General features: G+C 44.1%; 55 protein-coding genes and 3 pseudogenes (1 of these 58 running past the window's edge). 48 read left to right on the forward strand and 10 right to left on the reverse strand.

Features of this window, described 5'->3' with window-relative positions:
• Positions 1-106: 106 nt before the first annotated feature.
• On the reverse strand, positions 107-1,075 hold the full coding sequence (locus IEY53_RS24890; protein ID WP_189029817.1) for a LacI family DNA-binding transcriptional regulator: 969 nt from the start codon (positions 1,073-1,075) through the stop codon (positions 107-109).
• Between the two features lie 160 nt (positions 1,076-1,235).
• On the opposite strand from IEY53_RS24890, the gene IEY53_RS24895 reads away from it, so the two are divergent.
• A complete protein-coding gene (locus tag IEY53_RS24895; RefSeq protein ID WP_189029819.1) occupies positions 1,236-2,594 on the forward strand; it encodes a 6-phospho-beta-glucosidase in 1,359 nt (452 codons plus the stop codon).
• 109 nt (positions 2,595-2,703) lie between these two features.
• Here IEY53_RS24895 and IEY53_RS24900 read toward each other — a convergent pair whose 3' ends face one another.
• Positions 2,704-3,372 (reverse strand): ArsR/SmtB family transcription factor, encoded by a 669-nt coding sequence (locus tag IEY53_RS24900; protein WP_189029821.1) that lies wholly within the window; start codon positions 3,370-3,372, stop codon positions 2,704-2,706.
• Positions 3,373-3,855: 483 nt separating this feature from the next.
• On the opposite strand from IEY53_RS24900, the gene trxB reads away from it, so the two are divergent.
• From trxB to IEY53_RS24955, 11 genes are all read left to right on the forward strand, one after another.
• On the forward strand, positions 3,856-4,785 hold the full coding sequence (gene trxB, locus IEY53_RS24905) for a thioredoxin-disulfide reductase (protein WP_189029823.1): 930 nt from the start codon (positions 3,856-3,858) through the stop codon (positions 4,783-4,785).
• A gap of 151 nt (positions 4,786-4,936) precedes the next feature.
• Positions 4,937-5,278: a thioredoxin family protein gene (locus IEY53_RS24910; RefSeq protein ID WP_189029825.1), complete on the forward strand. Its 342-nt coding sequence runs from the start codon at positions 4,937-4,939 to the stop codon at positions 5,276-5,278.
• 43 nt (positions 5,279-5,321) lie between these two features.
• Positions 5,322-6,065, forward strand: coding sequence for an NADPH-dependent oxidoreductase (locus IEY53_RS24915; RefSeq protein WP_189029827.1), 744 nt, complete (start codon positions 5,322-5,324; stop codon positions 6,063-6,065).
• Between the two features lie 64 nt (positions 6,066-6,129).
• Positions 6,130-7,182 carry an NADH:flavin oxidoreductase gene (locus IEY53_RS24920; protein ID WP_189029829.1) on the forward strand — a complete coding sequence of 351 codons (1,053 nt, stop codon included), beginning with the start codon at positions 6,130-6,132 and terminating at the stop codon, positions 7,180-7,182.
• A 63-nt stretch (positions 7,183-7,245) separates the two neighbouring features.
• Positions 7,246-7,905, forward strand: coding sequence for a carboxymuconolactone decarboxylase family protein (locus IEY53_RS24925; RefSeq protein WP_189029831.1), 660 nt, complete (start codon positions 7,246-7,248; stop codon positions 7,903-7,905).
• A 24-nt stretch (positions 7,906-7,929) separates the two neighbouring features.
• Complete coding sequence (locus IEY53_RS24930; RefSeq protein ID WP_189029833.1) at positions 7,930-8,658, forward strand: DsbA family oxidoreductase; 729 nt, start codon at positions 7,930-7,932, stop codon at positions 8,656-8,658.
• A gap of 62 nt (positions 8,659-8,720) precedes the next feature.
• A complete protein-coding gene (locus IEY53_RS24935) occupies positions 8,721-9,236 on the forward strand; it encodes an OsmC family protein (RefSeq protein WP_189029835.1) in 516 nt (171 codons plus the stop codon).
• Between the two features lie 302 nt (positions 9,237-9,538).
• On the forward strand, positions 9,539-9,979 hold the full coding sequence (locus tag IEY53_RS24940) for an OsmC family protein (protein WP_189029837.1): 441 nt from the start codon (positions 9,539-9,541) through the stop codon (positions 9,977-9,979).
• Positions 9,980-10,038: 59 nt separating this feature from the next.
• Positions 10,039-11,724 carry a dihydrolipoyl dehydrogenase gene (lpdA, locus tag IEY53_RS24945; RefSeq protein ID WP_189029839.1) on the forward strand — a complete coding sequence of 562 codons (1,686 nt, stop codon included), beginning with the start codon at positions 10,039-10,041 and terminating at the stop codon, positions 11,722-11,724.
• Between the two features lie 103 nt (positions 11,725-11,827).
• Positions 11,828-12,259: a MarR family winged helix-turn-helix transcriptional regulator gene (locus tag IEY53_RS24950; RefSeq protein ID WP_229696339.1), complete on the forward strand. Its 432-nt coding sequence runs from the start codon at positions 11,828-11,830 to the stop codon at positions 12,257-12,259.
• 931 nt (positions 12,260-13,190) lie between these two features.
• Positions 13,191-13,955, forward strand: coding sequence for a class I SAM-dependent methyltransferase (locus tag IEY53_RS24955; RefSeq protein ID WP_229696340.1), 765 nt, complete (start codon positions 13,191-13,193; stop codon positions 13,953-13,955).
• Between the two features lie 474 nt (positions 13,956-14,429).
• Here the strand turns inward: IEY53_RS24955 and IEY53_RS24960 are convergent, their stop codons facing one another.
• On the reverse strand, positions 14,430-16,037 hold the full coding sequence (locus IEY53_RS24960) for a response regulator transcription factor (protein WP_189029841.1): 1,608 nt from the start codon (positions 16,035-16,037) through the stop codon (positions 14,430-14,432).
• Positions 16,034-17,776 carry a cache domain-containing sensor histidine kinase gene (locus IEY53_RS24965; RefSeq protein WP_308424255.1) on the reverse strand — a complete coding sequence of 581 codons (1,743 nt, stop codon included), beginning with the start codon at positions 17,774-17,776 and terminating at the stop codon, positions 16,034-16,036. Before IEY53_RS24965 ends, IEY53_RS24960 begins: the two co-directional genes overlap by 4 nt.
• A 377-nt stretch (positions 17,777-18,153) precedes the next feature.
• Between IEY53_RS24965 and IEY53_RS24970 the strand changes: the two genes are divergently transcribed.
• From IEY53_RS24970 to IEY53_RS25010, 9 genes are all read left to right on the forward strand, one after another.
• On the forward strand, positions 18,154-19,695 hold the full coding sequence (locus IEY53_RS24970; RefSeq protein WP_373293931.1) for an extracellular solute-binding protein: 1,542 nt from the start codon (positions 18,154-18,156) through the stop codon (positions 19,693-19,695).
• A 131-nt stretch (positions 19,696-19,826) separates the two neighbouring features.
• Complete coding sequence (locus tag IEY53_RS24975; RefSeq protein WP_189029845.1) at positions 19,827-20,042, forward strand: type 1 periplasmic-binding domain-containing protein; 216 nt, start codon at positions 19,827-19,829, stop codon at positions 20,040-20,042.
• A gap of 411 nt (positions 20,043-20,453) precedes the next feature.
• Positions 20,454-21,335, forward strand: a complete 882-nt coding sequence (locus IEY53_RS24980) for an ABC transporter permease (protein ID WP_229696341.1) — start codon at positions 20,454-20,456, stop codon at positions 21,333-21,335.
• A gap of 15 nt (positions 21,336-21,350) precedes the next feature.
• Positions 21,351-22,274: a carbohydrate ABC transporter permease gene (locus IEY53_RS24985; RefSeq protein ID WP_189029849.1), complete on the forward strand. Its 924-nt coding sequence runs from the start codon at positions 21,351-21,353 to the stop codon at positions 22,272-22,274.
• A 231-nt stretch (positions 22,275-22,505) separates the two neighbouring features.
• Complete coding sequence (locus tag IEY53_RS24990; protein ID WP_189029851.1) at positions 22,506-24,422, forward strand: glycosyl hydrolase family 65 domain-containing protein; 1,917 nt, start codon at positions 22,506-22,508, stop codon at positions 24,420-24,422.
• A gap of 160 nt (positions 24,423-24,582) precedes the next feature.
• Complete coding sequence (locus tag IEY53_RS24995) at positions 24,583-26,889, forward strand: glycoside hydrolase family 65 protein (RefSeq protein WP_189029853.1); 2,307 nt, start codon at positions 24,583-24,585, stop codon at positions 26,887-26,889.
• Between the two features lie 19 nt (positions 26,890-26,908).
• Positions 26,909-27,562 (forward strand): beta-phosphoglucomutase, encoded by a 654-nt coding sequence (pgmB, locus tag IEY53_RS25000; RefSeq protein WP_189029855.1) that lies wholly within the window; start codon positions 26,909-26,911, stop codon positions 27,560-27,562.
• Between the two features lie 21 nt (positions 27,563-27,583).
• Positions 27,584-27,754 carry a hypothetical protein gene (locus tag IEY53_RS25005; RefSeq protein WP_189029857.1) on the forward strand — a complete coding sequence of 57 codons (171 nt, stop codon included), beginning with the start codon at positions 27,584-27,586 and terminating at the stop codon, positions 27,752-27,754.
• Entirely contained in the window at positions 27,730-27,939 is a 210-nt protein-coding gene (locus IEY53_RS25010) for a hypothetical protein (protein WP_189029858.1), read from the forward strand. The genes IEY53_RS25005 and IEY53_RS25010 overlap by 25 nt, the downstream gene beginning before the upstream one ends.
• Before the next feature lie 359 nt (positions 27,940-28,298).
• Here the strand turns inward: IEY53_RS25010 and IEY53_RS25015 are convergent, their stop codons facing one another.
• Together IEY53_RS25015 and IEY53_RS25020 are read right to left on the reverse strand one after the other, a co-directional pair.
• Positions 28,299-29,264 carry an NAD(P)H-dependent flavin oxidoreductase gene (locus IEY53_RS25015; RefSeq protein WP_134910585.1) on the reverse strand — a complete coding sequence of 322 codons (966 nt, stop codon included), beginning with the start codon at positions 29,262-29,264 and terminating at the stop codon, positions 28,299-28,301.
• Positions 29,265-30,359: 1,095 nt separating this feature from the next.
• On the reverse strand, positions 30,360-31,097 hold the full coding sequence (locus IEY53_RS25020) for an alpha/beta fold hydrolase (protein WP_189029859.1): 738 nt from the start codon (positions 31,095-31,097) through the stop codon (positions 30,360-30,362).
• A 274-nt stretch (positions 31,098-31,371) separates the two neighbouring features.
• On the opposite strand from IEY53_RS25020, the gene IEY53_RS25025 reads away from it, so the two are divergent.
• The 6 genes from IEY53_RS25025 (at position 31,372) to IEY53_RS25050 (ending at position 36,083) form a co-directional block, all read left to right on the forward strand.
• Positions 31,372-32,151, forward strand: coding sequence for an IclR family transcriptional regulator (locus IEY53_RS25025; protein ID WP_189029860.1), 780 nt, complete (start codon positions 31,372-31,374; stop codon positions 32,149-32,151).
• 162 nt (positions 32,152-32,313) lie between these two features.
• The gene (locus tag IEY53_RS25030; RefSeq protein ID WP_189029861.1) at positions 32,314-33,303 is read left to right on the forward strand and encodes a carbon-nitrogen hydrolase family protein; all 990 of its coding nucleotides are present in this window, start codon (positions 32,314-32,316) and stop codon (positions 33,301-33,303) included.
• A gap of 31 nt (positions 33,304-33,334) precedes the next feature.
• On the forward strand, positions 33,335-33,673 hold the full coding sequence (locus IEY53_RS25035) for a nitrile hydratase (RefSeq protein WP_189029862.1): 339 nt from the start codon (positions 33,335-33,337) through the stop codon (positions 33,671-33,673).
• Positions 33,660-34,019: a hypothetical protein gene (locus IEY53_RS25040; RefSeq protein ID WP_229696342.1), complete on the forward strand. Its 360-nt coding sequence runs from the start codon at positions 33,660-33,662 to the stop codon at positions 34,017-34,019. The genes IEY53_RS25035 and IEY53_RS25040 overlap by 14 nt, the downstream gene beginning before the upstream one ends.
• Positions 34,020-34,161: 142 nt before the next feature.
• The gene (locus IEY53_RS25045) at positions 34,162-34,566 is read left to right on the forward strand and encodes a RidA family protein (protein ID WP_189029864.1); all 405 of its coding nucleotides are present in this window, start codon (positions 34,162-34,164) and stop codon (positions 34,564-34,566) included.
• Positions 34,567-34,583: 17 nt separating this feature from the next.
• Entirely contained in the window at positions 34,584-36,083 is a 1,500-nt protein-coding gene (locus IEY53_RS25050; RefSeq protein ID WP_189029866.1) for a monooxygenase, read from the forward strand.
• 1,070 nt (positions 36,084-37,153) lie between these two features.
• Here IEY53_RS25050 and IEY53_RS25055 read toward each other — a convergent pair.
• Positions 37,154-38,038, reverse strand: coding sequence for an SDR family oxidoreductase (locus IEY53_RS25055; protein ID WP_189029868.1), 885 nt, complete (start codon positions 38,036-38,038; stop codon positions 37,154-37,156).
• 144 nt (positions 38,039-38,182) lie between these two features.
• On the opposite strand from IEY53_RS25055, the gene IEY53_RS25060 reads away from it, so the two are divergent.
• Positions 38,183-38,506: a winged helix-turn-helix transcriptional regulator gene (locus IEY53_RS25060; RefSeq protein WP_189029870.1), complete on the forward strand. Its 324-nt coding sequence runs from the start codon at positions 38,183-38,185 to the stop codon at positions 38,504-38,506.
• A 124-nt stretch (positions 38,507-38,630) separates the two neighbouring features.
• Here IEY53_RS25060 and IEY53_RS25065 read toward each other — a convergent pair whose 3' ends face one another.
• Entirely contained in the window at positions 38,631-39,281 is a 651-nt protein-coding gene (locus tag IEY53_RS25065) for a substrate-binding domain-containing protein (RefSeq protein WP_189029872.1), read from the reverse strand.
• 43 nt (positions 39,282-39,324) lie between these two features.
• On the opposite strand from IEY53_RS25065, the gene IEY53_RS25070 reads away from it, so the two are divergent.
• From IEY53_RS25070 to IEY53_RS36165, 7 genes and pseudogenes are all read left to right on the forward strand, one after another.
• Entirely contained in the window at positions 39,325-39,810 is a 486-nt protein-coding gene (locus IEY53_RS25070; RefSeq protein ID WP_189029874.1) for an ATP-binding cassette domain-containing protein, read from the forward strand.
• Positions 39,759-40,100, forward strand: a complete 342-nt coding sequence (locus IEY53_RS35940; RefSeq protein WP_308424256.1) for an ATP-binding cassette domain-containing protein — start codon at positions 39,759-39,761, stop codon at positions 40,098-40,100. Before IEY53_RS25070 ends, IEY53_RS35940 begins: the two co-directional genes overlap by 52 nt.
• Positions 40,101-40,263: 163 nt before the next feature.
• A complete protein-coding gene (locus IEY53_RS35325; protein ID WP_229696343.1) occupies positions 40,264-40,620 on the forward strand; it encodes a DMT family transporter in 357 nt (118 codons plus the stop codon).
• A 77-nt stretch (positions 40,621-40,697) separates the two neighbouring features.
• Positions 40,698-41,111, forward strand: a complete 414-nt coding sequence (locus tag IEY53_RS35330) for an EamA family transporter (RefSeq protein WP_229696344.1) — start codon at positions 40,698-40,700, stop codon at positions 41,109-41,111.
• Positions 41,112-41,354: 243 nt separating this feature from the next.
• Positions 41,355-42,008: a hypothetical protein gene (locus IEY53_RS25085; RefSeq protein WP_189029876.1), complete on the forward strand. Its 654-nt coding sequence runs from the start codon at positions 41,355-41,357 to the stop codon at positions 42,006-42,008.
• A 444-nt stretch (positions 42,009-42,452) separates the two neighbouring features.
• Positions 42,453-43,649, forward strand: a pseudogene (locus tag IEY53_RS25090) (MFS transporter); the annotation flags it as partial.
• 139 nt (positions 43,650-43,788) lie between these two features.
• Positions 43,789-43,962, forward strand: coding sequence for a stalk domain-containing protein (locus IEY53_RS36165; protein WP_373293928.1), 174 nt, complete (start codon positions 43,789-43,791; stop codon positions 43,960-43,962).
• A 139-nt stretch (positions 43,963-44,101) separates the two neighbouring features.
• Here the strand turns inward: IEY53_RS36165 and IEY53_RS25095 are convergent, their stop codons facing one another.
• Positions 44,102-44,692, reverse strand: coding sequence for a TetR/AcrR family transcriptional regulator (locus tag IEY53_RS25095; protein WP_189029879.1), 591 nt, complete (start codon positions 44,690-44,692; stop codon positions 44,102-44,104).
• A gap of 190 nt (positions 44,693-44,882) precedes the next feature.
• On the opposite strand from IEY53_RS25095, the gene IEY53_RS25100 reads away from it, so the two are divergent.
• The 10 genes and pseudogenes from IEY53_RS25100 (at position 44,883) to IEY53_RS25145 (ending at position 53,368) form a co-directional block, all read left to right on the forward strand.
• Positions 44,883-45,545, forward strand: coding sequence for a nitroreductase family protein (locus IEY53_RS25100; protein ID WP_189029880.1), 663 nt, complete (start codon positions 44,883-44,885; stop codon positions 45,543-45,545).
• Positions 45,546-46,659: 1,114 nt separating this feature from the next.
• Complete coding sequence (locus IEY53_RS25105) at positions 46,660-47,397, forward strand: TetR/AcrR family transcriptional regulator (protein WP_229696345.1); 738 nt, start codon at positions 46,660-46,662, stop codon at positions 47,395-47,397.
• A 198-nt stretch (positions 47,398-47,595) separates the two neighbouring features.
• A pseudogene (locus tag IEY53_RS25110) lies at positions 47,596-47,925 on the forward strand (Gfo/Idh/MocA family protein); the annotation flags it as partial.
• Positions 47,926-48,073: 148 nt separating this feature from the next.
• Positions 48,074-48,943 carry a DUF3737 family protein gene (locus tag IEY53_RS25115; protein WP_189029881.1) on the forward strand — a complete coding sequence of 290 codons (870 nt, stop codon included), beginning with the start codon at positions 48,074-48,076 and terminating at the stop codon, positions 48,941-48,943.
• A complete protein-coding gene (locus tag IEY53_RS25120; RefSeq protein ID WP_189029882.1) occupies positions 48,940-50,130 on the forward strand; it encodes a MalY/PatB family protein in 1,191 nt (396 codons plus the stop codon). Before IEY53_RS25115 ends, IEY53_RS25120 begins: the two co-directional genes overlap by 4 nt.
• Positions 50,131-50,330: 200 nt before the next feature.
• Positions 50,331-50,534, forward strand: coding sequence for a hypothetical protein (locus IEY53_RS25125; protein ID WP_189029883.1), 204 nt, complete (start codon positions 50,331-50,333; stop codon positions 50,532-50,534).
• Between the two features lie 267 nt (positions 50,535-50,801).
• On the forward strand, positions 50,802-51,182 hold the full coding sequence (locus IEY53_RS25130) for a DUF4405 domain-containing protein (protein ID WP_189029884.1): 381 nt from the start codon (positions 50,802-50,804) through the stop codon (positions 51,180-51,182).
• Between the two features lie 126 nt (positions 51,183-51,308).
• Entirely contained in the window at positions 51,309-52,439 is a 1,131-nt protein-coding gene (locus IEY53_RS25135; protein WP_189029885.1) for an NADH-dependent flavin oxidoreductase, read from the forward strand.
• A gap of 53 nt (positions 52,440-52,492) precedes the next feature.
• Positions 52,493-52,849 (forward strand): annotated as a pseudogene (locus IEY53_RS25140) (SDR family oxidoreductase); the annotation flags it as partial.
• Between the two features lie 66 nt (positions 52,850-52,915).
• A complete protein-coding gene (locus IEY53_RS25145; protein WP_189029887.1) occupies positions 52,916-53,368 on the forward strand; it encodes a hypothetical protein in 453 nt (150 codons plus the stop codon).
• Positions 53,369-53,560: 192 nt separating this feature from the next.
• Here IEY53_RS25145 and IEY53_RS25150 read toward each other — a convergent pair whose 3' ends face one another.
• On the reverse strand, positions 53,561-54,538 hold the full coding sequence (locus IEY53_RS25150) for a biotin--[acetyl-CoA-carboxylase] ligase (RefSeq protein ID WP_189029889.1): 978 nt from the start codon (positions 54,536-54,538) through the stop codon (positions 53,561-53,563).
• Positions 54,539-54,761: 223 nt separating this feature from the next.
• Between IEY53_RS25150 and IEY53_RS25155 the strand changes: the two genes are divergently transcribed.
• The 3 genes in view from IEY53_RS25155 to IEY53_RS25165 are tightly spaced (at most 8 nt apart) and all read left to right on the forward strand, a layout consistent with a single transcriptional unit that may run on beyond the window.
• Positions 54,762-55,313: a biotin transporter BioY gene (locus IEY53_RS25155; RefSeq protein ID WP_189029891.1), complete on the forward strand. Its 552-nt coding sequence runs from the start codon at positions 54,762-54,764 to the stop codon at positions 55,311-55,313.
• A gap of 8 nt (positions 55,314-55,321) precedes the next feature.
• Positions 55,322-56,812, forward strand: a complete 1,491-nt coding sequence (locus IEY53_RS25160; RefSeq protein ID WP_189029892.1) for a class I adenylate-forming enzyme family protein — start codon at positions 55,322-55,324, stop codon at positions 56,810-56,812.
• On the forward strand, positions 56,809-57,671 hold the 5' portion of the coding sequence (locus IEY53_RS25165) for a thiolase family protein (protein ID WP_189029893.1). The gene runs 289 nt beyond the window's last position; only the first 863 of its 1,152 coding nucleotides appear in the window; the start codon lies at positions 56,809-56,811; its stop codon lies off the right edge, out of view. Before IEY53_RS25160 ends, IEY53_RS25165 begins: the two co-directional genes overlap by 4 nt.

A 57,671-nucleotide genomic window follows, 5' to 3' on the forward strand; every position in this document is an offset into this window, starting at 1 on the left:
TTTACTCAAAGACAAGGGCTGTCCCAAGCAGCCATTCCATGGCTTTTGGGACAGCCCCTTTTTATTGTACTGTAGGAATTACTAAATACGTGTATAAGATACTGCGTTATGTCGATCTTCGCTCAACTAACCTGTATGTTAAAGTGTTTAGCTTGTTTTTGATGTTATTCAACTTGTTATGCAAAATTATAAATGCATTCTCAGCTTGCTGATCGATAGGATAGTCAATCGTTGTTATATCGAGCAAGTGAGCCACCTCCGTATTATCGAAGCCCATAATCCCCAAATCACCTGGAATGGAAAATCCCAATCGACGAAGGGCTGTCATAAGACCAGCTGCCACTTCATCATTGGCACAAAAAATAGCATCAGGCCGGACTTCCTGCGATACCCACCATTTAGCAAGCTTCTCCCCATCACGCACTAAAGTTTTGTCTTCGAAATGAGGAAAAGAATACGCCATAAGATTGTGTTTTTTAACAAATTCTGAATGGGCACGAATGCGTTCCTTTGTATTCAGTCCTTTGGACATTGGATATATGCTGAGTATTTTTCGGTAACCTTTGGAATGAAGATATTCAAGACCTGTCCAATAGGCATGGAATTGTTCCATAAAGACAGATGGAAGATTTTTGTTTTGAAGACGTTGCCATATCACAATGGGGCCATACCGGGCATAGGATTCGATGACATCCCATTCATTGGACCGTATCAAACACACGATAGCATCTAATTGCTTCCGTTTTAGCATTTCCAGGGCGATAAGCTCCTTTTCAGGTTCTCCATTCGTAATAAAAAGAGTGATGATAAATCCGTTTTTCTCAGCAAAAAGAGTGAATGCACGAACAAAATTAATAATAATGGGACTAAAGGAGATCGTTATTATTCCAATCTGACGAGTTTCACCTTTTTTTAGAGAGATCGCATTTGCATTGGGGACATAATCAAGTTCCTCGATAATTCCTAAAACTTTTTGTCTGGTTAAATCACTGACATAGCCGTGTTTATTAATTACTCGTGATACAGTTGCTGTGGATACTCCCGCTAAGCGAGCAATCTCTTGAATATTCGCCACTTCTAACCACCTCTTATGAGAAAGCATATCATGTATTCTAAGCACCCACAAAGCAGAAAAGGCAGTTATTCCGAGCGCAGATTTTTTATGCTTGACATGTAATGCATTACATAAATTACAGTGCACATATAGTTTTAAATTCATTTTAGGAGGAATCAGAATGAAAAAAGGTCTGAAAATTGTAACTATTGGTGGAGGTTCAAGCTACACACCGGAATTGGTGGAAGGATTTATCAAACGATATCATGAACTTCCAGTCAAAGAGTTATGGCTAGTCGACATTGAAGCAGGCAGAGAAAAACTTGAGATTGTCGGGGCTATGGCTCAACGTATGGTAAAGGCTGCAGGGATTGATTGTGAAATTCATTTGACACTTGATCGACAGAAAGCTTTGAAGGGTGCAGATTTTGTAACGACTCAACTGCGAGTAGGACACATGGATGCAAGGATCAAAGATGAGACGATACCCAATAAATACGGATTAATTGGACAGGAAACGAATGGGGCAGGGGGTATGCTAAAAGCATTTCGGACCATTCCAGTTATTCTAGAGATCGTTGAGGATATGAAAGTGCTTTGTCCAAATGCATGGCTGATTAACTTCACGAATCCTGCAGGGATGGTCACTGAAGCAGTTCTTCGTTATGGAATGTGGGAGAAAGTCATTGGATTGTGTAATGTCCCCATTGTGGCTGTCAAAAATGAATCTGCAGTGCTCGAAGAGAATGAAGATACTTTATTTTTTAAATTCGCGGGGATTAATCATCTGCACTGGCATAAGATTTATGGACACAACGGCCAAGATCTTACCCGTCAAGCGATCGATAAATTGTATGGTCCTGATGCGAAATCAGAGAGAATCGTTGAAAATATTAAAAACATGCGATTCCTACACGAACAACTTGTCCAATTAGACATGCTACCATGCCCATATCACCGGTACTATTACATGACAGATGCGATGCTCCAAGAGGAACTTGAAGAAGCGAAGGGAGAAGGGACTCGTGGACAAGTGGTAAAACGATTAGAGGAGAGTCTGTTCGAACTTTACAAAGATCCAAATTTGGATCATAAGCCAGAAGAACTTGAGAAACGAGGCGGCGCCTACTATAGTGATGCTGCCTGTGAGATCATTAACTCCATTTATAACAACAAAGGAACCCAGATGGTTGTAAGTACACGCAATAATGGAGCGATCAATGATCTGCCAGTTGAAAGTGCAATTGAAATCACCAGTGTGATCACCTCCCATGGTGCTGAGCCTATTCACTTCGGTTCTTTTCCACCTGCACAACGAGGATTATTACAGTTAATGAAGTCCATGGAGGAATTAACGATTGAAGCGGCAGTTACGGGAAACTATGCAACGGCGCTGCAAGCATTTACGTCCAATCCACTGGTTCAAAGCGGTGACTCGGCCAAAGCTTTGTTGGATGAATTACTTGAGGCTCATAAACAGTATTTACCGCAGTTTCATCGAAAAGAAGATAATATTCTAAAAGGTGCCAATTTGCTTTAAAATTTGTCTTCACTAAAAAGGACTTCAGAGCCAATTAATATTGGTCTTGAAGTCCTTTAGTCATGAATAAGAGAAATTAATTGTTCATCGTCTGTTCTAAGAAGTCAGCTTAATGTATCTGAAAATGTTCTTGCCACTCACTCAAGCCCTCTTCCATTCGAAAAGCTGTGAACCCTTCAGATTGTAATTTTTGTGTGGCCAGAGCTGAGTAGACACACAGTGGACCTCTGCAATATGCGATGATTTCTGTATTTTTCGGTATCTCTCTTATGAATACCTCTAACTCCTCCATTGGTATCGAAATTGCTCCTGCAATATGATCCATTTCATACTCTTCTTTAGGACGTAAATCCACCAAAATTATTGAATCATTATTAATCTTTTCTCTAACCTCATCCATCGTAAGCGTTTGAACGTTATCAAGATTGTTTAGAAAATCATCTTTCATCCTATTGATATCAGGAAGTTGTTTTTCACTGATTCGCCATAAAGCGGAAAGGAATTCGATGATTTCAGGATCGGCCAAAGAATAGATCACGTATGTTCCTTTTTTCGAGAATTTAACCAATTTTGCATCGAGCAGAACTTGAAGATGGCGGGATACATTCGCAATATTCATGTCTGTGCAGGTAGCTATTTTTTCTACGGTTCTAGAACCATTGGATAGTACATTCAAGATCTCAAGGCGCTTATCACTGGACAAACATTTCCCGATTCTGGCCAATTGTTTATATAGATCTTCTTTAAAAATTTTTGCAGAGTTTAGTTCTTCCTCCATTATTGTCAACCTCTATTCTTTTTGTATTATAAAAACGGAAATCCCCAACTTCAATTCATGCAGACTGAAGCGTATAAAACACAGTTTCTAACGAGGCAATTTAATAATATAGATATTCAAAAGTTGATTTTACTCTTATGGTCATTCAATTGAATATTAAAATTTTAACATGAACCTCCCGAGTGGAGTCAAGTCAAAAGGATATAACCAGATGAAATTTATAGGGAATACTATGAAACATAAACTCTCACAAAAAAAGTTGACACTGCAATTGCGCTCTGTCGGCTTTTTTCATTATGCAAAGATTAGTCAAACATCCGCCCCCGAATATAATTTTCTGCAATGCGTGTCTCATTTATAGTCATTTTCTCACCAAGTGTTGACGAACAGAGTTTCTAATGCTATAATTCAATTAATCAATTGAATACTAAATAACATTGTTCATAAGCAATTGTAAAAACTAATAAATTGGAGGGATAGAATATGTATAAATCTGTAATTGTCGGAACTGGTCCAGCAGGATTGACCGCAGCGATCTACCTGGCCCGTGCAAATATGAATCCGCTCGTCATTGAAGGACTTGAACCAGGAGGACAGCTTACAACAACAACTGAAATTGAGAATTATCCTGGATTTCCAGAAGGTATCATGGGCCCCGAATTAATGGATAATATGCGTAAACAAGCGGAACGCTTTGGGGCTACATTTGTTAACGGTTGGGTAAAGACAGTAGATTTGGAAAAACGACCATTTAGACTGGAAGTGGATGGCAAAGGAGAAATCATTACTGAAACTCTGATCATTTCAACTGGTGCCAGTGCGAAATATTTAGGAATACCAGGCGAAACAGAAAATGTAGGCCGGGGAGTTAGTACTTGTGCCACTTGTGATGGTTTTTTCTTTCGAAATAAGGAACTCATTGTAGTGGGTGGAGGCGATACTGCATTGGAAGAGGCTAGCTTTCTAACACGATTTGCTTCCAAAGTTACCGTGGTACATCGTCGAGAAGAACTGAGAGCCTCAAAAATTATGCAAGATCGGGCTCGTTCAAATCCTAAAATTGATTGGGCATTAAGCAAGACCCCTCTTGAAGTTATTGCGGGAGAGCGTGGAGTGACAGGATTGAAAGTCCGGAACAATGTTTCAGGCGAAGAGGAAATCCTGGATGCAGGTGGTGTATTTGTAGCCATCGGCCACCATCCAAATACTGACTTTTTAAAAGGTCAAATTGAAACGGATGAGAATGGCTATATTGTCACAGTACCCGGAACATCAATGACAAATATTCCAGGTGTGTTTGCTTCTGGAGATGTACAGGATACTCGCTATCGTCAAGCTATTACTGCTGCAGGAACTGGAGCCATGGCGGCCATGGATAGCGAAAAGTTTATTGATTCTTTGGAAAATAATTAAGGGTTTTAGGGACAATCACAAGTATTGAAAAAATGGGAATGGTTCATATTATAATGTCTGATCAAAAAACAAGCTGAAAAAATGCCCGTAGGTACGAGGGTTCAAATGGAATGGTAAAAAACTAACTTATTTACTAAAAGGAGATACTAAAATGAAAAAAGTTACTTCTAAATCTGAATTTGATACAGCTATCCGTTCACCAAAAATTACAGTTGCTGTTTTTAAAGCAGACTGGTGTCCCGACTGCAAATTCATTGATCCATTCATGCCTGAAGTTGAAGAAAAATTTATGAATGATCTGGATCTCATTGAGGTGGATGTAGATAATGTTGGCACTGTGAGTGAAGAACAAAATATCATGGGTATTCCAAGCTTTGTAGCCTATGCCGACGGTAAAGAGCTTACTCGATATGTCAACAAGCTCCGTAAATCACGCGAAGAGATTGAACATTTTCTGCAAAGTGCTGTTGAGGTATATAACAAACGTTCATAAGATCGAAAATTGGATTAACCAAAGGAAGGTGATGTTCAACACTATGAATAAGAATAACCTGTATGAAACTTTAATGAATCACCGATCTATCCGTAGTTACACGGATCAAAAGGTCAGCGAAGAAGAACTGACACTTATCATGAATTCTGTGCAAGCAGCTCCTTCCTCTATTAATGGGCAGCAAGTGTCTGTGATAAGTATTGAGGATCGACAAACCAAAGAAAAAATCGCTGAATTGACTGGAAACCAGCCATGGGTAGCACAAGCTCCAGTGTTCTTATTGTTTTGTGCTGATTTTTTTAGAGCGAAAATTGCAGCAGAATTGAACGAGGAACAATTGGTTATTACCGAAAGTGTGGAATCGATCTTAGTAGGAGCGACTGAAGTTGGACTGGCAATGGGCAATGCGATAGCTGTAGCTGAATCATTAGATCTAGGTATTGTACCGATTGGAGGAGTTAGAAACCAGCCGATTGAATTAATTGAATTACTGGATATTCCTGAATATGTATTTCCAGTAAGTGGTCTTGTTGTTGGACATCCTGCTGATCTCTCTGCGAAGAAGCCACGGTTACCACAAAAAGCAATTTGGCATAAAGAACGGTACGACACCAACTTAGAAGGCCTTATTAAGGAGTATGATCAAACGATCTCTAGCTACATGGATAAACGTACAAATGGAAAAGAAACAAGAGGTTGGAGTCAAGAAGTATCCTCCTTCTATAACCACATTTATTTTCCTGAAGTGAGAAAAATGTTGGAGCAGCAGGGATTCGATTTCAAGTAATTTCAGTTCATTTTATAAACATTAGATATTGTAGCATATTCAGTGATAAAACTTGGAGGTTTTTATGAATAATTTTCAGTCAGTTGAAGCTCTTTTCAAACCATTCGAAATAGGGAATTTGAAACTATCTAATCGTATTATGATGGCACCAATGACACGCAACTTTTCTCCAAATGGAGTGCCGGGGGAGGATGTCGCTGCGTATTATCGTCGTAGAGCTGAAAATGGTGTAGGACTTATTGTAACAGAGGGTACATTCATCAATCATCGTGATGTTGTATCTGATCAAGAGAACGTACCACACATATATGGGGAAGATGCGCTAAACGGATGGTCAAGAGTGGTAGATGGTGTCCACGAGGTCGGTGGTAAAATTTTCTCACAAATATGGCACATGGGTGCACGCGGTAACGTCAATGATTACTCTAAACAAGAAATTACAGAATTGGTTGAAGCCTTCGAGCAGGCAGCAGCCAATGCTAAAAAAGTTGGTTTTGATGGTATCGAGATTATGGCGGCACACGGATTTTTAATTGATCAATTCTTCTGGAAAAAAACAAACACGCGTACCGATGAATACGGTGGCGACTTAGTCGATCGCACGCGCTTTGCTAGTGAGGTCATCGCAGCTTGCCGACGTGCTGTTGGACCAGAATTTCCAATTGTGCTACGAATCTCACAGTGGAAATATGATGCCTATACAGCAAAATTAGTTGAAACTCCAGAACAACTAAAACGTTTCTTAACGCCATTAGTTGATGCAGGCGCTGACATCTTTCATGCCTCTATTCGTCGCTTTTGGGAACCAGCGTTTGAAGGATCTGAGTTGAATCTTTCAGGATGGATAAAAAAACTGACAGGGAAACCAACAATTACAGTTGGGTCTGTCGGACTTGAGGGCGCTGATTTCGTTGATTTCTTTGCTACCGGGGAAGAGGCTAATGGCAAAGCCAACAAGATGGGTGATTTAATCGAGAGATTAGAACGTGAAGAATTCGATTTCATCGCAGTCGGACGTGCATTATTGGCTGACCCTGATTGGGTAAACAAAATCCGCGATGGACGAACAGAAGAATTGCTTCCGTTTACGCGTGAGGCATTGAACACATTGTATTAAACGGCGTTTAGGTATCTATGAAAAAGCGTACACAAAAATTTCTAATGAATAGAGGGGCTATCTATGAATCATCAGGACAGTTTATTTAAAAAATCGAATTTTAAACGTATTGGAGAATTCAACTCACTTTCTCCAGAAATATTTAAGGCGTTCGTATCCTTTGAAAAGCTAGCATTGGCCGAAGGTAAGCTTACAGCGAAATTCAAGGAACTGATTGCAATTGCTATAGCCCACACCACGGGATGCCCTTATTGTATTGAGGCTCATGTGAAACAAGCTAAGAAACATGGTGTTTCGAAAGAGGAAATGGCAGAATCGATTATGGTTGCTACCGCCCTCAAAGCTGGTTCGGCAATGGCTCATGGCGTTAATGCTTTAAATGCGTATGATGGAACCGAAGACGACGAGTTATTCCGTGCATCTTATATCAATCGACTGGGAGAGTTTACCCAATTAAGCGGTGATGCGTTTAAAGCCTTTGGTTCTTTTGATCAGAAGGCGTTGAAAGCCGGCATACTCAGTAGCAAGGAAAAAGAATTGATTGCGGTTGCGGTTGCCCATACGACTGGGTGTCCGTATTGCATTGATATTCATACGAAAGCAGCCAAAAAAGCCGCAGCTACCAAAGAAGAACTGGCAGAGTCGATTATGGTAGCTACTGCTTTGAAAGCTGGTTCCGCGCTTGCTCATGGAGTAAATGCACTGGTTGCATTTGACGAATAACCAAAACTGAAAAGGGGTAGACACATGAAAATTGAAATCTGGTCTGACATCGCATGTCCTTTCTGTTATATTGGAAAACAAAATCTGGAGCGAGCCTTAGAAGAACTACCGTATAAAGATGAAATAAGTATTGAATACAAAAGCTTTGAGCTTGATCCGGGAGCTTCTTCGTATGATGGGACAAGTTTTGTAGAAAAATTAACCTCTAAGTTTGGTGGAAGAGATCAAGCGACAGAATTTCTTAGCCACTTAACTCAACAAGCCAAGAACGTGGGATTATCCTTTCATTTAGATACTCTTAAACCTACAAATACACTGGATGCTCATCGTTTATTAAAATGGGCAAAAACGAATGGCAAAGAAAAAACGTTGAATGAAAAATTACTTATTGCTCATTTCACGGAATCAAAGGATGTAGGAGATCATGATACACTGGCCGACATTGCAGAAGCGGTTGGGTTAAACAGAAAAGACGCCCTTGGCGTATTGAAAAATAAGGATCTCTATGTAGATCAAGTACGAAATGATCAAGATGAAGCTCGTCGAGTTGGGATTAGCGGGGTACCGTTCTTTATATTCAACCAAAAATATGCAGTTTCAGGGGCACAGCCGATAGGGTCTTTTTCTCAAGTGTTGGAGAAAGTCTGGGAAGAAGAGCATCCGGTGGCTAAGTTTGAAATTCTTTCTGATGAAACATCTAGTGAAGGACTATGTACTGATGAAGGGTGTGCGATCCCGCCTAAAAAGTCATAAGGACACGCGAGGATTCAATTAAGATTGGTCTATGAATAATATAAAATAGAGGAGTCCTATACATGGGTAAAATGAACGGTATAGATGTGAATATGCTCGGAAGCTTAGCAGAAAAATATAAGAAAAACCCTGATGAGGCGATTACAAGTTTCACTTCCACAGTAAAATGGAAAGATGGGTTTTACTCGGAGGCCGAGGTTGGGGACTATAAGCCGGTACCCATTGATGAACCAGAGTGGCTATCCGGAACTGGAAAAGGGCCTAATCCGGTTGAGCTTTTGTTAAGTGCACTTGGCGCTTGTGTAGGTGTTGGATTCATTGCAACAGCAAGTGGTATGGGTATTAAAGTGAATTCGTTGGAAGTTGATGTTACTGGCGAAATAGATCTGAACGTTTTCTTTGGCTTAAGAGAAGGGAATTCCGGGTTTGATGAAATAAACGTTCGTTTCAATGTGGACAGTGACGCAGATGAAGCGCAGGTTGAAAAGTTGATTGCAAAAGCCATAGAAATATCACCTGTGAGAAACACCATTGAAAGAAACGTTAAAGTGCATTCGACGTATACACTTAACAATTAAAACCATACTTGATTGTTTTGCTAGAACCGTAGACATTATGCGAGAAACACATTGCATAATGTCTACTTTTTTTAGAATATTAGGACCCTAGAACTACATAGAAGCGTGCTGGTCTCGCTCCCGAAATGACCTTCATTTTAAGCGGTTTGAAAAGAATTACTATGGAAGAGAGTTCATGTAATTCCATAATGGGCTTTTTTAAAATACTTACTTAGCTAACTATTGACTTTAGACAAAAAGATTGTTACTATTTTCACGAGGGTAAGTTATTTTTTTCACAAAACAAAAATGGAGGCTATATTATGTTAACTACATTTAAAGCTACTGCTACAAAATTGCCAGGAGGTTTGCAGGTTGAGGCTCAATCCAGAGGTTTTAAAATCTTGATGGATGAACCTGAAGACTTTGGTGGAACAGATAAAGGAATGAATCCAGTCGAAGCACTACTGTGTGCGCTGGGAGCATGTCAGTCCATCGTTGCTGCTGCTTTTGCGGATGGGTATGGCTTTTCGTATGAAGAGTTGTACGTTGAGCTTGAAGGGGATTTAGACCCGGATGGGTTCATGGGGCTGGCAGATGTGAGAAGCGGTTTCCAGGAAATTCGTTTTGTAATGCACTTCAAAACGACCGAAAGCCAGGAAAAAGCAGAAGCTTTTGCGGCATTCATTGAGAAGACCTGTCCTGTTGGAGACTGCTTGGCGAACGGGGTTAAATTGGTACAATCAGGTGTAGTCAGACACTAAACTATTCGCTAAAAGCGGCGCGGCTTTACGCTTTTTAGTTGTGAAGGAGCATAAACATCATGGAAATTAAAATGTCAATGATTGCTGGGGGAAAAAAAGGAAAAGCAGGAACAATCAATGTACAGCTAGGGGAGAAGGTTTCTATCGGAGACCTACTCGTCGAGGTTGAGACGGGAAAAGGCAATCGAGAAATTACAGCGACCGCAGAGGGGACCATCAGCCACATTCTTTTTGAAGAAGGTGGAGAAATTTCCTCCAACCAAGTTTTGTTTACATTGGAAACCGCAGAAGAAGACACCGCTGCATTATCTGAAGCGCAGCCTGCTGGCATGGATCAGCCAGCCATGGCTAAGAAAGTTGAACTATTGATTATTGGAGCAGGACCAGGTGGGTATGTGGCCGCCATTTATGCCGCCAAGAAGGGGATTAAAGTTACATTAGTTGAAAAGGAAGAATTGGGCGGTACATGTTTAAATGTAGGTTGTATTCCAACCAAATCACTGGTTAAATCTTCTGAAGTTTGTCACTATGTCAAACAATCGTCTTTATTTGGTATCCACACAGGAACAGACCTTCAGGTCGATATGAAGCAGATTATTCGTCGTAAAGATGAAATCAAGGAAAAGTTAATTTCCGGGATTGACTACTTGATGGAGAAGAATAATATAGAAGTTATCCGCGGGCAAGCTTCTTTCTTATCCGCACATGAAGTGAGTGTAAAAGGGCAGAACCACTACCATATTTCAGCGAACGACATCATCGTAGCTACAGGTTCCAAAATTTCCAAGGTCAATATTCCTGGCATCGATCTTCCTTTTGTGATGAACAGCACTGATGCGCTTGCATGCACCGAGCTGCCGAAGAGCATCACGATTATCGGCGGGGGTGTCATTGGCATGGAGCTTGCCTTCATCTATCGTTATTTGGGTGTTGAAGTGCATGTAGTCGAATTTATGAGCCGACTGTTGACCATGGTCGACAGCGACATTTCTGAAGAAATTAAACATTCGGCGGAGCAAGCAGGGATTCATATCCATACAAACTCGAAGGTAGTCAAAGTCCAGCGTGCTGACGAAGGACAAGCGATTGTAACTTATGAGGATTCCCAAGGCGAGCACCTGCTCGTTAGTGAGAAAGTGTTGGTGGCTATTGGACGTGAGCCTAACTTGGATGGCTTGGAGGTTGAACGAGCCGGAATTCAGCTCAATGAACGTGGACGAGGCATTACCGTGAACGAACACATGCGTACAAACGTCGATCATATCTATGCGATAGGCGATGTTACAAATATTATGCAGCTTGCCCATGTTGCTTCACATCAAGGTACTACAGCTATCGATGGGATATTAGGCGAATCGGGAGGCATGCACTATACGGCAATCCCGAACGTGATTTTCACTTCACCTGAAATAGCTAGTGTAGGTCTATTAGAGGATGAATGTAAGCAGCAGGGGATGGATTACAGCGTGAGCAAGGTTTCCTTTGCCAGCAATGGTAAGGCGTTAACAATGAATGAACCGGAAGGTTTTATTAAATTGATTAAGGATAATCGCTCACAAAGAATAGTTGGAGGGGCGATTATTGGTCCCGATGCGTCATCCCTGATCAGTAGCTTAACGCTTGCGATTGCCAATGGGCTGACGGAGAAACAAATCATGCACACCGTTTTTGCTCACCCGACTACGGGAGAAGTGATTCATGAAGCTGCATTCGGCTTTAGCATTGGGGCGCTACATCAAGCATGAAACACGGTGATGTAGCCATACCATTTCACAAAAAGTGAAATGTTTGCTATCATATTACGAATAGAGGAGAAATACACGGAGATAAAACTGTTGGGATTGGTTGGTGTGTCTATTGTTTAATTTAGAGGATTGCCTTGCTTTTGTCACAAACCGTAGTGGGAAAATCTTTGCAGAAGCATTGGAGAAAGAGTTTCGTCCCTACCACATCACCAGGAGCCAATGGATCGCTATGTATTACATCTATATTCAAGAATCCATTACCCAGCGAGAACTAGCAGAAGAAATGTCGATTAAAGAACCGAGTGTGGTCCGTTTGCTTCAAAAACTGGAATACGATGGGCTTATATATCGCTCCGCTACTAATTCAGATAAACGGGTCAAGCAGTTAGAATTATCTGATAAGGGTGTAAAGGTATGTCTCGACTTAATGCCAATTGCCGAAAAGTTCAAAAACGATACAATCGCAGGTATTTCCAAGGACGATCTTGAGACATTCAAACATGTGTTGAGTATTATGGTTGAAAATACAAAATAGCGATGATCTGAAACGTTGCCCTTGAATGGATCTTTAGACAAATGTACTCTTTCGTTTTTTGTTTGAATACGAAAGAGTATATTTTTGTTCGGTTATTCTTAGGATCTTTCAAAACCTAAGAGAAGGACATTATTGATTTGCTAAGAAGCTGCCTGGAAAGGGTAGTGACGCACAGGCCGAAGGATGCTGGTACGCTCAGCTGTGTGAAGTTAAACCCTTATGAGGTTGGCTAAAATGGATTGACAACAAGTTTATCCCTTTTAAGTTGAGATTATTAAGAAAGCTGCAGGAAAAACTGTCACTGAAATCATTAGCGAACGAGTGTTTAAACTTTTAGGATTTACTCAAACGGAGTGGAGAATAGAAGGGGAAGAAACGCCAGTACAGCGAGAGAACTTGCTTTGTGGGGGAACTTGCATCTGAATAAAGGAGCTATACACGGGCAAAACACTCAAATGTGTCTTAATGACCAAACAAATGTTCAACAATCAAATCTCATGCAAGTTTGACAATTGACTCGGCAGCCTTTTGGAATAAGGGTAAATCAGCAACTTATTATTTTTAACATGAAAAGATTAGATAAGTATTTTACTATATTTCACTGCTCTCTCTCATTAAGCTAAAGGTCAGGATGTTAGTTTGAAACATGCTTTAGGGGCCTGATTACTCTAAAAGCGGGGACGAAGAAGAAAATATTGATAAACTATCTATAAAGGAGCCAACTTACTGTGGAGCCACTGAAAAAGTTTGCCTTTTAGAAAAAAGTTACTCAGCTATTTAAGAAAGTTGAAGAAGTTGCATCTATTTGACTTATAATAAAACCATCACGAAACTTGAAGAGAGCGGATGATTTAGCAACAAATAACCTGATGCTGAGTCCTTATGCGATACTGTTAAAGAAACTCATATCACAGTGAAGGGATGATAAGTGTTGATAGATCACAACAATCTTGAAGAGTATCAAGATCCAATGAATTATGATCTTGAATTTGGCGGCGAGACAAAAAAATACAATTTCTATCTTGAAGTTGCTAGATTGAACCCGGGGGAAGTTTTAGAACTAGCATGTGGTACAGGATTAACAACAATATATTTATCAAAATTGGGGATTAATATAACAGGGGTTGATATTTCTTCAGCGATGCTTGCATATGCGCGATTTAAAGCCCAAGGTCTGCCTGTGGATTTTATTGAAGCTGATGCTCGTACATTCGATTCTGAAAAGCGTTTTTCCATGATTTATTTGACAGGAAATGCATTTCAGGCATTTTTGAGTGATGAAGATCAAATAGCCTTACTCGGAACAGTCTACAAGCACTTAGAGCCCAATGGGGTGTTTGTTTTTGAAACACGTAATCCCATGGGGACCGATTTATCAAACCAAGAGGAAACAATTTGGGGAGAATTTATCGATAGGGCTGGAATTAAAGTCAAGGTATCTGGAATACAATCCTATGATTCAAGAAACCATATAATGCATTGGGTCACTTTCCGTGATTGGGGATCCAAGAAAACAACTTCACGAATTGCATGTCGTTTTACTGATAATGATACGCTTAAACGTTTGTTAACTAACCACGGCTTTAGTATAGAAAGCCAATATTCAGACTGGGATAAAACTCCGTTCACTTCTTTATCCTCTTCCATCATTAGTGTTTGTCGAAAAAGCGAAGAACTTGGTTCCACCTCCTTTTAGGCATGTATCTACTCATTACTTAAAAGGGCAATTAATCCTGCAGACTCTGCGGAGATCTCCACGGCGGTTCAATCCGCAAATAGTGTGGGAATTCCAGTTAATACGCTCGCGTCATTTTGATCGTTCCAAAGGATTGAAAGTGATGGAGAACTACTCCACTCCGGCTGAATTGAAGTTGCTGACCAAGGAAAACGCGAATTAATTAAATTATATTGTACCCTGAGCATCCCGTTTTGGACGAATAGCGCCAGAACGGGATTTTGCTGTTACAGCAGCATCTGAAATTGCTGGCAATCACTACTTAAATTCTACTGGTGTTAGACAAGAACATAGGACCCGACCAAGCCGCTAAACTAGCGGCTTTTGTTTTACATTTTGGAAGAGATATGGAATCACGTCAAACGGTTTATTAGCTTCTAAAGCACATAAAAGAAAAAAAAGTCGCTGGAGTACTAGTCTGTGGGATTTCTACGTTCATTGACCTTGAGTCAAAAACTTCTTATGCTCTTTCGGCGATAGCCCGACCTCCTGCTTAAACAGCTTGGAGAAATAGGAATAGTTCGTATATCCGGTTTTGCTGGCTATGGTGTAGACAGACAGATTAGTTGTCTCTAGCAGATGCTTGGCGGCGGCGATGCGGACTTGTGTGATGTAGCTGCCGAGGGAGATGCCGGTTTCCCGCTTGAACAGTCTGGCCAGGTAATCCGGGTTAAGGTAGACAATCTCCGCCAGAACATTTCGGGTCAGATCATCTCCGTAGTGCTCATGAATATATTGCTTAATCTCGTCGGCAATGGATTTGGGCTGTGCAGCGAAGTCGCGGTACTCCATGGCGGTGTTGACCAGATCCTTCAGATAATCCTCCATATCTTCAATAGAATGCAGGAAGTGGCGCGGCAGCTTGCCATTGTCCTTGCCGGCATACAATTTATGGGCCTGAATGCCCTTCTGCTTTAGATAAGAATACAGCAGCTGTACGATATCCTGCCGATACAGGTCAAGCACGGAGGTGTCGATCGACTTGTGGCTCAGCATGGCTCTTAAATAATGGATGACCTCTTCCAGAAAAGAAGCCAGTCTGTTCTGATTGAGCAACTCTTCCAGCTGGGCCAGATCCGGCGGGGTATAGGATGATTTCGGTTGACGATGGTAGTTCTCCACCAGATAGGAATGGTTCCGGCATTTCGTCAGTTCTTCGTCCATGTTCAGCAACTGTTTCAAGGTGTTGCCAATCTGGTTCAGCTCTCCGAACAGACCGATATTGCAGCAGGCGTCGCATTTCAGATAGGGAACAGCTTTCTGAATAAAAGAAGCCCCAATGGCCTGCAGCGCTGCGGTATCCTCCGGATGATGCTTCCACTTAAGGATGGCGATCCAGTTGTAATCTTTAACTTCCAGAATACTTTCGATCATGTAACCGGGGTTTTGCAGCAGCTCATAGAGCACATTTAGCAGCGCAAAATCAAACAGGTCCTTCTCATCCTTGCCCATGCTACCATTATGCGGAAATACATTGAAAAGAATAGGCTGGATGAGATCATTCAACTGATAAGACAGGTTCTGTTCTTTGATCGCATGGATGATATCCGCTTGTTTAAGCGGGAAGGAGGTACTTCCGCTGACCAGCCTGCGCCAGAAGTGCTCCAAATTTTTGGACTGGTTCTTCTGCCAGAAGTAACCTCCAAGAATGGCCTGCTCATTGTTCTGTTGCTCCTTGGCGCGGACAATCGCTTTTTGAATAATCAGTATCAGCTTGTCAAACTCAATCGGCTTGAGAAAATATTCAAAGCTTTGCAGCTCGATTGCTTTCTGCGCATAATTGAAATCGGCGTAGTTGGTCAGGAGGATCGCCTGAATACTGAGATTCCGTTCTCTGATCCAAGCCAGGAGCTCCAGGCCGCTGCCCTGCGGCATCTCAATGTCGGAAATCAGGATTTGTACCGGATGCTTCTCTAGAATGTCCCGTGCCTGGGCCACATTATTGGCTGTGTATACCGTTTCGATGCCCAACAGATTCCAGTCAATTTTTTTCTGCAAAGCCGCAATTACGTAGTAGTCATCATCTACAAGCAAAATATTCATTGGCCACTCTCTCCTTCTAAAGTTTGTTCTGGAAGATCCGGCAGCAGAAGAGTGACACTTGCGCCGCCGCCGGGCAAGTTCGCGAAATTAATACTGGCCAGATTGTAGTACAGATACTCCAGCCGTTTAAGCGTGTTCATTATGCCGATCTGCGTGCCTTTGGTCTGGTCCAGCGGCAGTCCGGCCTCAAGCTTCTCCAGCACCTCTGGCGGAAAGCCCGGTCCGGTGTCAGAGAGCTGGATCTGCGTCGCTTTGATATCATCCGCCAGAAGGCACCGTTTCACGGTGATCCGGATCTGCACTTCATTTTCCCGTGAGATGGCATATTTAATAGAGTTCTCAATGAAGGTCTGCAGCACGAGAGGCGGGATTTTCACGTTCTTTGCTTTCTCGGGAAGCTCCACATAGTAGCTGAAGGCGTCCTGGTAACGCTGCTTCTGAATCTCCAAATACATCTGGACATGCTCAATTTCATGTTCCAACGGGACAAAGTTTTCACCATTCTGGAACAGATAACGGAAATACTTGGAGGTTGTCATCGCCATATCCTCGATCTCTTGATACGATTGAATCTGAGCCATGCTGTATATGCTGGTCAGGCAGTTGAGGAAAAAATGCGGCTTGATCTGCTGCTTCATATAGTCAAGCTGAATTCGCTGCTTCTCCAGCTCCTGCTCATACATGGCGATCTTGAAGATTTTGACCTGCTCGACGAGTTCCTTGAACTGGGAGTTGGCCTGCTCCAGCTCAATGATTTTGCTGCTCTTGTAATCAGCAGGCTGGCTTTCTTCATTAATACGTGCCAGATTTTCGGCGAAGCTCTGAATCTGCCCAAGCACTCTTTTATTAAAGAACACCATAATGACGAACAGCGAAGACGTAACAATGAAGAAAAGCAGGACAATTAGGAGCTGGGCAATCATAATCTTTTCAAAGGCTCCGAATTGAATAACCATCCTGGCGCTGAATGTGGTGCCCAAGAACTCGCTACTGATTGTGGTGCGCTGCTGCATCAATAGGGAGGAACCCTCGTCTCTCGACACAGGCCTGCCGTTATTAGAAACAGGACTGGTGAGAACGGTTCCCTGATCATTCACGAGCGAAGCATAGCCGTTGGCCCCGAGATTAATCTCACGCAGCGGGCGGATCAGGTTGTCGGCAGAGATCATTCCGATTAGATAACGGTTGTAGTATGGGACAATGTTGATCACATAGTATTTACCGTTAACGAGGACAGGCGTCCACTTAGAGTAGAACTTCTCGTACACCTCCGTGTCGTCGATAAAGGACATAATCTTTTTTTTCAGCTCCATGTAGTCCGTATAGGTCACACTGAGCGGCGCACAGTTCAGGAAGTAGGAGTGGTTCTTTAAATAATAGAAAAAGTTGAATTCCTGCCCGTAATTCTTCTGCAGCTCAGTGAACTTGCTGCGCAGACTTTCGTTTGACTCGAGAAATTCGATGCTGTTGAAATTGTAGGCGTTCATCATGTTCAGCGTTTCGTCATTCGCCAGTGTCCAGCCCATATAGTGATTCATGTAATCGAAATCATGATTGATCCGGTTGATGTACAGAGCCGCGGTATCCTTCAGATAGCGGGTGGACTGCTGCTTGACGATAATAATAGAAGTAATGCTAATCACCAGATCTACAATAAGCACCGTAACCGCAATCATAAGCATGACCTTCACATAATGGCGGATCGGAAGCGGTTTTTGTCCTGCTTTTTTTTGTGTCACGTCTGTTATTCCAGGTCCTTTCCGGGCAATCATGGCTATGAATGCGTTTTAATAGATAACATCAATATTATAAAACCTTTACGCAAAAAAACATATGAACAGGAAGGCATTTCGCCGTTAAGTCCGGAAAGCGTTAACAAAAGTCTGGAAACTGTTATTTTAATCTCTGTTAGGAAGAAATCCCGGCGGAAGTTTGGTAGAGGTAGTGGCAGAGGTCCGAATAACGACCCAAAGTGTCCGGAATGCAAATACAGGGGCGGTTATGATTAGACATGTAATGAAGGGCATATTTAAGAAACGGGGGATTTAACACAATGGTCAAACAGAGCAATAAATTATCGTCCAAAAAACTGGTCACCGGCCTTCTGGCTGCCGTGATGGCAGCCGGACTCGTAGGCTGCAGCGGCAACAATGAGAATACTTCAGCAGCAAGCGATACGAGCAACTTCAATAAGGAAGGCCTCCCGATTGTTACTGAGCCGATAACACTGAAGGTTCTGACTGTCCGATGGGGCAGTATGGGTGATACTTTCACCCAGAACCAGTGGCTGAAGGATCTGGAGAAGAACACGAATGTCAAAATCGAGTGGGAAGTGATGTCCTCCAATGACTGGGCAGAACAGAAATCGATTATGCTGGCAAGCGGTACACTTCCGGATGTAGTGCTGGGCAGTCAGTCCTTCTCGGATTCGGATATCGTCAACAATCTCACCTATTTCCGCCCGCTGGATGATTATATCGATCAATACATGCCGAATCTGAAGGCAGCGATGGAAGAAACGCCTGATTTGAAAAAAATCAGTACCTTCCCCGACGGGAAAATCTACTCTTTGCCGACAAGACTTCCATCCCGTCCAAAAAGCTCTCGTCAGCCTGTAATCAACAAAACCTGGCTCGACAACTTGGACCTGCAGGTTCCGGAGACAACCGACGACCTGTATAACGTACTGAAGGCATTCAAGGAGCAGGACCCGAACGGAAACGGCAAGCCCGATGAAATTCCTTATATCGAGATCAACAATGATACTATCAGCCCGTTCGGGATCGCTGATCTCAATAATAACTTCATGCTGGTGAAGGACGGTCAAGCGGTATACTATCCAATTTCGGAAGAGTACAAAGAAGGTCTGAAATGGGAGAATAAATTGTACACTGAAGGTCTGCTAGATAAAGAGTTGTTCACACAGGACAATACAATGAGATCCGCCAAGTTCCAGAATCCGGATGCTCCAATCGTAGGCTTCTCGTACCAATGGACTCCAGATGCTGTATTCGGCAAATGGAGCGATCAGTATGTGACCATTCCGCCGATTGCCGGACCTGATGGCAACCGTTATACCGTTGGCAATCCGATCGGGATGAACCTGAGCCGCAACGAACTGCTGATTACTACTTCTACTAAATATCCGGAGGTTGCCGCGCGCTGGGCTGACGAGTTCTATACGAATGAAGCTAGCATCCAGAACTTCTGGGGCGCTATCGGAACCGTTATCCAGAAGAATGATGACGGCACGTACAGCCTGATGGACCCGCCAGCCGGAACGAGCGCGGATGCCTGGTATTGGGATCAATCGCTGCGAGATTTCGGGCCGAAATACGTAAGCCCATCTTTTGAGGAGAAAATTGTCTTAAGCGGGAAGAGCGGAGACGGGCTGAAGCTGCAACTGGATAAGCTGGGCAGTGAATTCGTTACTACACCGTTCCCTAACGTAATGTACACTGCGGAAGAATTCGAGGAGTTACCTACGCTGACCACGGACATCGAAGGTTACGTGAATACTATGCGGGCCCAGTTTATTTCCAAAGGAAATATTGATGAACAATGGGATGCTTATGTGAAGCAATTGAACGACATGGGTCTTGAAAAGCTGATCAAAATCCGCACGGATGCTTACGAACGTTATATGAATGTGGAATAAAGAAAAATTGTAATCATGGAGAAACTGGGATATACCCTAATATTATTGCCCATAACCTTGTCCTGAGCAGAGCAAGAAGTATCTGCATCCTGCTGCTGCAGCCGGCCGAGAAATGGTTCGGCAGCCTATTCATGATGGAACTGGTCCGCGGAGTGGTAACAGGCGAAAGCCTGCTGGGCTTCGATCTTCTGATCGGTACAGGAGACGGAGAGCTGGAGAAGCTGGAGACGGTCTCCCGTCTGCTGTGTGGACGGCGGGCTGACGGTGCGACTGTACTGTCCACCGGCAAAGAGGACTTGGAGCCATCGGAGTTATCCCCGTTTTCGTACCTCAGCACGGTTGTATAATAGCCAAAAATAGATGGAGCAACTTAAGCTTCATCTATTTTTTGAGGGACCGCTTATTATCGGGACTCTCGAATAGGGAAATTAGTATGCTGTCCGGGAAGATGTTATCTGAGGACGGTATTTTTGTGCCTGTAAAGAGTAGATTTCATAACCAAAAGTCCGGATAACAGCAATGAAAGTCCATATAATATATAGCTTTGCTCTCAGTGCAGATGCTGTATCCTTTAGCCTTCAGACGGCGGCATTAAAAGTCCGTTTAACGTTTACATAAGGTCCGACAGGCGCAGAAGGTGAACGGTATACTGAAGACAAATACACAGACAGACTTATGCTTCGTATAGGCTCACAACAATTATTGGAGGAGATTTCATGAGATCCGCTGGGACAAGTCCGGGGAGGATGTTCGGACAAATGAAACGAAACTGGGGGCTGTATCTGCTGCTGCTTCCCGCTGTAGTGCTTACCCTATTATTCGCCTACAAACCGATGTACGGGATACTGATTGCCTTCAAAGATTACAGCCCGGCTTTGGGCATCGCTGACAGTCCGTGGGCGGGGTTCAAATATTTTGAGAAGTTTTTTAATTCCTACCAGTTCTCGAACACGATCAAAAACACGCTGATTATCAGCTTATACAGCCTGGTCACATTCCCGATTCCGGTCATGCTTGCGCTGATGGTCAATCAGATGCGACCGAACCGGTTCAGACGTTTTTTCCAGACCGTATCGTATATGCCGCATTTCATTTCCACGGTGGTTATGGTCGGACTGATGATGATTCTGCTGTCGCCAAGCACCGGTCTTGTAGGCAATCTGTACAGCCTGTTCGGCAAAGAAGCTCCCGATCTGATGGGCTCCGCCGGGCTGTTCAGCAGCGTGTATGTCTGGTCGGATGTGTGGCAGCATGTCGGCTGGGACAGCATTATTTTTATCGCCGCCCTTTCTGCGGTGGATCCCAGTCTGTACGAGGCCGCTACTGTCGACGGTGCAAGCCGCTGGCACAAAATTCGCTATATCGATATTCCGATGCTGATGCCGACGGCGGTTACGCTGCTCATTCTGCGTGTCGGGGGACTGCTTGGTGTAGGCTTTGAAAAGGTGTATCTCATGCAGAACGATTTGAACTCCACTTCAAGCGAAATCCTGTCTACCTACGTCTACAAAATTGGGCTGCTCAGCAGCCAGTACAGCTTCTCGTCAGCAATCAACCTGTTCAATACGGTTATTAACTTTATTTTGCTGATCATCGTAAATCAGATTTCCAAAAAAATGAGCGAAAACAGCTTGTGGTAAAAGGGGAGAACTGGCATGGGAATACTTACGCCTGCAGTTAAAGAGAACGCGGGGAAAATTAAAAACAACCGTTCCTCAGATACGGTTATGGAATATGTCATGTACGCAATTGCGGTGGTCTTTCTGGTCATCCTGATGTATCCGCTATATTTTATTGTTATCGCTTCCTTCAGTGATCCTTCAGCCGTGGCCGGCGGTCAGGTGTGGCTGTTCCCTAAGGGGTTCACGCTGGACGGCTACAAAGAGCTATTAAAGCATCAAAATATCTGGATTGGTTACCGGAATACGATTCTTTATACGGTGGTCGGTACAATCATCGGTCTTGCAGTAAATATATCGGCAGCGTATGCATTATCCAGGAAAGATCTCGCAGGACGCAAATTTCTGTCGCTGTTCTTCATCTTTACGATGTTTTTTAACGGCGGCTTGATTCCTACCTTTCTGACCATCCGTGATCTTCATATGTACGATACGTTCCTGGTTATGGTGCTGCCTTTCTCGGTGGGAGTGTACAACATTATTGTGGCAAGGACCTTTTTCCAGACCAGTATCCCCGGGGATTTGTGGGAGGCGGCGCAGATCGACGGCTGCGGGAACCTGCGGTATTTTGCACAGGTGGTGCTTCCGCTGTCCAAAGCGATTATTGCGGTGCTCGGGTTATGGATCGCTGTCGGGCATTGGAATTCTTATTTTAATGCCTTGATCTATTTGAAGAATCCGGATCTACATCCACTGCAGTTGATTCTCCGCAACATTCTGATTACCAATCAGATGCAGTCCGGTATGGGGACAGGTGAGGCAGCGCAAATCGCTCTGCGTCTCGCCAACATGATGAGATATTCCGTAATCATCGTTGCGACCGTTCCAATTATGTGTGTATATCCGTTTGTGCAAAAATACTTCAATCAAGGGGTAATGATTGGCTCGGTGAAAGAGTAGCCAGTAAAATTTTCAAAAAACACTATAGTGTCAGCCCCAGTGAACTAAAAAAGTAGAAACGCCTATGATCCGAATAGATACGTATATGTTCAGACCCCTCACTCCTTTTCTACAATGAAAATACAGTAATTAGGTTCGAAATGCAGAGTGATTCCATAGACGATATTTCGCCGCTTGAGGGCATTCCCTTTCCATGATTTCAAGGAGGTAATCGAAGATGACTTGGACAGTATGGCTGACAGACGGTTGGCCTTCGTTTCGTATGCGTTTACGACATCGGCGGACGGCATCGCAACGGTGGACACCGGAATCGACGGTGATGTGTGGGATATCAACGGACCGCACTTGTGCAAAGCTGTCGCGTGTGAGGAAGCGACGGGCGTCACGGCGGTTCATGCCGTTACGGGCGAGCTCGGTGTGCGGGTCAGCGTTGCAGCGTCTGTCGTATGGGATGGGGAACCGCGGGACGGTAAGACAATCATTGCGTCGGATCGTATGGCAGAACGGCTGTTCGATGTGGCTTGCAAGGCTGGAGAGACGTACAGATTTGTGAAATGTGTAGCCGTCTGCCACGATACGCACAATCAGGCTGATCCGGGTCCGGCGGCTGTAGCGCTGTGCATGCAGGCGTCGGCGGAGGGTTGGAAGACACAATTGCGCACACACCGGGAAGTGTGGAACCGGCTCTGGGAATCGGCCGACGTCGAGATCGAGGGGGACGACGAAGCGCAGCTGGCACTTCGCTATAGCATCTATCAACTGCTGATCATCGCGCCGTACGATTCAGACCTCTTGTCAATTCCCGCCCGTGGATTATCGGGACAAACCTACAAGGGCGCGGTGTTCTGGGACACGGAAATGTTCATGCTGCCGTTCTACCTGCACGTGCTGCCGGAAGTCGCGCGCCGTGTTATGAAATACCGAGTCATGACGCTGGAAGGCGCACGCCGGAAAGCTGCTGAATACGGCTATCAAGGCGCGTTTTACGCCTGGGAGAGCCAGGATACGGGCGACGACGCGTGCACGTTGTTCAACGTAACGGACGTCTTCACGAACCGGCCGATGCGGACATATTTCAGAGACAAGCAGATCCATATCAGCGCAGACGTAGCGTTCGGTATATGGCAGTATTACGCATTCACCGGCGACACGAATTTCCTGCTTGAAGGCGGAGCAGAGGCGATGCTTGAATGCGCGCGTTACTACGCATCATATGCGCTGTACCGGGAGGGGCGTGACCGCTACGAGTTGTTGGACGTCACGGGGCCAGACGAGTACCATGAGCGGGTGCATAACAATGCTTTTACGAACGCGATGGCTAAGCGGACAATTGAGCTCTCGCTTAAGGCTTTACGGGAGATCGGCCGCGTTGATGCGGAAGCCCGGCAGACGTTGATCGATAAGCTAGGGCTTGCCGAAGAGCTTTCACGGTTGGAACAAGTAGCGGAGAAGCTGTATGTTCCGTATCCTGATCCGGGTACGGCCCTCATTGAACAGTTCGACGGCTATTATAACTTGGAGGACGTACCGCTGGGGGAACTGAAATCACGTATGTTGAACAAGCACGAGTACCTCGGTGGCGGCAACGGGTTGGCGACGACAACGCAGATTCTGAAGCAAGCGGACGTCGTACTCCTCTTACATCAGTTCGGGGACCAGTATGCTGAAGACATTAAGCAGGCGAATTGGGCATATTACGAGCCGCGGACAGAGCATGGATCGAGCTTGAGTCCATGTGTGTATGCGCTCGTTGCGGCGTCCATCGGAAACCAGGAGTGGGCGTACCCTTATTTCATGCGGACGGCTACGATCGACTTGACTGGTGAGTCCAAACAGTATGTTGGCACGCTTTATATCGGCGGCACGCACCCCGCGGCGAACGGTGGTGCGTGGATGGCGGCCGTGCAAGGCTTTGGGGGTTTGCGCGCGGCTGACGGCATCATGCGGATCCAGCCGGCTTTGCCTGCTCGCTGGAGCGTGTTGCGTTACTCACTGCGCCTGTCCGGGGATTCGTACCGAATCGAGGTAAATCATTCCACGGTACGCGTGAAGGCCGGGGAAGGCAACCGATCCACAGCAAAGTTCCGCGTGGACGGCACCGATTTTTCGTGCGCGCCGGGTGGAGAGCTGAATGTGGCGTATGCATAAGACTACGGGAACATGCGCCCGAACGTGCGCATCCGGGGCTTTGTTTCAGCCTTAGTAGATATGACTACAAAATGCGTGGTTTCAGATATTCCGTGACATCGCGGTGTGCGCTATTCTGGGTATGGAGAGCTGTAAACGATAGAAAGGGAGGAAACTTACAGTGGCGAAAGTGGCAGATAAGTATTTGCAAGTCGACCCTTGGGCCGTCGTCGAGGAAAAGTTCGATGCGGCACGCAACCGGGTATCGGAGTCGATTTTCTCGCTCGGCAACGAATATATGGGGGTACGCGGCTATCCGGAAGAAGGATATAGCGGGGATAGCTTGCTGGGCAGTTACTTCAACGGATTGTATGAGGAAATGAAAGTGAACGCCCACTACAAAGGGACGATCAGCAAGCTGCGGTTTATGGTCAACGCCGTTGACTGGCTGTACACGCGAATCAGCGCCGATGGCGAAATGCTCGACCTCGCGCAAAGTCAGATCTCGAATTTCACCCGGCGCCTCGATTTCAAGACGGGCGAATATGAGCGTCGTTTTGACTGGCATCTGTCCGGCGGCGGGACGATTAGCATCCGTTTCCGGCGGCTCGTCAGTATGACCAACTCGCATCTGGGGATTCAGCGGATTGAGTTCCAATCCAATGATTACGACGGAGAAATCAGCGTACGCACGGGGCTTGATTTCTCCCCGGTCCACGAAGACCAAGGCCGCAACCTCTGGCAGGTCATGCATCGGGGACGGCAGGGTGATTGGATGGGCATGGTCGGACAAACGGTCACCACAGGTAACAGATTGTTTACCACGTTCGTGATACGGTCGGACGAAACGTTACATACGATTCCCTTCGAGGAAGAGAAGCTGGCAGGCGTCGATTTCGCATTGAGACTCGGGGCCGGCGGTTCAGCAGGTTTCACGAAACTGGTCATCAACTACGCGGACAAGGGCAACAAAGTGGATGAGGTTGAGACGCTGTGGGATACCGGGTATAAAGTCGCATCGCTTTATGAGGGTACAACCTACGATGACATCCTTACAGAGCAAACCGCATATTGGACCCGCATATGGGAGCAATCCGATATTGAGATTCAGGGCGATCCAGAGAACCAGCAGGGGATCCGGTACTGTATATTTCAACTATACCAAACTTACCGGGGGGACAATCCAGGCTTTAACATTGGTGCCAAAGGCTTGACAGGGGAAGCTTATCGCGGACTGGCATTCTGGGATACGGAGACGTACTGTCTGCCCTTCTACCTGTTCAACAATCCAAAGGCTGCCCGAAGCCTGCTCGAGTTCCGCTATAAATCACTGTCACACGCACTGGAACGCGCCCGCGAAGTCGACTGCCAAGGGGCGTTCTATCCGATCGCGACAATTGACGGCACCGAAAGCTGTGATCTGTGGCAGCATGCCAATCTTCAACTTCAGGTGGGTACGGCGGTCGGCTACGCCATTTGGCACTATGACAAGCTTGTCGGCGATAAGCCGTTCCTTTACGGCGAAGGCATAGAAATGTTGCTGCAGCTGAGCCGCTTCTACGAGAGCCGGGGGCAGTGGGGGCCGAGAACAGGCAAGTTTGGCTACTATGGCGTCATGGGACCGGACGAGTTCCAGCTGATGGTCAACAACAACTGTTACTTGAACATTATGGCGAAGAAGCTGTTCGAATATACGCTTGCAGTCTTGGAGGAGATGGAAAGGGAAGCACCGATGAAGCTGCACACGTTAACGGAACGGCTGGGCGTGACGGAAGACGAATACCGGACGTGGGCGCACTTGGCGGAGAATATGTACATTCCTTATGACACGGCTTCTCAGGTATTCGAGCAGCACGACGGTTTTTTCGACATGCCGAACATCGACGTGGACACCATCCCGGTCGAGGATTTTCCGCTGTACCATAACTGGTCGTACGACCGCATCTATCGCTACGACATGGTGAAACAGCCTGACGTGCTCATGTTCATGTTTCTCTATACTACCGAATATACACATGCGCAGAAGCAAGCCAACTACGATTACTACGAGCCGCGCTGTATTCATGAATCCTCTCTGTCGCCGTCAATCCATTCGATCTTTGCATCCGAGCTTGGACGGCACGATGAGGCATACCGATTCTTCGAGTTCGCCACGCGGCTGGACTTGGACAACTACAACCGGAACACTCGGGAAGGGCTTCATACGACGTCTATTGCTGCTGCTTGGATGAATATCGTGTACGGCTTCGGCGGCATGCGCTCCGATGGGGAGCAGTTGCAGTTTGAACCGTCGATCCCGGTGCGTTGGGACGGCTACAGCTTCCAAATTACTTACCGAGGAACAGTCGTCCACGTGCGGGTGACCCGGGAAGAAGTAACAGTTCGCTCATTAAGCGGGGAACCGGTCGAACTGCTTCTGTACGGACGCGCTTGCCGGATTGACGCGGATGGCGTCGTGGCGCCGATTCCGGCGGACCGGGTAGGTTAAAAGGAGAGGAGGGAACCCCATGAAAATTCAATCTTTGCTGGAGGCAGGATTCAAAGGAGCTATTTTTGACCTGGATGGCGTCATCGTCGACACGGCCAAGTATCACTATCTGGCGTGGCGCTGGCTCGCCCGGCAACATGGCTTTGACTTTACCGAAGAGGACAACGAGCGGCTGAAAGGAGTCAGCCGCGACCGTTCGCTGGAGATCTTGCTGGAGATCGGAAAGGTGACTGTGAGCGAAGCGGAGAAGAAGGCAATGGCCGACTTGAAGAACGCCAAATACGTGGAGTATATCACTGGGATGGATGAATCAGAGCTGCTGCCGGGTGCAAGGGAATACATCTTGTGCCTGCGCGATGCCGGTGTCAAGATCGCACTGGGTTCCGCCAGTAAGAACGCAGCGTTTATCCTCGAAAAGCTGAGTGTAACGTCGTTGTTTGACGCAGTCATTGATGGAACGAAGACTATCAAGGCGAAGCCGGACCCGGAAGTATTTCTGCTTGCATGCCGCGAGCTTAGACTCTTGCCTGAAGATTGCGTCGTGTTCGAGGACGCTGTAGCCGGTGTACAAGCCGCGCGAGCAGCAGGCATACGCGTGGTAGGGATCGGAAACGCCTCCCAGTTGACAGAGGCCAACGCAGTCGTTGGTGGTCTTGACGAACTGCTTGGATGAGGTATTGAAGACAGGAGAGGAATGACGAGATACCCATTGCCAACACGCTTATCCAAACCGGCAGCTATGATAACGGATAACGGCTACAGTGTCAATCTTGGCGCACTCTGGGTATTCGCCAGTGATAAAGACTTGAACGGCGACATCCAGATTCGGATAACGTGGCGTTGGACAACACGTATGCGGGCTTAATTGTGGGCGGCAATTTCGCTGTCGGAGGCGTGAAGCTTCAGAACATCGTACTTGACGGCATGGGAACCAACGGTATCGATGTGACCGCGGAAGGTGTATTCCAACCGCTTTCCAAGGCGTCCCGCGCGGATGCGACTTCGGTCCTGAAGCGCTTGCTCGTATACGTCGAACTCCTTAACTCATAAAGAAGTACATCTAGGAAGAAGCGGAACCTGCCTTTGTGCCGGAACCGCTTCTTCGTCCGTTATGAGCCCCTGTTGACCTTTAACATTTTGCGTTCCCATTAGTGGAAGTAGGTGACATGTAGCAGCCGTAAACGGTGTGTAAACTCAAGGGAAGATTAACACCCTCTATTTGGAGGGAATGTGTTTTTCATTCGAAAAGCTCATTCGGTTGAAATTGAATAGTTTCTCTAAAAGTAATACAACACTAAAGCTTATTAAATATATAACTAGATTTGAGTATCTAACGAAATAAAAAACCACTTACGCTCGGAAATTCCAAGTTTAAGTGGTTAATCGTGCTTTTATATCTTATAACAACCTTAAGTTGTCGGGTTCAATGCCCCTTGATACTCATTCATTAAATTGTCGATAATCTGCTGTACGGACAAAATCTCTTTAATCTCATGAACTCTGGACCCAGCAAAAACCAAACCGTTCTTAACATCTCCTCTAAGGGAAGTAAGCAGGGATTCCATTGTACAGAAGCGATGTGAACAAACCTTTAGACAATCATAGCATTTGACTATCTTTAATTTGGCATCGTCACTGATCCGGTCCGTAAATTCATTCCGAATCGCTCTACCTTCTAGGCCCACTGTAGACTTGATGAGGACAGTATCTCCTTGCTGAGCATCTACATACTTTTGCTTGAAGGCTAAGGGAGCATCACACTCATGGCTAGCCACAAAACGGGTACCCATTTGAACACCAGATGCACCAATCCGAAGGGCTTTTGCGATATCATCCCCTGTCAGAATCCCACCCGCAGCAATAACCGGAATCGAAACGGCCTCTAAGACTTCAGGAAGGATATCAAACATGGATCTGTCTGTACCTAAATGGCCCCCGGCTTCGAACCCTTCCACAACGACTGCGGAGGCACCAAGTCTTTCGGAAATTCTGGCTAATTTGGCGGATGAAACAATAGTTACCACAGGAGTACCATATTCTTTACCCCAAGCATAAATATCTCTAGAAATTCCGGCTCCGGAAATAATAAAGTCAACCTTTTCTTCCAAAGCAACCTTCATTTTTTCGGCAAAGTCCTTCACTGCGAATAGTACATTCACACCGATATAGCCAATCCCTTTAGAGAGTTCTCTTGTTTTGCGAATATGCATTCTCAGTTCTTCAGTAGTGATCCCTGTACCAGATATGGTGCCGATCCCGCCTGCATTGGCTACAGCAGCGGCTAGTCCACTTAAGGATATGCCTACGCCCATTCCACCTTGAATAACAGGAACTCTGGATTTAATATGTCCGAATTGGATTGTTGGAAGTTTCAATTACGCACCTCTTTCACAAGTTGTAGACATTATAAAAACGCCTCTGGAGTAATTTAGCTATAACGTAACACAGTTAAGTCTTTTCCGATGTGACTGTGAGCATGCTCAAACTATGTTAAATATCATGTCTTTCAACTGTTTTCTTTTATGAAATTGTTCCTTTACATCTGTAGTAGGAATCAGTAACATGGATATAAACTCCAATTACGAAGATGCATATAGGATCTGCTTAAGCAGGTCCTTTTTAGTTTTTTATATTTGAAGGGGTGTTTAACTATGAATCAGATATTAATTTATCCTATTGAATAAAATGCACTTTTATAATTAACTATTGGGGAATTTAATATAATAGCCAACTATAGGCCGAATAGTTCAAGAACTGGAGTCTGGAAAGTACAATCTAAAAGGGGCAATATTCTGTATTTCTTAAAGACGTATACTATATAGTTTATAAAATGCTTTGAACAAAATATATTTTATCACTTATTAGGAAACGCAGCCTCTGCTTGAGAGGTTGAAAAACGACGGCAGCAATGGATATTTTTGACCATTGCTGCCTATTTTCCATTATCTTACAATTATTTATTTTCGTATACTCTGATATATAACAGTATTTTCAAATTCAAAAAAATGAAAATTCTAAAAAGGATATAACTATATAAAATTGAATTTAATTATACACGCCTTTTTTCAGCAAAAAGTGAGGATGTGAATAATTTGTACAAACCAATTCATGAAATAAAAAATGAGATGGGCATGAATAGGTTTATAGTATTTAGTAAACGACTTAAACGCGAGATACGATTATATAATGATCTTCAGTATGATCATCGGGTGCTAGTAGAAACAAATCTTGACATTAAAAATTATTGTGAGCGACCTCATAAGATATTGATCTTAGCTGCCGGCGAAGTAATTGAGACTATATTCGATATGTGGGTTAACTATGGTGATAAAGAAGAGTTTGTAAGTTCTTGTCCAAAGTCCAGGACAAGAACTTACATCGTTACCCGATTAAGGGCATACATTGTGTACCGTGGTCCTCCACTGACGACGCTGTCCATTTTGATAGCGCCAGATGTAAAGCTAAACGGACTATATGTGATTCGATTCGATTGCTGCAACGATTAATTCGGCAATTAGTTTCGGATGAGTAATTGGAGCCAGATGGCCGGCATTAATTTCAAAGGAATGCCACCCCTGTTTGGCTGCCTCGGAAGCCGTTTGATGAAACATAGAAAATTCCTTGCAACAAATGTAGGAACGGGACATTTGTGCTTGTTTTTCTAAAGAGAAGTTGAGTTTCTCTATATGCGTTGCAAGAGGCATTTTGGTTAGGAAGGGAGTAATGGCTGCAGAAATTTCGGTATCGTTTAATCCAAATGTCTCTACAGGCGGCGGCTCAACCAAGGAGGGGTTCGATGACAAGAAATTCCGCATGAGAGAGTACACATCCGGATAATGATCTACAACAGACTCGCCGGGTTCGGTTACAAAGCCGTCTAAGATAACGATATCACAACGTACTCGACCGAACAAACGATCTGCGGCTCCTGCAGCAACCATAGCTCCATAACTGTGACCGACCAGCACAACATTCGTAATGTTTTCGAATAAGATGAGATTTACAATATCCTCGATATGGACGGATAAATTAATGTCTCCAGTCAGCAGATGATTACGTTCGCCAAGTCCTGTTAAAGTCGGAGAAAGAGCACGATACCCTTGAGCGCTTAATTGTTTGGTGACCTTTCTCCAACTCCATCCTCCTAACCAAGAACCATGAATGAGTACAATCGATGGATTCTTTAAAATCTCTGTATCGTTAAACACGGTACGTTCGCCCTCCCACTTTTGTTCACCATTAGTGTATTCATACACTATATGTGAATGTTTTTAACATCATTATATAGTCATTTATCATTTTTGCAACTATTTTCAGCGCCGATGTCAACTTAATTCACAAAACCGAAAAGGGTGGACATACCGCAAGTTTCCTAGATAAACGTCTCTGTCCCTTCCTTGCGAAGAGATATCAAATCCATTACTATTTAGACAACACCAACAAATGAATGGTCAGAACACTACTTTTAGTGAGGGTGAATACATGAAAGAGTTAGAAGCTCCAACTCGATTAAGTTCCTCGTCTCAGGGGATCCAATCTCTAGAGATCGCTTTTTCCATACTGAATTGTTTTAAAGAGGCGAGCGCTCCTCTGTCCGTATCGGAATTGTCCAAAAGAATGGAAATGCCGAAGAATAAAATTCATAAATACTTGGTTAGTTTTACAAGAGTTGGCGCTCTTATTCAGAATAAAAAAGACTCGTCTTACGCTATGGGGCCAGCGCTAATCGAGTTAGGATTGGTCGCGCTCCAACAATTCGATGTTGCCAAGATCGCCAAACCTCATATCCGCGAATTTAGCAAACAGATCAATCACTCCGTAGCGCTTGCGATTTGGAGCGAGGGAGGGCCGATAATTGCTGAATACGAACGAAGCGATAAACCGATACAGGTCGAAATCCAAGCTGGATATCGCTTTCCATTGTTGATGACGGCCCTTGGCAAGTGTTTTGCTGCTTTTCTTCCGTCCTCGCAGGTTCAGTCATTAATACAACGGGAGATCGACAACTATCAACTTGACGAGCTGCTGGTGAAGCAGGAATTACAGACGATTCGAGAGGAACGAGTTTCCTTTCGCAATACGCTGTTTGCCGGAATACCTGGGAGCATGTCGGTAGCAAGTCCGATTTTTGACTATACGGGAAACATGGTTGCCGCACTTTGTCTCATCGGATTTACAGGCGACATCGATACTAGTACATCCTCAATAGATGTACTCAAGCTCAAGGAGAAAGCTAATCAAATAACTAATCAACTGACATAGGGGCAAAAGACACTGCGGTCAAATCGACCGCAGTGTCTTTTTTTGTAACTTTTCCTTGCATGTGAAACAAAGTTAAATTATACTGGGCTCAAATCACTATTAGTGTATGATGTACACTAATAGTGAACGTTTTAAAACAAATGAATAAGGAGTTGTTCAAACATGAATCAAACCTTCAAAGCTGCTGCCGTTCAAGCTGCCGCCGTCTATTTGGATCTGGATGCTACGATTGACAAAACATGCAGGCTCGTGGATGAGGCAGCAGCTAACGGAGCTAAGGTCATTGCTTTTCCGGAAGCGTTCGTGCCGGGATACCCTTGGTGGATATGGCTTGGCAATGCAGACTATGGAATGAAGCACTACATTAGGTTGTACGAAAACTCTGTTGAAATCCCGAGCAAATCTATTCGGAAATTATCCGAAGCCGCCAAACGCAACAAAGTTTATTTCTGTGTTTCAGTTACCGAAAAAGACTGCGGATCCTTATATCTGACGCAACTATGGTTTAATCCTAATGGCGACTTGATCGGCAAACACCGTAAATTAAAAGCAACGAATGCGGAGAAGATGATCTGGGGCGACGGTGATGGAAGCATGATGCCCGTGTTCGAGACGGAGTACGGCAATCTCGGCGGGTTGCAATGTTGGGAACACCTCATCCCTCTGAACATCTCGGCAATGGCTTCCATGAATGAACAGGTGCATGTCGCCTCCTGGCCAACGGGTTTGCCGTATGACGGCCATTTGTTCAGCATCGAGGTATGCGAAATCGCAACGAAGTACTACGCGATATCCAATCAAACCTTCTGTCTGTTGGCTTCCCAGATTTGGACAGAAGAAATGAGAGATATGCTCGGAGAAACCGAGTACCAAAGAAATTATATGAAGATTGGATATGGCTTCGCGAAGATCATCGCGCCGAACGGTCATGTTATCAGCAATACGCTAGAGCATGACGAGGAAGGTATTGTGTATGCGGACATCGACCTCAAACAAATCATTCCCGGCAAATTCCTGATCGATCATGCGGGGCATTACTCCACTCCCGGCTTCTTAAGCTTAACTTTCAATAAAAATGTTCATGAGCCCGTAAAAGTGATCGGCGAATCGAAGCCAAACGTTATCGGTTACGAAGCTATTCAAAATAGCTAACAACAATTGTCGGAGAGGACTAATTAATACCATGAATAACAGTCTCGAACGGAAAATTACCGAACTCTCTTGGAGAGACCCTTCTTTTGCAGAATTGATTGAAACGAACCCGCACCAAGCGCTTGCGCAAATAGGGGTAGAAGTGCCCGAAGGTGATAAGCTTGATATTCGGCGGCAAAGGAGAGATACCCTTTACTACGTTATTCCGCCTTATTCAGAGGAGCCGGACAAGCCCGATATCGTCATTAATCAAATGGATCTGTGGCAGAGCGCCGAGTTGTTTGTCTGGATCATGCCTCAGAAGCTGAAAGTGCAACTCTTGGCGATGCGACAAAGCTACAGGAGGAATGCCCCTAATGGATCAACATGATATTTTCACCGGTCATTACCGATTGCTTCAACGAAATCAAGCTGCCCGCCAACGTTTAATTATGGATCCAAAAGCAGGGTTGAATGAGTATTTTGGATCAGGCACGGTACCTGAAGGGGAGTTTCAAGTTGAAATCATCCCCCAAGAACCGGATACCATTACGATCCTCCTTCCATCGCCCATAGAGGAAGATACTAGCGATGAGGCATTGAATGCTGCTTGTCGTCGTATCTATGACATCTTGTTTACAGACGGAGTGGGGGGGTATCTGATCCCCGATGATTCCTTAACCTGGGTTCTTCGAGACATGCGCTCTAACGTGCTCGATCGATCTCAGGGTGAATGAATGATAAACAAGAATGTTATGGATCGGACCCAGGACCGGATAAAATCGGTCTATTAGGCACATCCGAAAATGGAGACATTCACTCGTTCTATCTTCTACAAAGGAATTTTGTTTTGTGAAAAATCAAATTGGAGGATTTCATATGAAGAAAATAAATCCCGATACTCTAACGAGTACAGTAACGAGTTTGATTTCACAAATCGTCGTTGCTCCCGTTTCAACTTTAGCCTTTATTTCCGGGCAAGTCGCGTTAAATGAAAAGGGGGAGCTTATGGGAGAAGGGAACTACGGGGTGCAGGCAAAACAAGTGTTTTTTAACTTAAAGCTCGCATTGGAAGCTATTGCAACTGGGCCAGAGAATATTGTTCAAATGAAAATTCATGTCGTTAACCATAGGCCCGAGTTGGTTGATTCGATCTTTAAAGCCGGCTTTGAAGTATTCGGCGACCAGTGGCCGCTTACTGCAAGTACCTTTATAGGCGTTCAGGCGCTTGGCTTTGAGGAATGGTTAGTTGAAGTCGATGCTATCGTATCCATTTCTAACTAAAGGGGGAGCAAATAAGAATGAATTATGACGTTATTGTAATCGGTGGAGGACCGGTCGGAATGATGTTAGCTGGGGAACTCGCATTGGCTGATGTTAAGGTGTGCGTATTGGAAAAGTTAGAAGCCACTACCCCTTACTCGCGAGCGCTTAGCATCCATCCCCGTACATTAGAGATTTTGGACTTACGGGGATTGAAATCGGAATTGTTGAAGATTGGCAAACCGCTCCCTACAGGTCATTTTGCAGGTTTAGAAACTCGGTTGGACTTTACAGTCATCGACTCTTCCTCTAATTATTCCTTGTTTATCGCCCAGTCGGAAACGGAAAAGGTACTGGAACAGAGAGCGAAGGAACTTGGCGCCGAAATTCGCCGCGGAATGGAAGTATTATCGGTGACTAAGAGCTCTGATTCTGTCGAGGTTATTGCTTCCGGAGCTATCGGACAAATTACATTAACGGCAGCTTATGCGATTGGCGCCGATGGAGCAGGTAGTCTTGTACGTAAGCAGGCCAACATTGCGTTCAATGGCACGGATGCAACACTTACTGCGGTTCAAGGAGATGTCGTATTTAAAAATCCACCGAAAACGAGCGTCGTTTCCAGCTTTAATGAAAAAGGAATGATTATGATTGTCCCCGTCTCGAAGGAGTTGCACCGTGTCGTCTTTATCGATCCGAAAAGAAAATTAATACCGAAGGACCAGCCAGTCACTTTGGAAGAACTGCGCTCGGGAATGATCCGTATGTTAGGGGATGACTACGGGATTTCTGATCCCTACTGGATGACTCGTTTCGGCAATGCAACCCGTCAAGCCGAGCGCTATAGGGAAGGAAGACTGTTCCTTGCGGGGGACGCTGCTCATATTCATTTCCCAGCCGGCGGACAAGGAATGAATGTGGGCTTGCAAGAAGCCATGAATCTTGGATGGAAACTAGCAGCCGAAGTGAGAGGGTGGGCTCCCGAGGGGTTGCTGGACAGTTACCATTCAGAACGGTTCCCTGTTAATACGGCATTACTTCGGAATACAAGAGTACAAACCCTATTGTTCGGCACCGATTTTTCGCCTACAACGATTCACCTCCGCAGAATGATTTCGGATTTGTTGCAAAGCCCGGATGCAAACTATCGCTTAGCCAGTCAAATTGCGGCCGTGGATGTTCAATACAACGTACAAGAAAATGTATCGTCACATCTTCTAAATGGCAGCCGACTTGCAGAGATTAAATTGCTTTCACAGAATGGCGATGTCTTCAGCAGTTATGAGCTATTCCGTGAAGGTAAATATATATTATTGAATCTAGCTTCGGATAAAATTACAGAAGTCATCGTTAGTAATCTGCAGCACCAACATTTCAAATTCGCAAGTGTAACTTTGGCTGAACAAGCCAAAGGCTGGGAAGATGTGCACACTGCATTGATTCGACCGGACGGATATATTGCATGGGCAATCTCTGCAACCGAAGCGGATTTAATTAACCGAATTGAGCAAGGAATTAAGCAAATCAGCAGAGGTTAAACCTTTCTTTGCCTATATTGTTTTTGGAAAAACAATATTCTACCAATCGTGACTGCAGTATAGACCATCAGAATGAATCCGTTTTTTGTGTGTTGGTTGCGCTAACAGATAACGTTAGTTTAAAAACACCGGCAGTCTGTACATTAATTTTCAGTCCACACGGCTGCCGGTGTTTTTCCTGATCAAGAAAAAGATGTAATGTTGGAACTTTTGTGTCATTAGAATTGTACCGATACAAGTTGCTGAAATAATTGTAATTACGCAGCGATATTGGGGAGCGGTAATCGGCCCAAGTTCTTGTCGTCCGCAATAATAATTTTTGTGTCGTTATTTAATGGGGCATTAAAAAGACTTGTTAAAGTAAAATAGTCTGAAATTATAAATACTACTAAGCATTTATGCCTAAAGATCGTAAAGTAGGGACTTCGTGTCAAAAAGGTATGCATTTTTGTGTCAATTTACATAAAGTGTCGGAGGACAAGAATGTGTTCCGCATAGAACCCCCATAAATTGCGGGATTTTTTTTACGGAACAGATTGTTGTCAAAAGCTAATGACAAGAATTTGTTCCGATTGCCGAATTAGGCCAAGAATGTGTACCGTACACCGATTATTAAAGTAATGACCGAACCAAGGTTGCTCAAAAAGGGAAATGGAAAGAAAACAAACAAATTACCACTTATGCCATTAATATCCATATAAGTAAGTTGAATTAAGTGAATTCTCGCCGCAATAAAAATGAGGAACTTTTGAAGATCGGGGCTGTCGAATTTTATTATGTGGCCTGGAAGGAGATTTGAGGGTTCCGGGCTCTCTTCGCATCGGACATTAACAAATGGCTGAAAGAAGTCAGTTATCTGGAGTCGCTGGAACATCTACTTCATTGGACAGCCCGCAGTCGTCACTTATAGCTGTTTCCAATTTAGAGTCATTAACATAATAATTTATGAAAAAGGCAACCAGTTAGGGTTGCCTTTAATTTTACAATGGTCCCTTTGAATGTAACAAAAAAAATTCTAGACTGATAATGTTAGTTTCTTCAATTTATTCGAATTCACCGACCAGCCCTTCTTAAGAACGAAGCATTTTATTAACGTGTGGTTGTTGCAACCAATCTTTCAGCGTGGTCAGTTGGAGATCAGGGACAATCACGCGATCCTTAATGTCATAATAGTTCAGGGAATCGATATTGGTTCCAATCCAACGGTAGAAGCCCGCAACACCAGATGCTTGTTTTTCTCCCATCAGCGGCGTGAGAGATGCTTCGAAGTCATCGTAGTTCAGAGACTGGAATGTGACATCTTGTCCCAGCGCTTGTGTAAAGCGATCCCCCAGTTCTGCACCAGTCAGTGCTTCCGGCCCTGGAGCCAGTATCGTTTGACCTGCCAGCTCAGGATGACTTAATGCATAATAATGATATAGCGCCGCGTCATCGGAGTTGATCCAAGGAATAGATTTATCCGCTGGCACAGGGTAGAACAGCATCCCATTGTTGATAAGCCCTGGAATCAAGAAGTTCTCCATGTAAAGTGTTGGTTTTACCAAGATGGTCGGAATGCCGCTTTGTTGTACATATTCGATCATTTCGCGCTTTACATCCAATGTTTTGGTATCGGTAGGCTGTTCTGGCAAGAAGCCATTCGAATTTACGACGATCAATTTCACGTTTGCTTGCTTTGCGGCTTCAACAGCATGGGTGATGTGTAGTTTGATCAACGCTGTGTCATATTCAATTGGCATATTCAAGAAAATTTTATCAACACCAGTGTTAACTTCTTTCAAGGTCTCTAATATAGACAAGTCGCCAACATAAGCATCGATGCCTTGTTCTTTCAGAACTGCTGCGTTTTTCTCCTGACGTGTAATTGAACGAACAGTTACCCCTTTAGAAGCTAACAATCTTGCTACTGCTCCACCTTGTACCCCTGATGCTCCATAAACCAAAATGGATTCCATATATCCAACAACTCCTTAAAGTATATTTCATTGGTTCAGTATCGAACTAAATGTTATATTTATAATAAACAACCAACAAACTTTATGTAAGTACGCACATTAAGGATATCTGGTATCTCTCGTGATACTATTGGAGGAAAACTTATGGAGACAAAACCATTGGGAAATTGTAGCCCATGTCCAGTCGAATTTACAGCCAATATCATTGGCGGAAAATGGAAAATTTTGATTTTATATCATCTTATTAATAATGACATGATCCGGTTTAATCAACTACAGAAAAAGCTTTCTTCAGTAACACATCGTACATTGACGCGTCAGTTGCGTGAATTGGAAGAGGATGGTGTGGTCAATCGAGTTACTTTTGCTGAAGTGCCACCCCGTGTAGAATACTCGTTGACGGATAAAGGGAAAAGTCTCACCCCCATGTTATTACAAATGCGAGATTGGGGACTTCAACATATGTGACGGCAATAAAAAAACATTAAAAACCAGTCGCGTTTGGCAGTAAAATTGTTGTACTTCTCCAGCATTCTAGAGCTGAACTTTGGAGAAATTGCGACTTCCCGAAAAGTGTCGATGGTGATTAAAATCATGAGGACTTAGTAGATTTTCGTTCGATCAGTTCAAATTCCAATACATGAACTTCCGATACATGCTGACCCAGCATATCCAGAATGATATAAACGGCGTTTTCTGCCTGTTTGTTTGCAGGATAGTGGATAGTTGTCAGATCAAGAAGATGAGCCAGATCGGTGTTGTCGAATCCCAATATGCCGATGTCATCCGGAGCGGAGAAACCCGCACGCCGAAGTTCGGTAAGGAGTCCAGCTGCCACATTGTCGTTTGAACAAGCGATGGCATCTGGTCTGTTCGTCTGTTTCATCCACCATCTCGCAATCTCTTCTCCATCAAAAATGGTAAGTTTATCGTGAAAATCCGGAATTTCATCAGCTTTCAACTGATACTTGAACGCAAAATCGTTAAAGGCTCTAATCCGTTCAGGTGTGTCTAATCCCTTTGAAGAAAATACGTTCGCGATCCTGCGATATCCTTTGGTATAGAGGTACTCAAGCCCCAGCATATAACCCTGATATTGGTCCATGAAGACGGAGGGAATCATATCGCTTACAAGCCGCTGCCAAGTTACAATAGGACCGTATTTGGCATAGGATTCGATGACGTCCCATTCGTTGGTTCGAAAGAGACAAACTAAGGCATCCAACTGCTTGCTGCGCAGCATTTCAAGCGCAACGAGTAGCAGAAGGCCTGGCCGACTCGTACAAATGGCTTGGATTACCCATCATCCGTATACCCAAGCTTTGCTGAAAGCTTGTTCCCGAATCCTTCGCAAGCAGAGTGTGGGTCTACAAGAAACGAAAATTTGGGGGTATCAGATTGTGGAACCTTTACTGGTCGCTGAAAATCTGGTCAAAACATACCGACATGGCAAGGGTGTTGTTCATGCAGTCCGACATGTCTCCTTCACCATACAGAAGGGAGAATACCTGGGCCTCGTTGGCGAGAGCGGAAGTGACAAAAGCTCACTTGCTCGTCTGCTGCTGGTGCTGGAAAAGCCGGATCATGGCGATATACGGATGCAAGGGACTTCACTTGTACAGGCAAAAAAGAGCTTGCTCAGAAGTATGAGGCAGCACATTCAGGTTGTATTTCAGGACAGTAATGCCTCACTGAATATCGATTGCCTGTCTGGCGTTCTGTGCTGGAACCGTTGGACAATTTCCCGGAAGTTAAACCCGTCTTTCTTGTAGATATAAGGCATGCCAGACGTGAAACCGCAGCAGGGCTGCTGGATATGGTGGATCTCGGCCCGGAACATCTGGATCGTTACCCCAATGAACTGAGTGGGGGACAACGTCAGCGGATTGCGATTGCAAGAGGCATTAGTCTTCAGCCACGGCTGCTCATCTGTGATGAACCCACTTCCAGCTTAGACGTAACAGTACAAGCCCATATTCTCCAACTGTTAAAACAACTGCAGACCGATCTGGAGATGTCATTTTTGTTCATTTCCCATGATATTGCTTCGTTCATCAGATGAGCAATCGAATAACCGTCATGAAGGATGGAGTCATCGTAGATCAGTTTGCTAGTGAGTTAATCAGTGACCCTGAACGACATGAATATACACAGTGCCTGTTGTCAGCTGCATATGTTCTGGAGCAATAGTTGTGTTTATATATGCTGTGATGAAAGAGGTTCTCATGAAAAACGGTGTTTGGTTAGCTCTGTTCTCATCATTGGTATTCAGCGTGATGAACGTTCTTGTAAAAGCGGTTAGTGGGACGATCCCACCAGCCGAGATTGCATTCTTCCGGGGGCTGACCGGAACCATTCTGATCCTTGTGTTGATGCGTTCAAGACAGATTTCTTTTTCCAGAAAAGGAATTCCCATGCTGGCATTAAGAGGCGTGCTGGGCGGATTGTATATGCTGGCCTATTTCTTCACCTTATCCAAGATTCCATTGACAGATGCGAGTATACTCGGACAGATGTCTCCTGTATTTGTAATTGTGCTGTCCGTTATTTTCCTAAAAGAAGGCTTTCCCGCAGAACCCTAAGAATACTTCCCTTTATTTTTCTGGGTGCAATATTCCTCATTAAGCCTCATGAGTATACAAGCTATTCAGTCTATGCATTGGTAGGAATCCCCGCTGCTGTCTTTTCGGCAGCAGCGGGGATTCCCATTCGATATTTAAGTAAAGCGCATCCGTCCTATGAAATTGTATTTTATTTTGTGGCAACATCTGCACTGGTGTCGATGCCTTTTATGTGGCAACAATTTGTCATTCCTGATCTCATGCAATTGGTGTACCTACTAGCCATTGGTGTAGTTTCGCTACTCGGACAAGTGCTTCTGACCCGGGCATTTACGCATGAGAGTGCCATCGTAGTTCAGGTTGTCAGTTATTTAGATCTTGTACTGAATGGATTATTTGGTTTCATGTTTTGGCGGGAGATTCCAGATATGCTGACACTGATCGGTGGCATCATCATTGTTGTGGGGTGTATCGCTTTATCCAGACAGAGTGGCTCAACCAAAACTCAATAGACTCTTGCCCATGCCATTTCAAGTGAAGGTGTCTGTTCCAATGCCTTCCCTGAAAGGACGAAGTTCATATAGAAGTCTTAAGAATCCACCCTGGTTACACCCAAAGTCAAGAACGCTGCTTCCCTCCAGATTCTCTTCCGGTATGAAGCTCAGTACTCTCTTCCAGTGTGGAACATGATCATCCTCCATACCCTGATCCCCTTCTCCAGGGTGATGCCACCACACGTCATATAGCATGTCTTCGTGCAAAATCAGATTTGGCACGCAAATCTATTGAGATTGCGAACCAGCGCAAGGGAGAACTGCCGCTCGGATTTTATGCTACCGGGCAGCCTGAACAGTTCAAACATCGGTTTGGATGCATTTAGCCTGGCCGTTTTGTATTTGATTCCGAATCTGGATGAACATGCGCTAAAGATCAAATCCAGCCTCAAACCTGGTGGTGTCTATTATGCAACCTTTGCAGATTACACGAGCAATCCCAGTTTGCCGGCAATACGAGAGCGCATTAATGGCAACACGGTTATTCCTATGCAGAATCATACACTTGATACTATATCCCAAACTTTTATGCAGGCGGGATTTCAGGTGAGTATTCGTCGCATGCTGCCAATAGGTTTTGTCGATTTGTCTCATGGGAAGAAGTGGTATAACCAGGTAGCAGACCAATTGCTATTTGCGTATAACAATCCTATTTATTCCGTTTTATGGCTCCAAAGGCTGGAGGAGACAGAACCCAAAAACGGCTTGAGTGAACAGAACGTATTATCGGGGCAGATTCATTGTAACTTACCAGCCCGATATGAAAATCAGGCAGATGTACGACTTATTAGACAAACATTATACGTGACATCTGTTGAGGACAAGAACATAGTTCCATTCAAAGTCGCTAAATAAGCGGCTTTTTGTTTTGTCGGTACAAGAACTTGTATCGATTGCTGAACGAAATGGTGTAAACAAAAAAAGGGGGAGCGTAACCCCTCTATTTAATATGATCGGCTATATTACCGAAAATGTAGTAACGGGCAAAACAGAAGTTTTTGTAACAGGAGGGCCTAAAACTTATATGTCGTTTCTTCATCCAAAAAATGTATATGAAATTTACCCTTAATAATTCAGTTAATATCTAATTTATTATACACATCTAGAATATACTTTCAAAAATCATTTAAAATGACCGAAACACTTGATTTAATGTATGTAAAAAGAGGCTAAAACTGATAGACTATATATTAAAAGAAAAGATGATAACAAAGTGAAAGTAGCTAATATTAGGAACGCGATAGCAGTTGACACTTTCTTAAATCGTCATTTTATTGTACTGAAAGAAGGAGATTCGATCAACAGATGAAAAAACCAATTAAAGATCAAAAAATGGTAATATTCATACTTCTGAGTAACGTTTTCACAGCATTTCTTGGCATTGGTTTAATTGTTCCGGTTATGCCATCTTTTAAAGATGTCATGGAATTATCTGGTAGCACCATGGGCTATCTAGTTGCAGTTTATGCCGTTTCCCAGTTAATTATTTCGCCTTTTGCTGGTAGATGGGTTGATCGTTTTGGAAGAAAAAAAATGATTATTCTCGGGTTACTTGTCTTCAGTTTATCAGAGTTGATTTTTGGTTTAGGAACTCATGTTTCAATACTTTATTTATCGAGGATATTGGGCGGAATAAGCGCTGCTTTTATTATGCCTGCTGTAACAGCGTACGTGGCTGATATTACTACTAAAGAGGATAGGCCAAAGGCGATGGGATATGTCTCAGCTGCTATTAGCACCGGCTTTATTATCGGGCCTGGGATTGGAGGGTTTATTGCCGACTATGGAATTCGGATGCCGTTTTTCTTCGCTGCTATTATATCATTCTTAGCCGCTATTTCCTCCTCACTTATATTGAAAGAGTCATTATCGCATGAAGAGCGAGAACAACTTTCATCTAATACAACTAACTTCTTTAAAGACTTAAAAAAATCAATTCAACCAATCTATTTAATTGCGTTTATTATGGTTTTTGTACTTGCTTTTGGATTATCTGCCTATGAAACGGTATTCAGCTTGTTTTCAGATGAAAAATTTGGCTTCACACCCAAGGATATCGCAAGCATTGTTACCATTAGTTCAATTGTAGCTGTAATCATTCAAATTTTATTGTTCGGGAAATTAATAGATAAATTAGGGGAGAAAAGGATGATTCAGCTTTGCTTAATCATCGCTTCGGTTTTAGCTTTTGTATCTACAGTTATTACTGGCTTTATAGCAGTTTTAATTGTAACTTGTTTTATTTTTTTGGCGTTTGATTTGTTACGCCCCGCCCTAACTACTTTTTTATCTAAAACTGCTGGTAATCAGCAGGGTTTCGTGGCAGGCATGAACTCCACTTACACTAGCTTAGGGAATTTTTTTGGTCCAGCATTGGGTGGTATTCTGTTTGATTTTAACATTCATTATCCTTATCTTTTTGCAGGAATAGTTTTGATAATTGGCTTAGGTCTTACAATATTATGGAAAGAAAAATCAAACGAAGTCTCACTCTAAAATTACTTTTTTTAAAAGTTATCACAAAACTAATTCATTATAAAGTAAACTAAGGGCAGACAAGTAGGCAGACGGCAGCATTTTAAGTATTGTTGGGCAAGAATATGGTCCCATTAAAGTCGCTATTATAGCGGCTTCTTTGTTTTACCACTACAAGTTCTTTGGCTGCCGATGGAAATCCTGCTTAATCAACGCTGTCATCAGAAATGGTGCGATCTACATGCCGCTGCGCGCCATTGTCGAAACGTTCGATCTAGAAGCGAATTGGGACCGCATGAACAAGAATGTAAATGTCAGATTGAAACAAAAGTAAGCGCCAAATAGCCGACCTTTAAGGTATTAGTGAAACCTTCTTCCAAGATGGGCCACTATACAATCCAACGTATGCTTTCTTCAGGCACAACAGGCTTGGTTTCATCTGAACGGGCAGGATAGAGCAATAGCGACAGGACCTATCCCAGTAGTTCTTTGGCTCCGTTCATCATTAAGGGCATAGTCTGTTTAACGAATGATTCCGCACTTAATGGATGCCCCTCGTTGTTCCAGACGTAAGCAGCACCATACATCCCCCAACTTAACATGATAGAAGCTGTATTTATTAAGAAGTGCGCGTTTGGACTCGATAGCATCTTGTCTTTGTCTATAAAGGAAAGAAGTATCGTTTGAATTTTTTCCTTTATTTGAATTTCGAATACAGATCCAAGCGATGTATACCTTCTTTTACACATAGTGCTTAGACCCTTGTGAAAATCGCACACACCCAGAAAAATACTCTGAATTGTTTCTTCATTTAATTCTTCGTGACCATTTATTCTACGATTTATGATTGTCATAAATGATTCCATTAGTTTGGCCTCAAGAATTTCGAATTTATCTACAAAGTGCGCATAAAAAGTCGCTCTGTTAACAGTAGCCCGCTCTGCAATATCCCTAACGGCTATCGATTCAAAGTCTTTTTCTTGAATTAATGAAGCAAAAGCGTCTTGAAGGAGTCGCCGTGTACGTATCACACGAGGATCAGCTTCATTCTTTTTAATTGTCATCGTTAAGATCTCCCCTAATAAAACGACATTATAGAAATGATGTTGTCTATCCAACGGTTTATGGTTATTGATGATTGCGTACCATTCGGTTGGTATTATAACATATAAATACAACAAGTGTTGTTCAAACTACTAATGTTGTATTGAAACAAAAAGCAGAATGCTGCTTTTCCAAAAGGAGGAGAGAACCATGCCGGTTTCACAGCCATCACTAACGATGGAGCACCAACTTTTTTTTGATGTTATTGGAGAACGCCGGTCGGTTCGTAGCTATGATCCCGAGATCAAGATTTCGCGGGAGGAATTGACCGACATATTGCGGCAAGCCACGCTGGCTCCTTCAGCCGCTAACCTGCAGCCGTGGCGTTTTCTCGTTATCGACTCGCCGGAGCTGAAGCAGAAGCTGCATCCGATCGCATTCAATCAACAGCAAGTGGTCGAGGCTTCGGCTGTCATTGCGGTACTCGGAGATTTGGAGTGTTATACATTGGCCGAGAAAATTTACGGAATGGCTGTCGAAGCGGGTTACATGCCTGAAGAAACGGCTAAATCGTTCGTGGAACGCTATACCGGAATGTATTCGAGTATGCCGCCCGAGGCCATCCACGAAAAAGTTTATACCGACGGCGGGCTAGTATCGATGCAACTCATGCTTGTCGCCCGAGCTAAAGGCTACGACACGGTATCGATGGGCGGCTACGACAAACAAAAGATCATGGAAGCTTTCCGCATATCAGAACGCTACGTTCCGATTATGCTGATCGCCATCGGCAAGGCGGCGAAGCCCGGTCATCCGACGGTGAGGCTGGCAGTCGATGATGTGGCTTTCTTTAACGAAATGCCTAAGGAATAAAAAAATGTAAAAGACCTTGGCGCCCGCATAAACAACGGCGAGCTAAGGTCTTTTACAGGTTCTACGCATCAGATATTAGCAGGATGGTGCTAGATTCGATTTGGCGACAATAACTTGAAATGTGTCTTTTTTGTTCTGTCTACTTAACAGGTTTATGACCACAAATCGGCCATATCGCCGATAACGTTAGCCACAGCTTTATTATTGGCTTTGAATGCTTCCATTGAGGCTGCATGGGCAGGCTAGCACGGCAAAGACTTTGCTGTCGTAACCAGAGAAGTAGGAGCACTCGCGGAGCAAGCAGCTGATTCAGCGAAGAAGTCACTACACTAATCGGCAGCATTAATGAAGGAATCCTGCATGCGGAGCAATTGTCGAGGGACAAGAACATGGTCCCATTGAAGTCGCTATTTTAGCGGTTTTTTTATTTTATCGGTACAAGTTCTTGTCCCGAGCCAGTTAATGAGAGCCGGCTTGAATATGGGTCAAATACATCAATTGATTGCTAATGTCACATCAGAGATGCCTATGGTTTATGCACGAATGATTCAAAAAAATGGATAATTACAAACACTCGGTGTAAGGGAAGTGTCAGAAGACAAGAACATAGTCCCATTAGAACCCGCGCCCGGCATGGGTTTTCTGTTTTAAGGGACCAAGTTCTTGTCCTTTTCATGGGACAAGAACTTGGTCCCATTGCCGAAAATGAACAAGATCATGGTACTATTGTCGATTTGATAATCATCTAAATATACTGTCAATGTTATGTTCTAATTCAAACGTCGGACCGCCGGTCGCACCTACGGCCGACCCTCACTCGCCGAGTTCCCAGCCAGCAGCAGCATCAGCGTTGGGACTAAACCCAATAGCAACAGGTAGGAGTGCTGAGCAGGACATTCCTTTAATAGTAGTGAAGTGTCCAGCACAGAGGAGGGTGAATGTTGAGGAACGCTGGGAACAGGACGGGGGCTATGGTCGCAAGGGGACAGTCGAAGGGCATGGTCAACACTGTCATCGGTGGCGCGTCTTCCGCCAGACTAACTGGGCACCGCAGGCTACACATGTGGAGTGCTGTTCACTGTTAGTACGGAAGGATAATTAAATCGGAGATGTATTGGCGGAAATAGCAAAGAGGGGCGGCGAACCCCTCTTTTGGGTTGATAGTCAAGCACTGATTTTGAGGTTGAGCCAGAAAAATGAGGAGAAATCATTGAGGAAACTCGGTCCATTGATAAAGCAGACAATTGACTTTAATCGAACAGTCGATTATTATAGAGCAATGAGACATAAAGATGAAAATAAGAGTGAAAGCATTTTTAATGCAGCGATCCAGTTGATAACTGAACATGGTTTATCGGAAACTTCAATGTCCAAGATCGCTAAAAAAGCCGGAGTATCTGCTTCAACGATTTACGTTTACTTTGAAAATAAGGAGGATATGCTGAATAAATTATATTTAAGTATCAAAAAGAAGATGAGTTTAGCAGTGTTTTATAATTACGATGATTCTATCTCGTACCAATCAGCTTTCGAACATGCACTGAGACAATATATAAACTTTGTTTTGACCCATAAAGATGAATTTTTATTTATTGAGCAATTCTCAAACTCACCTCTCCTTCATAAGTTATCTCAAAAAGAAGGAATTGAATTGTTTGAGCCGATTTTTAGCCTATTTGAGAAAGGCAAGAGTCAAAATATTTTCAAAAAAGTGGATACGAACCTGCTCCATATGTTCATGGTTTACCCGGCCATGGCATATGCAAAAGAATATTTTAGTGGACAAACAGATTCAAAACAGGAAAACTTTAACGAGATCATTCAAATGAGCTGGGATGCTGTAAAAGCTTGATTTTGAGACTTGGAGAGGGTGCAATATTCCATATAGTTGGATAAATAAAACCCCTCTATCCCTATTCATAAACAAACGTTTGTCTCCAGAGAGGAGATATTATTTATCCATTGTAATAAACGAACATTCGTTTTATAAGGCTATCTATGCTAAGTTGTTGTATTTACTTGTTGATCATGGTTTTCTCATTGGTCGCCTGCGGAGAGGGTCCAGGATACAGACGTAGAGACAGTCTATATAGGTTTGCCGAATCACCTGCATTATTCCTATGCCAAAGAAGCCTTGCAAAGCGGCAAGCATGTCATTTGCGAAAAGCCGTTCACTTCCAATAAACATGAATTTATGGAGCTGAAAGAATTGGCCCGGCAGAATAAGCTCGTTTTGCTGGAAGCCATTACGAACCAATATCTGAATAATGTTGTGGCGATGAAGGAGTATTTACCTAAGCTCGGTGCTATCAAGATAGTCGAATGCAATTATTCATTTAGACTTTCAGAGGAAGAGCAATATTCAAAAAGAGTGATTAAGAAGCAACTTCCTCTGATTTTAAGTGTCTTGATATTAATCGAATAACCGTTTATTATTGGACGGGAAGTACTGAAGAATTGTGAGATTGCTTACTTTTAAATTTAATAAACGAACGTTCGATTATATTTAAATGAAAAGAGGATTATACATGATGAATTTGATTGAAAAAGGAATATTTGAAGGTGAGCGCCCCTTATATAAGATTGCTAACATGCAAATCCAGTATAGTGAATTTTTAGCAGGGGAATCTGCCGTCAAGGAGAGTCGAAATTTAAAAGTGTCAGATTGCAGTTTTGCTGGTAAATATCCTTTTTGGCATAACAAAGATATAGACATTCAAGATTGTTATTTTTCAGCTGGTAGTCGTGCCGCGATTTGGTACACAAACCATGTTCGCATGATTAATTGTAAAGTTGAAACACCTAAGATGTTTAGAGATGCTCAAAATATCACCATTCACAAGACCATCATGGATACAAATGAAACCTTGTGGGACTGTGAGAATGTTAAGATCTCGGATTCTGATTTTAAAGGAAATTATCTACTTTTGCATGGCTCCAATATTGAACTTGATCATTTCAAATTAGACGGGGACTACTCCTTTCAGCATGTTAAAAAAGGTATCGTACGTAACTGTGTTATCACATCGAAAGATGCCTTTTGGAATACAGAGGATATTACGGTCTATGATTCAGTTTTAGAGGGGGAATATCTAGGATGGTACTCAAAAAATTTAAGACTGGTCAACTGTAAAATTATTGGAACACAGCCCTTGTGTTATGCCAAAAACCTCATCCTTGAGAATTGCGAAATGATTGATACTGATTTGTCTTTCGAGTATTCGACCGTGCACGCCACCATTTTGAATACAGTCGCTAGTGTTAAAAATCCGATCAGTGGGGTCATCAGAGCGGAAGGTATTAAAGAGCTCATTTTGGACGATCCTGAACTGAATTTTTCCAATACACAATTTATTACCAAAGGCACCATTGAAGAAGCTGAGGGGGTCATAGATTGAGATATAATTTTGACCTGATCATTAACAGAAGAAATACCAATAGTGTGAAATGGGACTCTTCTCAAGAAGATATCTTGCCAATGTGGGTAGCTGATATGGATTTTCGAACAGCTGATCCGATTATTCAAGCACTTGAGAAGAGAGTACAGCATGGGATTTTCGGATATGCCAGTATCCCGGATGCCTATTATGAAGCAGAGGTAAGCTGGTGGGCCAAAAGGCATCATTTCAAAATAAAAAAAGAATGGATTGAAATCAGCACGGGTGTTATACCATCTCTTTCGGCTGTAGTTCAGGCTTTTACAGAACCTGGAGACAAAGTGTTAATTCAATCTCCTGTCTACAATTACTTTAATAGCTCCATTACGAATAATCGATGCGAGATCGTACGAAATGAACTGAAGTACAATGGTGAATCTTATGAAATTGATTTTGAAGATTTTGAACAAAAAGCTTCAGATGAAAAAGTGAAGGTATTCATTTTTTGTAATCCTCACAACCCTGTTGGAAGAGTGTGGAGCAGAAATGAGCTGCAACGCTTAGGAGAGATATGCTTAAAATATAATGTCCTTGTTGTGGTTGATGAAATTCATAGGGATTTGATATATAGGGGGAGCAAACATATTCCTTTTGCATCGGTGAGTGAATTGTGTTTAATGAATTCCATCACATGCACAGCTCCTAGTAAAACCTTTAATCTTGCCGGGCTCAAAACATCAAATATCATCGTTGCAAATGAGGAATACAGAAAAAAGGTAAACCGTTCACTCAATATCAATGAAGCGATTGAACCTAATGCCTTTGGAATTGAAGCCCTGATTGCCGCCTACAACGAAGGAGAAGAGTGGCTGGATCAATTATTGGATTATCTTCAAGGGAACCGGGATTACTTAATTTCCTTCATTAACGAGCGGATTCCCGAACTGAAGGTCGTGATCCCTGAAGCTACTTATCTCGTTTGGATGGATTGCAGCAGTCTGGGGATAGGTTCTAAAGAGCTTTGTAATAAGATATTTGAAGATGGTCGCTTAAGAATCAATGATGGTTCTGCCTATGGCGAAACAGGAGAAGGATTTATTCGAATGAATATTGCTTGCCCTAGAGCATTTTTGGTAGAAGGAATGGAGCGGTTAGAAGGTGTTGTGAAATCAACATATCTAAAAACTGAAATGGAGGAGATACGTTGAAAAAAAGTATTTACACCCATATTCTCTATGCTGATGTTTTTCTCTCTGGTCGCTTGTGGAGGCGGTAATGGTAAAACTCTCATAGCGTATTTCTCCCGTGTGGGAACCTCTTCCTTCAGCGAAGACGTAGATGCTGTCGCTTCTGCGAGCTTGAGAACTGGAGATGAGGGGTTACTCGGAAATACGGAAGTGTCGTTGACATGGTGCAGGGTGTCGTCGACAGCGATGTGTTCCAGATCGTAACAGTGGAACCTTACCCTTGTGATTATGAGGAAACGACAGACTTAGCGCTGGAGGAGCAGAAGGCGGACTATCTGGATGGCCTTGTCGTTCAGGGAGTGCGTGCGGAAGATGCCCAAGATGATGTGGACAAATGGTTGAAACAAATCGGGATTGTGGATTGAAGATATTAATAAAAGGGGGGGGGATTCGATAAAACAAAAAACGATCGTTCGATTATCTATCGATACCATCATGACTGTGTTGTTTATAATCATGATGGCGTATCACTTGACTGGAAACACCGCGCATGAGTGGACTGGCATATCGCTGTTCACTCTCTTTATCATTCATAATGTACTGAATATGAATTGGTATAAGGCAATTTATAAAGGAAAATATTCAGCAGTTCGTGTCATCCGTACTGCAGTCATTCTTTTGCTCCTGCTTCTATGCTGGGCCTGATGGTGAGTGGACTTATAATATCACAAACCGTTTTTTCCTTTATTGAATTCAAAAATATTGATTTTGGCCGGAAACTGCATCATTTGTCAGCCTACTGGGGATTTATCCTGATGTCCATTCATCTTGGACTCCACTGGGGAATGATTATGGGAGCAGCACGGAGGATGAGGAAAAATGCGAAGGCAAGTAAAGTAATGGTGTTTGGCCTTCGAGTAGTTGCCGTAATGATCGCTGGTTATGGCATATACGTCTTTTTCAAGAGAGAAATCGGCCAATATCTGGTTTTATACTATTCTTATTCCTTCTGGGATTATAAGCAGCTGGCCGTGCTCTTTTTCATAGATTTTATAGATGAAGACCTAAAGTGAACGATACTAATGATTCTTTGAGATGATAAGAATGTCCTATAAGACTTCCCTAGCAGATGCTAATCGGCATAAAAACTTAAGAACAACGAATAATAAATCAAACTAAAAAATGAAAGAGGTTAATCAATGAACGCAAAATATAACAAACTACTTGAATCCTTTACACTCACAAATGGAATCACCCTTAGAAATCGGGTTGTGATGTCTCCTATGACTACTTGGTCTAGTAATGACGATTACACGATTTCAGATGAAGAAGTGAAATATTATCAAAAAAGAGTAAACGGTGTAGGCCTGGTTATCACGGGATGTACGCATGTTCAACCTAATGGAATAGGGTTTACGCATGAATTTGCAGCGTACGACGATACGTTTATTCCGAGTTTACGTAAATTGGCGGATGCAGCGAAAAGTGGTGGAGCTCCAGCGGTTCTGCAAGTTTTCCACGCAGGGAACAAAGCACTGCCAGCATTAACTAACGGGGATGTAGTGAGTTCCAGCGCTGTAGAGACTGAAGCTACGGCATTTGCTCCCTCTATTTTGCCGAGAGCACTTTCACATGATGAAATTCTGGAAGTAATTCATGCGTTTGGAGAAACAACAAGACGCGCCATTGAAGCAGGGTTTGATGGCGTTGAAATTCATGGCGCGCATGGATTTTTACTTCAAAACTTCTTTTCTCCTTTCTTCAACAGACGTGAGGATCAATGGGGAGGCTCTCTAGAAAATCGCTTGCGTTTCCCATTGGCGGTCGTTCAGGAAATGAACAATGTGATTAAAAAACATGCTACAAAACCGTTTATTTTTGGCTACAGGATTTCTCCTGACGAACCAGAAGAAGGCGGTCTAAGAATGAAGGATACCTATGCATTGATTGATTGCCTGATTGAAGAGGGTGTTGATTATGTGCATGCTTCATTGGTTAATGCCCTTTCGTCAAAGCCAGTCGATAGTCAAGATGAAAAAACATATCTTGAATTAATTGTTGAACATGCAAACGGCAGAATACCTGTAATGGCTGCTGGTTCTATGGTCACTCCGGATGACGTTGCAACAGCATTAGATAAGGGTCTATCCCTAGCAGCGGTTGGTCATACGTTAATCATGAATCCAGACTGGGTAGAGAAGATTCAGAATGGAAAAGAAGCTGAAATTGAGACAGCACTTAAGACTTCAAAAGTAAGCGAGCTTGAGCTTCCAGAAAAACTGTGGAATGTAATTCAAGCTTTAGGTCCATGGTTTAAGATCGAAGAATAACATCGTAATAGAAAAATTTTACTGTTTTTTGTCACGTTTTAATTAAGCGGAGGATGTCAAATATTAAAGATAAGGTTGTAATTATCACAGGTGCTTCTAGTGGGGTTGGAGAAGCTACTGCAAAAGAACTTGCATCTAAAAGTGCGAAGCTGGTACTAGCCGCTCGTCGTGAAGATCGTTTACAAAAGCTGCAAGAAGAGATTCAAATTTATAAAGTGACGGATGTTGCCTCACATGAACAAATGGAAGAGTTAGCTAATTATGCTCTTAAAGAGTTTGGGGAAATTGATGTAATGGTCAATAATGCAGGAGTAATGCCGCTATCATCTATTTATGAGAAAAAAATTAAAGAATGGGGATTTGCAATTGAACAACCATCCGATGTAGCGATTAATGAGATGATAGTGGGGCATTAAGAGATATTTAGAGGAAACAAGTGCATACCGGTATAAACCAGATCACTTTGAAGACGATATATGGCGTCAATCGAAGCGGGAACCATTGCAGAAATTCACAGTGCTGCATATGATTTTCTGAAAAGCATAGTTGATCTTTACGATAACATGGTGAAGGAATTTATAGAACAACCGCAGCCGACCAATGATAGTCTTAGTGGAACCTATGAGGAGTTGTGGAGCAATTACCGCAATAAGATAATAGCAAGTGTGAATTTAAACGATAAATCTTATGCCTATCATGCAGCTATGGGAGCACAAAATTTCCTTGATGAAATGACAAAAACGCGGGGGACCAAAATATTCGATCTAATGCAATATTTTGATACAGAGAGACTTGAGCTATTTAAAGAGCAGTTTCTGCTCGCTATGGATGAATATCTGCTAGAGTACGGCAGGGTGGGCCTGAAGGTCGAGCGTTACGATACTTTTGAACAGTTGTATGAACATTACATGTCGCATGCTGTGCGTTGACTTTGCCCCTACAGGAAGGTGTACAGTGGTAAGCATCCAGTCCATTAGCCACTAAGAAGGTGTCTTAATGACCCCAAACAGATGTTCAACAATCAAATCTCATGCAAGGCTGCCAGCTGACTCGGCAGCCTTTTGCTTCTATTGCGTAGTTTAAATGGAACGGGGCAATCCCTATTAAAAAAGAGTCACCAGCTAAATTTTAATGCTGACTTCTCCGCTTGAAAGATATTCCTCGTCACCATTCTCATATCTGACTTTCAGATGACAATCGTTATCAATATCAATGGCTGTTGCCTCACGCTGTTTATTATCCTTCATCACCATTACGGGTCTACCAAGTGAAATGATTCGTTTTCTATAGTCGGAAAGAAACAGTCTGTCCATTAAATGCTCATAAAATCCCATAAAATGGTTTAGCACTTCGGCCACGAGTCGGCTGCGGAGATCACCATAATGATTGCTTTCGGAAAATACAGATGTTGCAATCTCGGTAAGATCGTTAGGAAAGCCGCCTGTCGGTAGTGCTACATTGATACCAATGCCCAGAACGGCATAATCAAGCCAGTCGTTTTCCAGTGACATGGAAGCTTCGGTAAGGATTCCGCACACCTTTTTGCCTTCCATGAATACGTCATTGACCCACTTAATCTGCGTGTCTTTACCGGATACACTCTCGATGGCAAGGGCAACAGCGACTGCGGCGGAAGTCGTCAGAAGAGTGGATTCTGCTGCTGATAGCTTTGGACGCAGCAGGATACTCATATAGATACCCGTTCCTGGCGGAGAAAAGAATCTTCGGCCTTTTCTTCCTCGGCCGGCTGTCTGCTCTTCCGAAAGGATCACTTTGCCTTCAGCCTCTCCATTTGAGGCCAGGATTTTTACGGCTTCGTTGGTTGAAGATATTGTCTTAAAGACTTCAACACGCAGCTTTTGACCCTGTGTATCCAGGTACTTTGAAATTGCACTGGCAGACAAGATATCCGTATGAGGTGACAAGGAATATCCTTTATTGGTTACAGCTTGTATGGAATAACCGTCTGTCTGCAGCGATTTTATGGCTTTCCAGACAGCGCTGCGTGTCACGGATAATTGTCCGGCTATTTCTTCACCGGAAATATATTCACCTTTGTTGCCATCGAGTAAGGCTAGAATATGTTCTTTAACTGTCATGGACATAACCCTCCAAAAGTATAACTTTCCGATTAAACCTCTTTGAATATATTAACATGCTTATATAACAATAGGAAAACTCAAGTGTGCAATCTCATCTTTATTGTAAACCATTAATATTATTTTGGTTTACAATATAAGCTGCCTCCATTATAATTCAGCTTACTGGCCGTATTCTTTAACCAGAGCACTACATTTATCTTATCCCATGGAGGTCATTCTTTTGAAAACAAAAGAACTTGTTTATGCCGCATTATTCTCAGCTCTCATCGCGGTGCTCGGCTTGATTCCGCCCTTGCCCCTCGGTTTTATCCCCGTTCCGATCACTGCCCAGACGCTAGGCGTCATGCTCGCCGGATGTTTTCTGGGTAGACGGATGGGCGCCCTCAGTCTAGTTATTTTCATCATTCTCATAGCGATTGGCCTGCCGGTGCTGACCGGCGGAAGAGGCGGACTGGCGGTGCTCGTTGGACCGTCTGCAGGATACATATTCAGCTGGCCGATCGCCGCCGGCCTCATCGGCTGGTATTCCGAAAAAATCTGGCCGAAGCTCCAAACTTGGAAGCTGTTAGCCGGCAATCTGATCTTTGGCGTAATGCTGGTGAATCTGATTGGCGCTCCCATCATGGCACTGATTACGAATACGTCGGTCTGGGCCGGACTTGCCGGTGCGCTGGCCTTTCTTCCGGGAGACATCATCAAAGCCGTTATTGCAGCCGTCATAACGATGCAGCTTAAAGCAATCAGTCCTATTGAAGAAAAAGTCCAGGGGTGAGGATACCCATGAACCTGGTACAGCACATTTTAGAACGCGGACAGGCAGACCCTCACCGTATCGCGATCTCGGACGGCCGGGAAGAACGCACATACGCTCAGCTCATGAGGTTGGTTCAGCAGGTTTCTAATGGATTGCGACAAGGCGGACATACGAAACGAAACATCGCTGTCCTGTCCGAAAACCGCATGGAATTCGCCGAGTTTGTTCTCGGCACCATCTACGCGGGATGCGTTCCCGTGCTGCTGGACCCCAAATGGCCTCTGGGTGAAATGGATAAGGTGATCCGGCAGTGCGAGCCCGGGCTGATCGCTTGTGAAGGGCGTTTTGCGGCTGATCTCGCAGAACGTTATCAAGAAATTCCGCAGCTATACTTCGGCGAGGATCAGCAAGCCGGCAGCTATTGCTCTTGGCTGGCTGGCTTCGAGCCGGATGCCATGGCAGAGGAGAACCCCGAACTGCTGTTCATCGGGTATACGTCAGGCACAACCGGCTTCCCTAAGGGGTACATGAGGACTCATCTGTCGTGGTTAAGAAGCTGCGAGGCGACGGAGAAGGCGTTCAGGCTGAACCATATAAAGCATGTACTTGCGCCTGGACCATTCGTGCATTCCCTGTCGCTGTTCGCCATGATGCAATCCCTGTATAGTACGGCGACTTTTCATCTGCTTCAGGAATTCAATGCTGAGAGCATACTGAACCTCTGCTCCCGCGAACCGGATATGATCCTGTTCGTTGTGCCCGCGATGATCGACACTTTGCTTCATCTGGCGGCTTCAAGCACCGCTCAGATATCCATGCAGGCGGTGATCAGCTCTGGCGGCAAGTGGCCCGAGTCCTCGAAACAAAGGTGCCGCGAGTTGTTCAAGGACACGAAGCTCTATGAGTCTTACGGATCATCGGAGGCCAGCTACATCAGCTATCTTGAGGTAACCGGGGAGGAGCAGCCGGATTCCTTGGGCAAACCGTTCGACGGCGTGCACATTTCCATCCGCGACGAGCAGTTCCGTGAGGTTCCTCCGGGTACGGTCGGTGAGCTGTACATCCGAAGCGAAATGATGTTCGCCGGGTATCACCAGCTGACTGAAGAGACGGAAAGCGTTATTCGCGATGGCTGGCTGCGTACTGGGGATTACACGCTCCTTGATCAAGACATGCATTTACACTTGGCTGGCCGCGCCAGCAACATGATCAAAAGCGGGGGACTCAAGGTGTTCCCCGAAGAAGTGGAGGCTGTACTGCTCCGCATTCCGGCTATTCGGGGAGTCATGGTATTCGGCAAACCGGATGATCGGTGGGGGGAGCAAGTAACGGCGCTGATTCAATGGAACGGAGAACAGCGACTCAGTCTGGATGAAGTCAGGAATTACTGCCGCCCCTATCTTGCAAGCTACAAGATGCCTAAGCAGCTTATTGCTGTAGAACGATTCATTTATACAAGCTCCGGGAAAATAGCGCGCCAATTAATGAAACACGATGTGAGAGAAGAGATGATATGAAAGAGGCTGTTCTGGTCATGGCCAGGCGTACACCTGTCGGCAAAATCGGCGGACAGTTAAGTACGCTCGAACCGGAGAAGCTGCTCGCGCCGCTGATTCGTCTCCTGGTTACAGAAGCACAGTTGCCTCCGGAATGGATCGATGATGTCATCATCGGCAACGTAGTGGGTCCGGGCGGGAATATTGCCCGTAAGTCTGTGCTTGAAGCAGGACTGCCTGTTACGGTTCCGGGAGTCACGATCGACCGTCAATGTGGTTCAGGACTTGAAGCCATCATCATGGCGGCCCGCTTCATCCAGAGCGGAGCCGGAGAGATATTCCTGGCAGGCGGAGTCGAAAGCGCAAGCCGGGCTCCTTGGAAAATGTTCAGACCCGACACGCTGATGGGCACGCCAACGATATATACACGCGCACCGTTCACACCCATTGCTTTCGGAGATCCGGACATGGGGCTTGCTGCAGAGAATGTGGCGCGCAAATACGGTATTTCTCGGGAGGCGCAAGATCTGTATGCGCTTGAGAGCCATCAAAAGGCGGTCCGCGCTCAACGTACAGGCAGATATGCAACGGAACTTGCACCGCTTCAAGTAAACGGATTCCGGATCACAGATGATGAATGTCCGAGACCGGATACAAGTTTGAAGAAGCTGCGCAGCCTGCCGCCTATTTTTTCGGATAATGGCACCGTTACAGCCGGTAATGCTTGTCCCATTAACGATGGCGCCGCTCTGGTGCTCATGATGTCGCGTGAAAAGTGCGAACTGCTTAACCTAACCCCCATCCTCCGTTTTGTTGACTCGCAAGCTGCCGGAGTTGAACCCCGTTATCTGGGAATCGGGCCGGTCCCGGCGGTTCGAAA

The organism is Paenibacillus albidus (genome assembly GCF_014644435.1).
Taxonomy (GTDB): domain Bacteria; phylum Bacillota; class Bacilli; order Paenibacillales; family Paenibacillaceae; genus Paenibacillus_AQ; species Paenibacillus_AQ albidus.

Bases quoted from the DNA above. Each gene is read 5' to 3' on its own strand.
- IEY53_RS25050 (WP_189029866.1), top strand. From the start codon at position 34,584: ATGAATTATGACGTTATTGTAATCGGTGGAGGACCGGTCGGAATGATG.
- IEY53_RS25100 (WP_189029880.1), top strand. From the start codon at position 44,883: ATGCCGGTTTCACAGCCATCACTAACGATGGAGCACCAACTTTTTTTT.
- IEY53_RS25045 (WP_189029864.1), top strand. From the start codon at position 34,162: ATGAAGAAAATAAATCCCGATACTCTAACGAGTACAGTAACGAGTTTG.
- trxB (WP_189029823.1), top strand. From the start codon at position 3,856: ATGTATAAATCTGTAATTGTCGGAACTGGTCCAGCAGGATTGACCGCA.
- IEY53_RS25040 (WP_229696342.1), top strand. From the start codon at position 33,660: ATGGATCAACATGATATTTTCACCGGTCATTACCGATTGCTTCAACGA.
- IEY53_RS35325 (WP_229696343.1), top strand. From the start codon at position 40,264: ATGAAAAACGGTGTTTGGTTAGCTCTGTTCTCATCATTGGTATTCAGC.
- IEY53_RS24935 (WP_189029835.1), top strand. From the start codon at position 8,721: ATGGGTAAAATGAACGGTATAGATGTGAATATGCTCGGAAGCTTAGCA.
- IEY53_RS24970 (WP_373293931.1), top strand. From the start codon at position 18,154: ATGGCAGCCGGACTCGTAGGCTGCAGCGGCAACAATGAGAATACTTCA.
- IEY53_RS24910 (WP_189029825.1), top strand. From the start codon at position 4,937: ATGAAAAAAGTTACTTCTAAATCTGAATTTGATACAGCTATCCGTTCA.
- IEY53_RS24920 (WP_189029829.1), top strand. From the start codon at position 6,130: ATGAATAATTTTCAGTCAGTTGAAGCTCTTTTCAAACCATTCGAAATA.
- IEY53_RS25070 (WP_189029874.1), top strand. From the start codon at position 39,325: ATGGCTTGGATTACCCATCATCCGTATACCCAAGCTTTGCTGAAAGCT.
- IEY53_RS25035 (WP_189029862.1), top strand. From the start codon at position 33,335: ATGAATAACAGTCTCGAACGGAAAATTACCGAACTCTCTTGGAGAGAC.
- IEY53_RS24925 (WP_189029831.1), top strand. From the start codon at position 7,246: ATGAATCATCAGGACAGTTTATTTAAAAAATCGAATTTTAAACGTATT.
- IEY53_RS25005 (WP_189029857.1), top strand. From the start codon at position 27,584: ATGACGAGATACCCATTGCCAACACGCTTATCCAAACCGGCAGCTATG.
- IEY53_RS24985 (WP_189029849.1), top strand. From the start codon at position 21,351: ATGGGAATACTTACGCCTGCAGTTAAAGAGAACGCGGGGAAAATTAAA.
- IEY53_RS25030 (WP_189029861.1), top strand. From the start codon at position 32,314: ATGAATCAAACCTTCAAAGCTGCTGCCGTTCAAGCTGCCGCCGTCTAT.
- pgmB (WP_189029855.1), top strand. From the start codon at position 26,909: ATGAAAATTCAATCTTTGCTGGAGGCAGGATTCAAAGGAGCTATTTTT.
- IEY53_RS25060 (WP_189029870.1), top strand. From the start codon at position 38,183: ATGGAGACAAAACCATTGGGAAATTGTAGCCCATGTCCAGTCGAATTT.
- IEY53_RS24930 (WP_189029833.1), top strand. From the start codon at position 7,930: ATGAAAATTGAAATCTGGTCTGACATCGCATGTCCTTTCTGTTATATT.
- lpdA (WP_189029839.1), top strand. From the start codon at position 10,039: ATGGAAATTAAAATGTCAATGATTGCTGGGGGAAAAAAAGGAAAAGCA.
- IEY53_RS25145 (WP_189029887.1), top strand. From the start codon at position 52,916: ATGGCGTCAATCGAAGCGGGAACCATTGCAGAAATTCACAGTGCTGCA.
- IEY53_RS25160 (WP_189029892.1), top strand. From the start codon at position 55,322: ATGAACCTGGTACAGCACATTTTAGAACGCGGACAGGCAGACCCTCAC.
- IEY53_RS25095 (WP_189029879.1), bottom strand. From the start codon at position 44,692: ATGACAATTAAAAAGAATGAAGCTGATCCTCGTGTGATACGTACACGG.
- IEY53_RS25150 (WP_189029889.1), bottom strand. From the start codon at position 54,538: ATGACAGTTAAAGAACATATTCTAGCCTTACTCGATGGCAACAAAGGT.
- IEY53_RS24900 (WP_189029821.1), bottom strand. From the start codon at position 3,372: ATGGAGGAAGAACTAAACTCTGCAAAAATTTTTAAAGAAGATCTATAT.
- IEY53_RS24915 (WP_189029827.1), top strand. From the start codon at position 5,322: ATGAATAAGAATAACCTGTATGAAACTTTAATGAATCACCGATCTATC.
- IEY53_RS25055 (WP_189029868.1), bottom strand. From the start codon at position 38,038: ATGGAATCCATTTTGGTTTATGGAGCATCAGGGGTACAAGGTGGAGCA.
- IEY53_RS25135 (WP_189029885.1), top strand. From the start codon at position 51,309: ATGAACGCAAAATATAACAAACTACTTGAATCCTTTACACTCACAAAT.
- IEY53_RS25065 (WP_189029872.1), bottom strand. From the start codon at position 39,281: ATGCTGCGCAGCAAGCAGTTGGATGCCTTAGTTTGTCTCTTTCGAACC.
- IEY53_RS24940 (WP_189029837.1), top strand. From the start codon at position 9,539: ATGTTAACTACATTTAAAGCTACTGCTACAAAATTGCCAGGAGGTTTG.
- IEY53_RS24990 (WP_189029851.1), top strand. From the start codon at position 22,506: ATGGCTGACAGACGGTTGGCCTTCGTTTCGTATGCGTTTACGACATCG.
- IEY53_RS25115 (WP_189029881.1), top strand. From the start codon at position 48,074: ATGATGAATTTGATTGAAAAAGGAATATTTGAAGGTGAGCGCCCCTTA.
- IEY53_RS25130 (WP_189029884.1), top strand. From the start codon at position 50,802: ATGCTGGGCCTGATGGTGAGTGGACTTATAATATCACAAACCGTTTTT.
- IEY53_RS24895 (WP_189029819.1), top strand. From the start codon at position 1,236: ATGAAAAAAGGTCTGAAAATTGTAACTATTGGTGGAGGTTCAAGCTAC.
- IEY53_RS25025 (WP_189029860.1), top strand. From the start codon at position 31,372: ATGAAAGAGTTAGAAGCTCCAACTCGATTAAGTTCCTCGTCTCAGGGG.
- IEY53_RS25125 (WP_189029883.1), top strand. From the start codon at position 50,331: ATGGTGCAGGGTGTCGTCGACAGCGATGTGTTCCAGATCGTAACAGTG.
- IEY53_RS24980 (WP_229696341.1), top strand. From the start codon at position 20,454: ATGAAACGAAACTGGGGGCTGTATCTGCTGCTGCTTCCCGCTGTAGTG.
- IEY53_RS24975 (WP_189029845.1), top strand. From the start codon at position 19,827: ATGATGGAACTGGTCCGCGGAGTGGTAACAGGCGAAAGCCTGCTGGGC.
- IEY53_RS24960 (WP_189029841.1), bottom strand. From the start codon at position 16,037: ATGAATATTTTGCTTGTAGATGATGACTACTACGTAATTGCGGCTTTG.